This window comes from Lactobacillus apis, assembly GCF_002837055.1.
Classification (GTDB): Bacteria; Bacillota; Bacilli; order Lactobacillales; family Lactobacillaceae; genus Lactobacillus; species Lactobacillus apis.
Genome location: NZ_PDKP01000001.1, coordinates 346028 through 403698, shown reverse-complemented (window position 1 = coordinate 403698; position 57671 = coordinate 346028). Strand labels below are relative to the sequence as shown.

At 36.4% G+C, this 57671-nt stretch carries 57 protein-coding genes (2 of these 57 running past the window's edge); 7 read left to right on the top strand and 50 right to left on the bottom strand.

The features are described from left to right. On the bottom strand, positions 1 to 801 hold the 5' portion of the coding sequence (gene pfkA / locus CRG87_RS01965; RefSeq protein WP_074425409.1) for a 6-phosphofructokinase. Its footprint begins 159 nt before the window's first position; the window shows 801 of its 960 coding nt (coding positions 1-801); its start codon is at positions 799 to 801; its stop codon lies beyond the left edge, outside the window. A gap of 166 nt (positions 802 to 967) precedes the next feature. Next, positions 968 to 4096 (bottom strand): DNA polymerase III subunit alpha, encoded by a 3129-nt coding sequence (locus CRG87_RS01960; RefSeq protein ID WP_074425411.1) that lies wholly within the window; start codon positions 4094 to 4096, stop codon positions 968 to 970. A gap of 105 nt (positions 4097 to 4201) precedes the next feature. Here CRG87_RS01960 and CRG87_RS01955 point away from each other — a divergent pair, with 105 nt between their 5' ends. After that, entirely contained in the window at positions 4202 to 4408 is a 207-nt protein-coding gene (locus CRG87_RS01955) for a YjzD family protein (protein WP_046306805.1), read from the top strand. A 43-nt stretch (positions 4409 to 4451) separates the two neighbouring features. Here CRG87_RS01955 and CRG87_RS01950 read toward each other — a convergent pair whose 3' ends face one another. The 8 genes from CRG87_RS01950 to uvrC form a co-directional block, all read right to left on the bottom strand. Beyond that, positions 4452 to 5999: a bifunctional metallophosphatase/5'-nucleotidase gene (locus tag CRG87_RS01950; protein WP_074425412.1), complete on the bottom strand. Its 1548-nt coding sequence runs from the start codon at positions 5997 to 5999 to the stop codon at positions 4452 to 4454. Positions 6000 to 6070: 71 nt separating this feature from the next. Beyond that, complete coding sequence (gene rpmF, locus CRG87_RS01945; protein WP_046306801.1) at positions 6071 to 6262, bottom strand: 50S ribosomal protein L32; 192 nt, start codon at positions 6260 to 6262, stop codon at positions 6071 to 6073. Between the two features lie 114 nt (positions 6263 to 6376). Next, on the bottom strand, positions 6377 to 6598 hold the full coding sequence (locus CRG87_RS01940) for a lipopolysaccharide assembly protein LapA domain-containing protein (protein ID WP_046306800.1): 222 nt from the start codon (positions 6596 to 6598) through the stop codon (positions 6377 to 6379). 8 nt (positions 6599 to 6606) lie between these two features. Beyond that, a complete protein-coding gene (locus CRG87_RS01935; RefSeq protein ID WP_074425414.1) occupies positions 6607 to 7401 on the bottom strand; it encodes an SDR family NAD(P)-dependent oxidoreductase in 795 nt (264 codons plus the stop codon). Continuing rightward, entirely contained in the window at positions 7394 to 8335 is a 942-nt protein-coding gene (gene rnz / locus CRG87_RS01930; RefSeq protein WP_074425416.1) for a ribonuclease Z, read from the bottom strand. Before rnz ends, CRG87_RS01935 begins: the two co-directional genes overlap by 8 nt. A gap of 12 nt (positions 8336 to 8347) precedes the next feature. Beyond that, positions 8348 to 10267, bottom strand: coding sequence for an acyltransferase family protein (locus CRG87_RS01925; protein WP_074425417.1), 1920 nt, complete (start codon positions 10265 to 10267; stop codon positions 8348 to 8350). 22 nt (positions 10268 to 10289) lie between these two features. Beyond that, positions 10290 to 11594 (bottom strand): GTPase ObgE, encoded by a 1305-nt coding sequence (gene obgE, locus CRG87_RS01920; protein WP_046306795.1) that lies wholly within the window; start codon positions 11592 to 11594, stop codon positions 10290 to 10292. Between the two features lie 75 nt (positions 11595 to 11669). Beyond that, the gene (gene uvrC / locus CRG87_RS01915; RefSeq protein ID WP_074425419.1) at positions 11670 to 13472 is read right to left on the bottom strand and encodes an excinuclease ABC subunit UvrC; all 1803 of its coding nucleotides are present in this window, start codon (positions 13470 to 13472) and stop codon (positions 11670 to 11672) included. A 148-nt stretch (positions 13473 to 13620) separates the two neighbouring features. On the opposite strand from uvrC, the gene CRG87_RS08180 reads away from it, so the two are divergent. After that, positions 13621 to 13740 carry an SPJ_0845 family protein gene (locus CRG87_RS08180; protein WP_257011219.1) on the top strand — a complete coding sequence of 40 codons (120 nt, stop codon included), beginning with the start codon at positions 13621 to 13623 and terminating at the stop codon, positions 13738 to 13740. 22 nt (positions 13741 to 13762) lie between these two features. Here CRG87_RS08180 and yihA read toward each other — a convergent pair whose 3' ends face one another. The 7 genes from yihA to rpsO all read right to left on the bottom strand — a co-directional run bounded on the left by yihA (position 13763) and on the right by rpsO (position 21632). Next, the gene (gene yihA, locus CRG87_RS01910; RefSeq protein WP_074425421.1) at positions 13763 to 14347 is read right to left on the bottom strand and encodes a ribosome biogenesis GTP-binding protein YihA/YsxC; all 585 of its coding nucleotides are present in this window, start codon (positions 14345 to 14347) and stop codon (positions 13763 to 13765) included. Next, on the bottom strand, positions 14337 to 15608 hold the full coding sequence (clpX, locus tag CRG87_RS01905) for an ATP-dependent Clp protease ATP-binding subunit ClpX (RefSeq protein ID WP_074425422.1): 1272 nt from the start codon (positions 15606 to 15608) through the stop codon (positions 14337 to 14339). The genes yihA and clpX overlap by 11 nt, the downstream gene beginning before the upstream one ends. Before the next feature lie 128 nt (positions 15609 to 15736). After that, entirely contained in the window at positions 15737 to 17059 is a 1323-nt protein-coding gene (tig, locus tag CRG87_RS01900; protein ID WP_074425424.1) for a trigger factor, read from the bottom strand. 143 nt (positions 17060 to 17202) lie between these two features. Continuing rightward, a complete protein-coding gene (gene tuf, locus CRG87_RS01895; protein ID WP_046306787.1) occupies positions 17203 to 18393 on the bottom strand; it encodes an elongation factor Tu in 1191 nt (396 codons plus the stop codon). A gap of 184 nt (positions 18394 to 18577) precedes the next feature. After that, entirely contained in the window at positions 18578 to 19411 is an 834-nt protein-coding gene (locus CRG87_RS01890; protein ID WP_074425425.1) for a hypothetical protein, read from the bottom strand. A gap of 1 nt (position 19412) precedes the next feature. Beyond that, positions 19413 to 21197, bottom strand: coding sequence for a ribonuclease J (locus CRG87_RS01885; RefSeq protein WP_074425427.1), 1785 nt, complete (start codon positions 21195 to 21197; stop codon positions 19413 to 19415). Positions 21198 to 21362: 165 nt separating this feature from the next. Beyond that, positions 21363 to 21632: a 30S ribosomal protein S15 gene (gene rpsO / locus CRG87_RS01880; protein ID WP_046306781.1), complete on the bottom strand. Its 270-nt coding sequence runs from the start codon at positions 21630 to 21632 to the stop codon at positions 21363 to 21365. A gap of 199 nt (positions 21633 to 21831) precedes the next feature. Between rpsO and rpsT the strand changes: the two genes are divergently transcribed. Then, positions 21832 to 22083 (top strand): 30S ribosomal protein S20, encoded by a 252-nt coding sequence (rpsT, locus tag CRG87_RS01875; RefSeq protein WP_046306779.1) that lies wholly within the window; start codon positions 21832 to 21834, stop codon positions 22081 to 22083. Positions 22084 to 22151: 68 nt separating this feature from the next. Here rpsT and holA read toward each other — a convergent pair whose 3' ends face one another. The 9 genes from holA to typA form a co-directional block, all read right to left on the bottom strand. Beyond that, complete coding sequence (gene holA / locus CRG87_RS01870) at positions 22152 to 23138, bottom strand: DNA polymerase III subunit delta (protein ID WP_074425429.1); 987 nt, start codon at positions 23136 to 23138, stop codon at positions 22152 to 22154. Further along, positions 23135 to 25423: a DNA internalization-related competence protein ComEC/Rec2 gene (locus CRG87_RS01865; protein WP_074425430.1), complete on the bottom strand. Its 2289-nt coding sequence runs from the start codon at positions 25421 to 25423 to the stop codon at positions 23135 to 23137. The genes holA and CRG87_RS01865 overlap by 4 nt, the downstream gene beginning before the upstream one ends. Next, on the bottom strand, positions 25392 to 26105 hold the full coding sequence (locus CRG87_RS01860; protein WP_074425431.1) for a helix-hairpin-helix domain-containing protein: 714 nt from the start codon (positions 26103 to 26105) through the stop codon (positions 25392 to 25394). The genes CRG87_RS01865 and CRG87_RS01860 overlap by 32 nt, the downstream gene beginning before the upstream one ends. A 65-nt stretch (positions 26106 to 26170) precedes the next feature. Next, entirely contained in the window at positions 26171 to 27214 is a 1044-nt protein-coding gene (locus CRG87_RS01855) for a SepM family pheromone-processing serine protease (RefSeq protein WP_074425432.1), read from the bottom strand. Then, positions 27204 to 27698, bottom strand: a complete 495-nt coding sequence (coaD, locus tag CRG87_RS01850; protein ID WP_074425433.1) for a pantetheine-phosphate adenylyltransferase — start codon at positions 27696 to 27698, stop codon at positions 27204 to 27206. The genes CRG87_RS01855 and coaD overlap by 11 nt, the downstream gene beginning before the upstream one ends. Then, the gene (gene rsmD, locus CRG87_RS01845) at positions 27695 to 28249 is read right to left on the bottom strand and encodes a 16S rRNA (guanine(966)-N(2))-methyltransferase RsmD (RefSeq protein WP_074425434.1); all 555 of its coding nucleotides are present in this window, start codon (positions 28247 to 28249) and stop codon (positions 27695 to 27697) included. The genes coaD and rsmD overlap by 4 nt, the downstream gene beginning before the upstream one ends. Then, a complete protein-coding gene (locus CRG87_RS01840) occupies positions 28246 to 28590 on the bottom strand; it encodes a DUF2129 domain-containing protein (protein ID WP_074425435.1) in 345 nt (114 codons plus the stop codon). The genes rsmD and CRG87_RS01840 overlap by 4 nt, the downstream gene beginning before the upstream one ends. After that, entirely contained in the window at positions 28574 to 29767 is a 1194-nt protein-coding gene (locus tag CRG87_RS01835; RefSeq protein WP_046306756.1) for an FtsW/RodA/SpoVE family cell cycle protein, read from the bottom strand. Before CRG87_RS01835 ends, CRG87_RS01840 begins: the two co-directional genes overlap by 17 nt. 93 nt (positions 29768 to 29860) lie before the next feature. Then, on the bottom strand, positions 29861 to 31702 hold the full coding sequence (gene typA, locus CRG87_RS01830; protein WP_046306754.1) for a translational GTPase TypA: 1842 nt from the start codon (positions 31700 to 31702) through the stop codon (positions 29861 to 29863). 257 nt (positions 31703 to 31959) lie between these two features. Between typA and def the strand changes: the two genes are divergently transcribed. From def to CRG87_RS01810, 4 genes are all read left to right on the top strand, one after another. Further along, positions 31960 to 32514 (top strand): peptide deformylase, encoded by a 555-nt coding sequence (gene def / locus CRG87_RS01825; RefSeq protein ID WP_074425436.1) that lies wholly within the window; start codon positions 31960 to 31962, stop codon positions 32512 to 32514. A gap of 177 nt (positions 32515 to 32691) precedes the next feature. Further along, positions 32692 to 32916, top strand: coding sequence for a DNA-dependent RNA polymerase subunit epsilon (locus CRG87_RS01820; RefSeq protein WP_046306751.1), 225 nt, complete (start codon positions 32692 to 32694; stop codon positions 32914 to 32916). A gap of 5 nt (positions 32917 to 32921) precedes the next feature. Next, positions 32922 to 34601, top strand: a complete 1680-nt coding sequence (gene rnjA, locus CRG87_RS01815) for a ribonuclease J1 (protein ID WP_074425437.1) — start codon at positions 32922 to 32924, stop codon at positions 34599 to 34601. A 35-nt stretch (positions 34602 to 34636) separates the two neighbouring features. After that, a complete protein-coding gene (locus tag CRG87_RS01810; RefSeq protein ID WP_074425438.1) occupies positions 34637 to 35584 on the top strand; it encodes a diacylglycerol/lipid kinase family protein in 948 nt (315 codons plus the stop codon). Between the two features lie 34 nt (positions 35585 to 35618). Here CRG87_RS01810 and CRG87_RS01805 read toward each other — a convergent pair whose 3' ends face one another. The 24 genes from CRG87_RS01805 to murD form a co-directional block, all read right to left on the bottom strand. Further along, entirely contained in the window at positions 35619 to 36035 is a 417-nt protein-coding gene (locus CRG87_RS01805) for a GNAT family N-acetyltransferase (RefSeq protein ID WP_074425439.1), read from the bottom strand. A 221-nt stretch (positions 36036 to 36256) separates the two neighbouring features. Beyond that, positions 36257 to 37048: an ABC transporter permease gene (locus CRG87_RS01800; protein ID WP_074425440.1), complete on the bottom strand. Its 792-nt coding sequence runs from the start codon at positions 37046 to 37048 to the stop codon at positions 36257 to 36259. 14 nt (positions 37049 to 37062) lie between these two features. After that, positions 37063 to 37770 carry an ABC transporter ATP-binding protein gene (locus tag CRG87_RS01795; RefSeq protein ID WP_074425441.1) on the bottom strand — a complete coding sequence of 236 codons (708 nt, stop codon included), beginning with the start codon at positions 37768 to 37770 and terminating at the stop codon, positions 37063 to 37065. Between the two features lie 91 nt (positions 37771 to 37861). After that, positions 37862 to 38242 (bottom strand): DUF1828 domain-containing protein, encoded by a 381-nt coding sequence (locus tag CRG87_RS01790; RefSeq protein WP_074425442.1) that lies wholly within the window; start codon positions 38240 to 38242, stop codon positions 37862 to 37864. A 23-nt stretch (positions 38243 to 38265) separates the two neighbouring features. Continuing rightward, a complete protein-coding gene (gene recD2, locus CRG87_RS01785) occupies positions 38266 to 40629 on the bottom strand; it encodes an SF1B family DNA helicase RecD2 (protein ID WP_074425443.1) in 2364 nt (787 codons plus the stop codon). Further along, the gene (locus tag CRG87_RS01780; RefSeq protein ID WP_074425444.1) at positions 40622 to 41272 is read right to left on the bottom strand and encodes a tetratricopeptide repeat protein; all 651 of its coding nucleotides are present in this window, start codon (positions 41270 to 41272) and stop codon (positions 40622 to 40624) included. The genes recD2 and CRG87_RS01780 overlap by 8 nt, the downstream gene beginning before the upstream one ends. Then, positions 41269 to 41928 (bottom strand): histidine phosphatase family protein, encoded by a 660-nt coding sequence (locus CRG87_RS01775; RefSeq protein ID WP_074425445.1) that lies wholly within the window; start codon positions 41926 to 41928, stop codon positions 41269 to 41271. Before CRG87_RS01775 ends, CRG87_RS01780 begins: the two co-directional genes overlap by 4 nt. A gap of 142 nt (positions 41929 to 42070) precedes the next feature. Next, entirely contained in the window at positions 42071 to 43192 is a 1122-nt protein-coding gene (gene mnmA, locus CRG87_RS01770; protein WP_257011220.1) for a tRNA 2-thiouridine(34) synthase MnmA, read from the bottom strand. Between the two features lie 5 nt (positions 43193 to 43197). Further along, positions 43198 to 43539 (bottom strand): DUF1831 domain-containing protein, encoded by a 342-nt coding sequence (locus CRG87_RS01765; RefSeq protein WP_046306739.1) that lies wholly within the window; start codon positions 43537 to 43539, stop codon positions 43198 to 43200. A gap of 50 nt (positions 43540 to 43589) precedes the next feature. Further along, a complete protein-coding gene (locus CRG87_RS01760; protein ID WP_074425446.1) occupies positions 43590 to 44747 on the bottom strand; it encodes a cysteine desulfurase family protein in 1158 nt (385 codons plus the stop codon). Positions 44748 to 44750: 3 nt separating this feature from the next. Then, a complete protein-coding gene (locus tag CRG87_RS01755) occupies positions 44751 to 45446 on the bottom strand; it encodes a 5'-methylthioadenosine/adenosylhomocysteine nucleosidase (protein ID WP_074425447.1) in 696 nt (231 codons plus the stop codon). 15 nt (positions 45447 to 45461) lie between these two features. After that, a complete protein-coding gene (locus CRG87_RS01750; protein WP_074425448.1) occupies positions 45462 to 45821 on the bottom strand; it encodes a hypothetical protein in 360 nt (119 codons plus the stop codon). Between the two features lies 1 nt (position 45822). Further along, positions 45823 to 46386 carry an NUDIX hydrolase gene (locus CRG87_RS01745; RefSeq protein ID WP_046306730.1) on the bottom strand — a complete coding sequence of 188 codons (564 nt, stop codon included), beginning with the start codon at positions 46384 to 46386 and terminating at the stop codon, positions 45823 to 45825. 15 nt (positions 46387 to 46401) lie between these two features. Further along, the gene (locus CRG87_RS01740) at positions 46402 to 46608 is read right to left on the bottom strand and encodes a cold-shock protein (RefSeq protein ID WP_074425449.1); all 207 of its coding nucleotides are present in this window, start codon (positions 46606 to 46608) and stop codon (positions 46402 to 46404) included. Beyond that, entirely contained in the window at positions 46608 to 49397 is a 2790-nt protein-coding gene (ileS, locus tag CRG87_RS01735; RefSeq protein ID WP_074425450.1) for an isoleucine--tRNA ligase, read from the bottom strand. Before ileS ends, CRG87_RS01740 begins: the two co-directional genes overlap by 1 nt. Before the next feature lie 221 nt (positions 49398 to 49618). Next, a complete protein-coding gene (locus CRG87_RS01730) occupies positions 49619 to 50398 on the bottom strand; it encodes a DivIVA domain-containing protein (RefSeq protein WP_074425451.1) in 780 nt (259 codons plus the stop codon). Continuing rightward, the gene (locus CRG87_RS01725; protein WP_074425452.1) at positions 50365 to 51174 is read right to left on the bottom strand and encodes a YlmH family RNA-binding protein; all 810 of its coding nucleotides are present in this window, start codon (positions 51172 to 51174) and stop codon (positions 50365 to 50367) included. Before CRG87_RS01725 ends, CRG87_RS01730 begins: the two co-directional genes overlap by 34 nt. Then, entirely contained in the window at positions 51174 to 51476 is a 303-nt protein-coding gene (locus CRG87_RS01720) for a YggT family protein (RefSeq protein WP_046306725.1), read from the bottom strand. Before CRG87_RS01720 ends, CRG87_RS01725 begins: the two co-directional genes overlap by 1 nt. After that, positions 51476 to 51862 (bottom strand): cell division protein SepF, encoded by a 387-nt coding sequence (locus CRG87_RS01715; protein WP_228150048.1) that lies wholly within the window; start codon positions 51860 to 51862, stop codon positions 51476 to 51478. Before CRG87_RS01715 ends, CRG87_RS01720 begins: the two co-directional genes overlap by 1 nt. Before the next feature lie 69 nt (positions 51863 to 51931). Continuing rightward, positions 51932 to 53257, bottom strand: coding sequence for a cell division protein FtsZ (gene ftsZ / locus CRG87_RS01710; protein WP_074425454.1), 1326 nt, complete (start codon positions 53255 to 53257; stop codon positions 51932 to 51934). Between the two features lie 14 nt (positions 53258 to 53271). After that, the gene (gene ftsA / locus CRG87_RS01705; protein WP_074425455.1) at positions 53272 to 54630 is read right to left on the bottom strand and encodes a cell division protein FtsA; all 1359 of its coding nucleotides are present in this window, start codon (positions 54628 to 54630) and stop codon (positions 53272 to 53274) included. 62 nt (positions 54631 to 54692) lie between these two features. Beyond that, the gene (locus tag CRG87_RS01700) at positions 54693 to 55544 is read right to left on the bottom strand and encodes a cell division protein FtsQ/DivIB (protein WP_074425456.1); all 852 of its coding nucleotides are present in this window, start codon (positions 55542 to 55544) and stop codon (positions 54693 to 54695) included. A gap of 15 nt (positions 55545 to 55559) precedes the next feature. After that, positions 55560 to 56669 carry an undecaprenyldiphospho-muramoylpentapeptide beta-N-acetylglucosaminyltransferase gene (murG, locus tag CRG87_RS01695; protein ID WP_074425457.1) on the bottom strand — a complete coding sequence of 370 codons (1110 nt, stop codon included), beginning with the start codon at positions 56667 to 56669 and terminating at the stop codon, positions 55560 to 55562. 1 nt (position 56670) lies between these two features. Next, positions 56671 to 57671, bottom strand: partial view of a UDP-N-acetylmuramoyl-L-alanine--D-glutamate ligase gene (gene murD / locus CRG87_RS01690; RefSeq protein WP_074425458.1) — the 3' portion only. 379 nt of this gene lie beyond the right edge of the window; the window shows 1001 of its 1380 coding nt (coding positions 380-1380); the start codon falls outside the window, past its right edge; it ends in the stop codon at positions 56671 to 56673.

Sequence of the window (57671 nt, the reverse complement as noted above, 5' to 3'; positions counted from 1 at the left end):
CATCTTAGTCGCATTAACTCTATCCAGAACTGTTGGTGATCCACCACGTTGCATATGACCTAAGATATTAGCTCTAGCGTCAAAGTCACCGTATTTTAGAAGTTCAGTTCTAAATTCTTCGGCATCCATTACGCCTTCAGCTAATACGATAATACCATGATCCTTGCCTGCTGCAAAGCCTCGCTTAAGTGTCTCAGCAATTTCTTTAACATCGTATGGACGTTCAGGAACAACAATTGCATCGGCACCACTTGCTAAACCAACACGCATAGCAATATCACCACAACCACGGCCCATTACGTTAATAATAAACACACGGTGATGACTACTTGCAGTATCACGAATCTTGTCAATTGCTTCTAACGCGGTATTGCAGGCAGTATCTAAACCAATAGTGTAGTCAGTACATGGGATATCATTATCAATTGTACCTGGTAAACCGATTGAGTTAATGCCAAGACGAGTTAAGGCTAATGCACCATGATAAGAACCATCACCGCCGATTACGATAACAGTATCAATATCATGTTTCTTTAGTTGTTCAACACCCTTTTTTTGCACTTCTGGTTGTGCAAATTCTGGGAAACGTGCACTATATAAAAATGTTCCACCTAAATTTATCATGTGGTCAACATTTTCAGCAGTAAGCGTAACAAAGTCACCAGCAACTAACCCGGCAAAGCCATAACGAATACCAACGACACCAAGCCCGTTATGAATTGCAGTCTTAGTAACAGCTCTAACAGCTGCATTCATACCGGGAGCATCGCCGCCGCTCGTTAAAATACCAATTCGCTTCATGAATTCACCTCATTAATATTAATTGTGTAATTTCTCACATCTACTAAATTCTAACATTCTTTGCCAAAAAAATCTCAAAAAAATGACTTATTTTACCGTTTTATCGGTCTTTTTGCTTGTTAGCGCTAACAGTCATTACTCGCAAAAAATTATTAGAAAAAACGCTTTATCCCTTAAAGTTCACTACTTTTATGTTCAGTAAAACGTATTGTTTTTTACTTGAATCAAAGCGATCATTTTGAACTTTAATATTCAGAAGGTAAATATCACCCTCCTTTAAAATAGACTGGGCTTTTTCATAAACATTTGGAAAAATAACAATATCTTCTCTACTTGAAGAATCAACAAAATTAGCAAATGCCATCGTTGTATTTTTCTTAGTTTTGACAAGTTTTAATGTCATCAGTTTTCCTACTGCGACACCAACTTCGTTAATTTCAAACTCATTAAGTGCTTTTGCATGAAATTTTTCGGCATACTTTTGTACCGCAACTATTGGTGATGTCATGGTCGAAAAGCCTAGTGCTTCTTGCTCCATATCAGCTTTTTCAGTACTAGTTGGTGCTTCAGCTGGTTTTATTGGTACGCCACCCAAGCTTTCCGATAAAGCCAAATTGTTACCAGTTAGTTCAATATTTTCAATAATCTCTGGGCTATTTTTGAGTAATTCATTTCGATTATTATTTAAACTATCAAAGCACCCTGCCTTGATTAAAGGTTGAATTAACTTAACTTTTAAAAACTTGGAATCAATTCGACGCAAAAAATTAGTAAATGAAGTAAAAGGTTTATTTCCGCGTGCTTTTAAAATTTCCTTAAGTGCATCAATTCTTATACCCTTGATTGCGCGAAGACCAACCAGAATTCGGCCATCAACCATCTGATAATTTAAATCACTCTTATTGATATCAGGCGGCAAGATTTTCACTCCAGCTCCTTGAGCACGCATAATGTAATCACTAATTTTAAAGTGATTGCCACTATTAGAATTTAGCATTGCGGCATAAAATTCTGCCGGATAGTGAACCTTTAAGTATGCAAGCCAAAATGCCATTTTAGTATAGGCAACTGCATGAGAACGATTAAAACCATAGTTAGCAAACTGCTCAATATAGCTGTATACACGTTCTCCTACTTCACGAGGGCGTCCATTTTTTATTGTCCCCTCAATAAATTTATCTTTTTCTTGATCAATGACTTGCTGGTTCTTTTTAGACATTGCCCGACGCAAGATGTCAGCCTCACCTAAAGAAAAGCCAGCTAAAATCTGAGTTGTTTGCATAACTTGTTCCTGGTAAACCAAGATACCATACGTTGATGCCAAAATTTCCTTAAGGCTTGGATCCGGATAAGTAACTTTTTCCTTTCCTCTTTTCCGAGCAATAAAAGAATGGATATTTTGCATTGGACCCGGACGATATAAAGCATTAACCGCAACGAGATCTTCAAAGTTATCCGGATGAAGCTCACGAAGAACATTCTTAATCCCACCAGATTCAAATTGAAAGACTAAATCCGTATCCCCTTTCTGAAAAGCTTCCATTGTCTTTTGATCATCAAGCGGTATTTGATTTACATCAATTGTCTTACCTTGACTCTGAATCATATCTACAGTGTCACCCAGAATTGTTAGATTACGGAGTCCTAAAAAATCAATTTTTAATAAGCCAAGGCTTTCAACATACTTTTTAGTTTGTTGTGTAATTGGTATACCGAGCTGACCGGCTTGCAATCCAGAAATCGCTGCAATTGAGTTATCGCTTAAAACCAACCCAGCAGCATGGATTGAGTAATGCCGTGGCAGACCTTCAAGCCCCTTTGCCGTTTCAAAAAGGAGCTTATTCTTCGAACTAGCGTCAACCAATAAGCGCATCTTATTAGAATTTTGATAAGACTCTTCAAGTGAAATCTTTGTTTTAGAAAACGGCACGCTTTGCGACCACTTACTCATTTCAGCTTCACTTAAACCAAATGTACGCCCAGTATCTCGTAAAACCTGTTTAGCTGCCAAAGTACCAAAGGTTAAAATTTGCGCTGCATGATCCATCCCATACTTTTCAAACATATACTTGATAACATCATCTCGGCGATTATCAGGAATATCTAGATCAATATCAGGCATTTCGTGTCTTGAAGGATTCAAAAAACGCTCAAACAGAAGATGATATTCAATTGGATCAACTTCTGTAATCCGCAATGAATATGAAACAAGTGATCCACAAGCTGAACCACGTCCCGGACCTGTGACAATTTTAGCACGGTGGCAGTAATTAATTACGTCCCAAACGATTAGGAAATAATCGTTAAAGCCCATTTCATCAATTATGCCTAATTCATAATCAAGTTGTTTTTGGTAATTAGCAGGAATTGACTTATTTTTAAACCGAGCCTTCAAACCCGTTTGCGCCAAATAAGTAAGATATTCTTTTGAAGTCGGAAATTTGTTTTGTTTATATTTTGGTAAAACAGGTTCTTGAAAAACAATGTTAGCGTTACATTGCTCAGCAATTTTCCAAGTATTCTCTAGTGCTTCATCCAGATCCAAATCATGGTACCTGATGCTTAATTCTTGCGTACTTGGTAAATAATGCGAGCCTTCTTGCTTAGCTAGTGATTCGATGTCTTCCATGACAAGACCATTTTTTACAGCCTGTAATGTTTTCTTTAAAAATTGATCATGTGGTTTCAGGTAGTTGGTATCTTCCAGGCTAACAATTGGTAGTTTAAACTGTTTAGCCAGTTCTTTAACATATGTAAGATAAACTTCCTGCTTTTTCGAGCCATATACTCCCAAGTATAGAGAGCTTGTTTCTGGCACCAATTTAAGCAGCTTTCGTACAAAATCGTTGCCGAGCTGGTCATCCTGTTTTTGTAAATTAAGCAATTCGCTATATGAATTTGCCGGAACAATTAAAACTAAATCACCAAGATCTTTAGCCAATTTGTCTAAAGTTAGTATTTTCTTATTAGTCCCATTCTCAGTTAATAAGTTAATCCTACTAGATAAGCGTAGAATGTTGCGATAACCCTCATCAGTTTTTGCTAGTGCAATTACGTCATATTGGTGCGAACTATCAATTAGACCGTTTAATCTGAGCTGCATCCCTAAAATAGGTTTAATGCCAACATCTTGCGCCACTTCAAAAAAGTTAACTAGACCATAGGTAACATTTATATCAGTTAGACTAACTGCCTCATAGCCTTCACTTTTAGCAGCAACCAAAAGATCTTTGATTTTAATTGGACTTTCAAGAAGTGTGAAAGAACTTGTATTTTGTAAAGCAGCAATTTTCATTTGGCATCTTCCCTTCTTATGAAATTAGTATACCAAAAACTACTCTTTTAGTTTGAAAACCTGCCCAAACTTTGCTAAAATTCTCCTATGAAAGAGGGCAACACTATGGGACGTTATATTGTAACCATTTGTTGGAGCGTTGTTTATATGTTAATTGTGGGCTTTATTGCTGCTCCTTTAACGCAAAACGTCTTCAACCTAGGTGAAGCTGCTATTATTGGTGTGATTTTTGGTGTTCTATTTGCCGCTATTATCCCAACAATTACAGCTCATTCTGTTAAAGATAAAAGTGAATACACTAAATTAAAATAGATATTAAAAAGCCGTTAGCAGTCTATGCTAGCGGCTTTTTGCTTTAATAAAATTTGTAATTTTTCCTTGGATCAAGCGGTATATTTGCTTGAGTTAAAAACTCTTGAAACATTTGGACATAGTCTTTATCAAGTGTTTCCTCAATTTTGTCCTGACTATAACATGGATAAAAGCCGCCACCCATTGCCCGATAATTATTAACGGCTAAGTAGTAGCTCTTTTCTGGCTCAATTGCTTTGCCTTTCAACTCAAATTTGCTTAAGCGCTGGCCTACTTCTCTACCAAGATCAGCTTCATAGTCAATTGGATAAAAAACGTCAAAGTTAAATAATAAATCTTGATATTCAGGTGCAAAACCTATTTTTCCTTGATCGTCCTTTTTTAAAAAAGATAAACTATGCTCAACAATTGCTCGTAGTTCAGAGCCTAAAACCTTTACTTTGCATAACAAATTGGAATACGGATAGTTTAGCAAAATGTCGCGCATTGTTACCTCTTGTTTAAAGCCTTTCGCCGTTTCACTCATCACTGCAGTAGCAGAAACATCTGCTCCAGTAAAATAAAGTTGCATTTGCTGTAACAAGTTAACAAACGGTGATCCCTCAATCCGCGCTTTATTTGCATCTTCAATTGGTGCTGACTGGCTTAACTTTGCTATCGGCTGATCCAGCCATTTTTGTGTACTTTTGTTTAAATCCGTAGAAAGATTAACAATTTCTGAATCAGGAATGGCTTCTGCGGTATCAATTAACATTGCTTTTTTAGAGATGATTTTCTTAGTCTGTTCGTCAATCTCTAAAACCACTTTTCCGACGGCTTCGCCGCGATACCCTGGTTGCACAATCGCTGTGTCATTAACTACCGCACTCATCTTTTTGTGCTGATGGCCCGTCAGGAAAACATCAATTTCCGGAATTTCAATCAGCATTCTGTAGCCTTCGTTTTCACCTGTTGCTGGTTCAGTTTGCATACCACTTTCGGGATCAGCTTCAAAGCCACCATGATAAATTACGGCTAAAACATCTACTTGTGGGCGTAGAATTTGCGCATAATACTTTGTTTGAGCAAGTGCAGAGGCAAATCTAAGCCCCGCGACATGTCCCGCAGGTTCCCATGAAGGAACTTTTTTAGTGGTAGCACCAATTAATCCTACCCTGATCCCATTTTTATTGACGATTAAATAGTCTTTTCCAAAAGCTGGTTGACCGTTTTTTTCATCCAAAACATTGTCATTTACAAATGGCGCTCTACTATTATCAATGCAGTAGTTTAAGTAATTAAGTCCGTAATTGAAGTCGTGATTACCCAAGCAACGCGCATCATAGTCGATTGCATTATATAAAGAAAGAAATTCTTTCACCTGCACAATATTTTTAGCTGATTGAGCAAATGAGGCTAATGGCGAACCCTGCAAAAAATCGCCGGAATCAGTAATGACAACATTATCCTTTCCATACGTCTCCTGTTCACGCTTGATGACGCTACTAACCCTACTTAATCCAAAAGGAGCATTGCAATCTTGGCGACTTTGATAGTCTGTCGGTAATATATAACCATGTAAATCACTTGAACTTAAGAAAACTAATTCCATCTTGTCTAATCCTATCTACGTGAACAAATTTTAGGTAAAAAAAAGACACCCTTAATTGAGGTGTCTTTAAATTAGTTGTTGTCGCTTGCGTTAGTTTCACTAACAACTTGACGACCCTTGTAATAACCTTTAGGTGAAACGCGGTGGCTCAAACGGTATTCACCAGTAGTTGCATCATAATGCATTGCTGGAACAGCTAACTTGATATGGCCACGACGTGAACGTTTCTTTTGCTTAGAAGTATGTCTCTTAGGAACTGCCATTTTATTTGATCTCCTTTATTGTAGAATTACGTTTTTAGGTCACTAATAAAACAGTGCCTAAAACACTTCACGTTTGTTAATGATACTATTGTATCTTAAATAAATCAAGATATATTAGTTATTCTTGTCCCTTTTATGCCCATTTGCTCCAAAAAACCAGCCAATTAAGACGCCTATAATAATCATTAACACTAAAATAATAATTAGTGGTACCTTGACATTAAACAAGCCGAAATTGATTGCAACATTTTTTGTATTAAGTACGACAAAAATCACTGCTAAAAGAGTAAGGATCAAGATTAAGATCAATTTTATTTGTCTTGTCTTATTTTTCATTTATCGCACTACTTTCTTGAAGCAAACTTAAGGGATAATTTATCCCCAATTGATGGAAATAGATTATAAAGCTTAGCTAAAGCGGCCAAACTAAGCGGAATATTTAATTCGCGCTTATTGCTACCGAAGAAGTGAACCACTTGCCAAGCAACATCATCAGGATCAAGAATGTATCTTTCAACGTTTTTAATATATTCACCGCTTTTATCAGCAATATTAAAGAAATTCGTGTAAACAGGGCCTGGATTGACCGTCATTACTTTAACACCGAATGGCTTTAGTTCTAGACGCAAGACATTTGAAAATTGAATTACTGCAGCTTTTGAGGCACTATAAGCAGCTGATTTTACAGTTGGAACCTTACCAGCCATTGAACCAAAATTAATGATTTGACCGGTCTTTTGGTCCATCATTAGTCTTCCGATTAGTCTAGTAAAGTACATCAAGCCCAAAACGTTAACTTGGAACATTGCAGTAACTTCACGGCGATCCATTTCAACAAAATTTTCAAATTTACCAAAGCCGGCACAGTTAACTAAGTAATCAACATGTTTAGTTACTTTAACAATGTCCTTGAAAGTAGCATCAATTTGCTCACTTTCACTCATGTCAGTAACAAAGCTGTACGTTGGTGCACCAGATAGTTCATGTGCCTCAGCCGCCACCTTTTCCAACTTTTCCTTGTTTCGTGCTATCAAAATTACGGTTGCACCGCGTCCCGCACTTTCTAAAGCAATTGAATGGCCTATGCCACTGGATGCTCCAGTAACAACCACGACCTTATTTCTTAATGAGTCACTCATTCTGCTCACCCTCCATTGGAATTATTACCCGGTCAAAATCATTCGCTAATTTCGTATTAGGGAAAATTTTTTCGGCTTGATTTACTAGTTTTCTGGCTTTTGCCCCTAAATATCTGGCTGAAATATGATCCAAATACAAGCTCTTTACTCCATTATCGCGCGCAATTTTAGCTGCTTCAACCGCCGTTGAATGAAAATATGAATGCGCTAAGTCGGCTTCATGACCAGCAAAAGTTGATTCATGGACCAATACATCAGCATCCTTAGCAAGCTTTGCAATTGTTGGCGTAGAACGAGTATCGTAAATAATTGTAATTATCCTACCTGGCTTACTTGGTCCTAAAAAATCATTTCCATCCAATATTGTACCATCGTCTAAGGTCACTTTTTCACCATTTTTAAGTTTACCAAGTAATGGTCCATTAGGAATATTATATTGCGTTAACTTACTCATTAGCAACTCACCTTGATGGTTATCTTCAACTACGCGGTAACCAAAGCTTGGAACACGATGCGCAAGTTTTTCTGCATATACTTTAAATCCTTGGTCTTGGAATATTAGACCACCCTCTTCAAGTTGAACAAACTTGATTGGATAGGATATTTTTGTACGCGAAATTTTAAGGGCAGTGCGAACAAACTGTTCTAGTCCTGGAGGACCATAAATAGTTATCGGACCTACATCCCCTTGAAACGATCTGGTTGCAAGCAAACCAGGTAACCCAAAAATATGATCACCATGATTATGAGAAATAAAAATTTTGGTCACTTTTCGCAATCTAATATTTGTACGTAAAATTTGATGCTGTGTTGCTTCTCCAACATCAAATAACCAAATTTCGTTAATTTCATCTAACATTTTAAGTGCAATACTCGAAACATTGCGCTGCTTAGATGGCTGCCCTGCACCCGTTCCTAAAAATTCTAATTCCATATGTCCCTCGTTCTAATATTTGGCGTTTTTTATGATCGTTTTGACGATTAAAGCACTGTAGTACTTTGATCCTATTGGTGTTGGATGAGTCAAATCTTCGTAAAACCAGTCGGTTTTATTTTTAGAAAAATCATACCAGTCAATAATTGTAAGATTGTGATAACGTTTCGCCGCATGTGCCAGTAATTTATTTACTTGATTCTGCCATGGTTTATTTGGTACGTGCGTATTTATCCAAAAAACATGTCGCTTTGGACCAACTTCTTTCATCAACTGCTCTAAATCAGACATGGCAAATGGCCCATTTGTGCCTAAACCAATTAGCACATTGTCAGCAAGTGCATGTTGGGCTTTATATTGACTAACCAATCCAAAAGCAACATTTAGCTGACGTGAAATAGCCGCATCAATAATTGCCTTAGGCATTAACTTGGTTAAGTCATTACTCGAACCAGCCATGACCGAATCACCTATTGCAGTAAGGCGCACTTTTTGTCCCAGCTGTAGTTCAACTTGGCTAATCCCATATTTTGTATAGGAGCGATTTACAGGATGTTTTTTAGCGCTTCGCTTCGCTTGAGCTATCAGCTTGCTCTTTTTTTCATCCTTCTTTTTTGCCTTTTTCATTTTTGCAATCAAAGCTTTATTATCTTTGTTTTGTTGCTTTCGATTTGCACTGATTCTTAAGGCAAGTTGGGATTTATTAAAGTCTTCCGCCTTAACCGTTGGCGAAACAAGCATTGCAATACTACCAACGATAAAAACTAAGTCAATTAAAGCTGTTCTTATTCTAAGAAAATTGTTTTTGGCATCCAAGTCGCGTAATCTGGAGAAAAAAGCTTTACATTTAGCCCAAGTAATCTTCCCCAGTGGCTTTTCAATAATACGATATGAAACTTCACTGAATACTAAAATTAATAATAGCTCAATTAGTCGGTATAACACCACATGATCGGCCATATTAGTGACCTTATCTTCAAAAAAGATCATAATTGGAAATTGATACAGGTAAATACCGTAACTCCTAGAGCCCAACCAATTAAAAATTGGATTAGTCAGCCAGCTATTCCAATGGCTTCCCGGATGAGCAATGACGCCAACCAAAATAACAGTAAAAACAGTGAACAGTAGCATGCCGCCATAATATGGGAAGCCCTTTTCTGGATTCATTGTTGGACCAAAGAAAAGAAAGAGCATCGTAACTAGCGATATCGCACCTACAATATCAAGCAAAGTTGTATCTATTTGCTCAATTTGAGATTTCATCCTATCCATCGGCCAAATAACTGCAAACGCGGCACCTAGACCAAGTGAAAAGAAACGTGTATCAGTTCCATAATATATCCGATTAAGATCAACACCGGTTTTATACATTATTGCCATTTCCAAGGCGGAAAGGATAGAAATGCCATAAAGAATTTCAAAAATTCTCTTTCTTTTTTTACCGTATTTTACGAGTAAAAAAATCACTAGTGGCCATAAAATATAGAACTGTCCGTTAATTGACATTGTCCATAAATGCGTGAAGGGAGATTCATTTGTTGCAAAACGCTCAAAATAACTCTGCCCGTTAAAAATTTGCCAGAAATTATAGATATTTAATAAGTTAGCAATAACAATTTGATTTAATTTCGCTAATAAATTTCGTTGAAATAAAATAATATAAGCAGCAGCAAGCCATAAAACAGCAATTAAAGATGGATATAGCTTCTTTAACCTACCTAGATAGAATTTCTTAACGTCAAAGTATCCTTCATCATCATAAGATTTAAGTATCTGACATGTAACTAAATAGCCTGTTAAAACGAAAAAAATCGGCACTCCAAGATAGCCTCCAATAAAAGTATTAGGATCCAGGTGATATAAAATCACACCGATAACTGCTAACGCTCTGAGTCCAGAATATCCAGTAATAAACCGATTTTTTGCCATTTTTCTACTTTTCTATTTTTAATTATTGCACAAATTCAAAATTAAATGTGCCAATTATTACATCGTCGCCGTCAACGGCTCCTTTTTCACGTAATGCTTCATCCACACCAAGGTTTTTCAATTTACGAGCTAAACGGACAACACCGTCTTGATAATCAAGATTTGTACGTTTAACTAAATTCTCTAAACTTTCACCCTTAATTTCAAAAACATGATCTTCAAGTTTGATAACTGTAAATTCATTCTTTTTAGGTGAACTATAACGATATTCCTTAACTTTTTGAACAGCTTTTGGTTCTTCTTGGGCTTTTTCTTTTTCAACTTTTTCAACTAATGAAGCTGTATCCTGCATTAGGACATCAACTCCCTGATGCGTAACGCTAGATATTGCATATACTGGCTCCGTAATGCCTGCCTCTTTCAAGTTTTCCTTAAATTCAGCCAGTTTTTCTTCAGAACCAGGAATATCCAATTGTGTTGCTACAATTAGCTCTTTTTTGTTTTTAAGTTCTTCGTCATAGAGCAACAATTCCTTACGGATTTTTTGATAATCCTCAAGTGCATCACGACCATTTTCAGGATCCATTGATACTAAGTGTAAAATAACTTTTGTTCGCTCTATGTGTCGTAAAAACTGAATTCCCAGTCCAACACCTTGACTTGCACCTTCAATTAATCCGGGCAAGTCAGCCATTGAAAAGTCTCGACCATCTGGTAAGATGACCATCCCTAAATTAGGGGTTAATGTGGTAAATGAATATGAAGCAATCTTTGGTTTAGCTTTGGTAACAACAGAAAGTAAAGTTGATTTACCAACTGATGGAAAGCCAACTAAGCCAACGTCTGCCAGAACCTTTAGCTCTAAACGCAAGACACGGTCTTCACCAGGCTCACCATTTTCGGCAATCTCAGGTGCAGTGTTGACACTTGTAGCAAAGTGAATATTTCCACGACCTCCACGGCCTCCACGTGCAACAACTAATTCCTGCTTGTTTTCAGTTAAATCGCCAATTTCTTCATTAGTATCAAAATCATATACCGTTGTTCCAATCGGGACGCGCAAATATAAGTCCTTTGCGCCGCGGCCATATTGTGATTTGATACGTCCATTTTCACCGCTTTCAGCTTTAAATTTGCGCCGGTAACGAAAATCCATCAATGTTCTTAAGCCGCTATCTGCAACAAAAATAATGCTTCCACCACGGCCACCGTCTCCACCAGCGGGTCCGCCATTAGGAACGTATTTTTCATGGCGGAAAGCAACCATACCATCCCCGCCTTTACCGGCTTGAACTTCTATCTTAGTCTGATCGACAAATGTAGGCATGCTAATTCTCCTTCCGTCTTCTCTAACTTTACTACTATACCACAAAAAAGCAGCTCTTTCGTGGTAATTTAATTGCTATAGCGTTAATTTTACTGTTTGCGCTTGCGGAAGTGTCAAACCTACTTCGCGCAATTCATCAATTGATGCTTCTTTAATTTTCTTAATTGAGCCAAAATGACGCAATAGCTTGTTTCTACTCTTCGGACCAATTCCTTTAATTGAGTCTAATTTACTCGATAAAGCATTTTTCGCATGTGTCCGCCGATGGAATGTAATTGCAAAGCGGTGAACTTCATCCTGAATCCTGGTCATCAAATAAAATCCTTGTGATTTTGGATCTAGTGGAATCAGTTTCATTGGCACGCCGTTAATCGGATCACCATACAATAGATGATTGGTTCTATGCTTATCATCTTTAACCATTCCTGCTACAGGGATATTAAGGTTCAGCTCATTACGTAAAACGTCTTGACAAGCATCTACTTGAATTTGACCACCATCCATTAAAATTAAGTCAGGCATCGCTTTATGCTCACGTAAAAGCCTTCCATATCTTCGACGCACAACTTCTCTGGTATTGCGAACTTCATCGCCACCATTTTGATGTTCAACTTCTCCCTTTAACTTATACTTTCGATAAGAATTTTTGTCTGGTTCGCCGTCTTTAAAAACGACCAAAGCAGAAACAGGATCTGTTCCTTGAATATGAGAGTGGTCAAAACTTTCAATTACATGGCCATACGGTAAGCCAAGTGCATCAAAAATTTCTTTTTGCGCACCTTTAGTTTTTCTATTTCCTAGTTCCAGCAAACGAAATTTATCATCGAGTTTAAGCTTAGCATTCTCTTTAGCCATCTTTAAGAGTGCTCGTTTTTGCCCTCTTTTTGGTGTTCTTACAGGGACTTTTAATACTTCGCTTAAGGCTTCATTATCAATTCCTTCAGGTACAAGAACTTCCTTAGGAAGAATTCGATTTCTTTGACCATAAAACTGAACAATAACTGATGCAAAAGCGTCTTCAGGATCACCAGTATCTGTCAAAGGATACATTCTTGTTTCTCTTCTAAGCAATTTTGCCTGCCGTAAGAAAAACACTTGAACTGAAATCCATGATTTATCAACGTAAAAATTAAAAATATCGCGTTGAGTATTATCGTTAGAAATGATTTTCTGCTTTTCGACTGTTTCTTCAATATATTTGAGTTGATCACGAATATCAGCTGCTCGCTCAAACTCAAGGTTTTGCGACGCCTCTTCCATTCTTTGATTTAGCTCTTGCTTCACTGAAACAATATCCCCGTTCAAAAAGCTTTTGATTTTTTTGATTTGGGCATCATATTCTGATTTAGGAACTGTCTTAAAACATGCTCCCAAGCATTGACCCATGTGATAGTACAAGCAAGGTCGCTTTTGTTTACCGTTACATCTTCTTAGAGGAAAAACTTTTTGAATAAATTTCAGAGTTGCCTGAGCAGCATAAACATTGGGATATGGACCAAAATAATAGCCGCCATCTTTTCTAACAATACTAGTTAGTTTTGTCTGCGGATCCCGTTCATTGGTAATTTCAATGTAGGGATAACCTGTACCCTGCTTCAACTGAACGTTATAGTACGGTTGATACTTTTTAATTAAAGTTACTTCTAGAAGAAAGGCTTCTTTATCAGTTGAAACGGTAATAATATCATAATCCCTAATTTCATTAACCAATTCAGCCCTTCGACCAACTTGGGTGCTCTTAAAATAAGAACGTACTCGATTCTTAAGATTTTTTGACTTACCAACATAAATTACTTTCCCGTTAATATCCTTCATCAAATAGCAGCCAGGTTTAGCAGGAAGAAGTTTTAACTTGTTTTCAATTAATTCGGACGCCAAAAAACCACCCCTTCTCTAAATTTGCTTTATCAATTTTAACACAAAATACGAACTAGTGATTCTGTCAGCTTTTATTCTTACTACCTATTTTTTACTAGCTTGTCACAGCTTTTTCAATTATAATTATCAAAAATGAAAGGAAAAAGCTATGGGCCTAACATATAAAAAACGGGATGAACTGGAAAAATTATTTGATAAATTTGCGACAGTTCCAAAAGACAAAAAGAAAAAGCTTACTAAAGATAAAGACGATAAGAAGAAAAAATGACTCTCAAGATGAGAGTCATTTTTTAAAGCTTTTCTTCTATCCAGTCCCATACTTCTTTGACATGTGTTTTCTTAACTGAACTATATGTTAGAACAGTAACGTTGTCATGTGCCAAATCAAGGTGCTTCTTTAAATTGGATAGTACTTTATTTTCTTGGTTTTTCTTTACCTTATCAATTTTGGTACAAACAACCAAAATTGGCAAATTAAGATAGAGCGAATAATTATACATCGCAATATCATCTTTAGTCGGCTCATGACGTGAGTCAGTTAATAGGATTAAGCCTTTTAAATTTTCTCTAGTTTCAAGATAATCTTGAATCATTTCACCAAATTGTTGCCGTTTTACTTGAGAAACCTTCGCATAACCATAGCCAGGAACATCGACTAAATAAAATTCTTCATTAACAATATAAAAATTTAGTGTCTGCGTCTTACCAGGTTGCGATGAAGTTCTAGCAAGGTTTTTTCTTCCTAATAATGAGTTAATCAAACTTGATTTACCCACATTTGATCTACCTGCCAAAGCTATTTCAGGAAGTTGATCCTTAGGATATTGTTCTTCTTTTACAGCACTGATTGCATAGTCGCTTGTTTTAATTATCATTTGCGGCCTTAATTTCTTCACTATCTTCATCAGCATTTCGCCGAATTACGTTTGGCTTTGCTTGATCAGTAATAACTTCTTTAGTAACTTCAACCTTTTCAATATCAGGTTCACTTGGTGTTTTGTACATTATACCCATCATTGCATTTTCAATGATTGTTCTCAAACCACGTGCACCCATGTTACGTTCGATTGCTAAATCTGCAATTGCTTTAAGCGCACTATCAGTGAATTCCAAATCAACTTGATCAAGCGAAAGCAATTTCTTGTATTGTTTTACCAGCGCATTCTTGGGCTCAGTTAAAATTCTTACCAAGTCTTTACTGCTAAGCTTATCAAGCGTTGCAATGATTGGAATACGACCGATAAATTCTGGAATCATACCGAATTTAACCAAATCACCTGTAGTTAAATGCTGTGTCCATGAATCATCTTTTGTTTTGTTCAATTCATTTTCTGCACTAAAACCGATAATTTTCTTACCCATACGGTTTTTAACGATTTGTTCAATTCCATCAAACGCACCACCAACGATAAACAAAATATTGGTGGTATCAATTTGAATCAACTCTTGTTGTGGGTGCTTTCTCCCACCTTGAGGTGGAACTGAAGCAATGGTACCCTCAAGAATTTTTAGTAATGATTGCTGTACTCCTTCGCCGGAAACATCACGAGTAATTGAGACATTTTCAGATTTTTTGGAAATCTTGTCTATCTCATCGATATAAACAATTCCTCGTTCAGCACGTTCAATGTCGTAATCAGCGTTTTGTAAAAGCTTTAATAAAATATTCTCAACATCTTCTCCGACATAACCAGCTTCAGTTAAAGTTGTTGCATCAGCAATTGCAAACGGAACGTCGAGAATACGAGCTAAAGTTTGTGCCAAATACGTTTTCCCTGACCCAGTTGGTCCAATTAAAGCAATATTTGATTTTTGTAATTCGGTCGAAGAATCAATATTCATTTGACTTATTCGTTTGTAATGGTTATAAACTGCCACTGACAATACCTTTTTTGCCTGATCTTGACCAATAACATATTGATCAAGTTGTTGCTTAATCTCCATTGGCTTAGGTAAATCTTTGGCTTTCTTGAGCGAATCTGATTTTAATTCATCATCAATAATCTTTTTGGATAAATCAACACACTCATTACAGATATAAACTCCATTGCCAGCAATCATTTTCTTAACTTGATCTTGTGTTTTATCACAAAAAGAACATCTAATTTCATCCTGATCAGTAAACTGTGATGCCATTCTATTCCTCCTAATATCTACAAACTTAAGAGTATCATAAATCAAGAAAATTGCATAAAAAATTTGCTTGTAGGAAAAATAAAAAGGCAGTCTTAACAACTACCTTTTTATTTCGAAATTAAATCCGACTATTTTTCAGATTTAGTTTCTTCTTTCTTATTCTTAGAATTAGCAACTTGCTTTGCATTATCAGTTACTAAGTTGATTGCTTTACGAACATCAATATCATGTGAAAGCATGTCATCAGTTAAAGTACTGCGGACTGTCTTTTCATCCATGTTATATTCACCAGCAAGATCTTTGATTTCTTTATCAATTTCTTCCTTGGATGCCTTGATGTCTTCAGCCTTAACAATAGCTTCAAGAACTAAGTTAGTCTTCACTCTTTCAGCAGCGTCCTTACTAAACTGAGCACGTAATTGATCTTCAGTAGTATTAGTCAACTTGTAATAGGTTTCTGGGCTGATGCCTTGACGTTGCATATTACCAAGGTATTGATTCATTTGTGAATTAACGTCTTCTTGAATCATTGCATCTGGAATTTCATCAATTGTGGCGTTCTTAACGGCACCTTCGATAGCTGCTTGCTCAATTGCATCATTTGCAGCTTCTTCTTTCTTAGCCTTTAAGTCTTTCTTGATCTTTTCTTTTAATTCATCAAGAGTTTCAACTGAATCATCAACGTCTTTTGCAAATTCATCATCAAGTTTAGGTAGTTGTTTTGACTTAACTTCGTGAATCTTAGTTGCAAAGTGGGCTTCTTTACCAGCCAAATCTTTAGCACCGTAGTCTTCTGGGAAAGTAACTACAACATCAACTTCGTCACCAGCTTTGTGGCCAATTAATTGATCTTCAAAGCCAGGAATAAAGGTATTTGAGCCTAATTCTAGTGCATAGTCGTCTGCAGAACCGCCATCAAATGCCTTATCATCAACAGTACCCTTGTAATCAATAGTTACTGTATCGCCCTTAGCAGCAGCACTCTTCTTAAGTACAAGTTCTGCGTTCTTTTCACGTTCTGCATCAAGTTGAGCGTCAACATCCTTAGCATAAACACGAGTGTTTTGCTTAGGTACTTCAATGCCTTTGTAATCACCTAATTTGACTTCAGGCTCAACAGTTACAGTGGCTTTCATTGTCCAGTCTTTGCCCTTTTCCATTGAATCTGGAACAACTTGAGGTTGACCTACTGCAGAAATACCAGCTTCTTTAATAGCAGCAGCATATGCATTAGGTAAAACCAGGTTTAATGCTTCTTCATATAAAGCTTCTTCACCATAGTATTGATTAAAGATTACCCGCGAAACGTGACCTTTTCTAAAGCCGGGAACACGCAAATTCTTTTTTATTCTTCTGAATGCTTGATCTAACCCAAGCTTTACTTCAGCTTGAGAAATATCAAAAGTAAGTTCACCGGTAGTTTTACCAGTTTTATTCCATTTTACAGACATTAATTAAATACCTCCAATGTCAAGTTTACTTGCATCTTGCATACTAAATTATCTTACATTAAACGCACGCAAAAAACAAATTTAGGCAAAAAAAGATGCACTTCTATGAAGAAGTACATCTTTTTAAACTGTTTTATTACGGACTAGTCGAGGATATCAGTAACCTGACCAGCACCAACAGTACGACCACCTTCACGGATAGTGAACTTAGTACCCTTTTCAATGGCAGCTGGTTTGATTAACTTAACAGTAAATTCTGTATTATCACCAGGCATAACCATTTCAGTACCCTCTGGCAATTCAATTTCACCAGTAATATCAGTAGTGTGGAAATAGAATTGTGGACGGTAGTCTGAGAAGAATGGAGTGTGACGTCCGCCTTCTTCCTTCTTCAAGACATAAACTTGACCCTTGAATTCGCGGTGAGTTTGAATTGAGCCAGGTGCGGCTAAAACTTGTCCACGAACGATTTGGTCACGGTCGACACCACGAAGCAATACACCAACGTTATCGCCGGCTTCACCTGAGTCCAAAGTCTTGTGGAACATTTCCAAACCAGTAACAACTGATTTAAGAACTTCTTGAACTAAACCAACGATTTCAACTTCGTCGCCGACTTTAACGGTACCACGATCAATACGACCTGAAGCAACAGTACCACGACCAGTGATAGTGAAGACATCTTCAACAGGCATCAAGAAAGGCTTATCAGTTTGACGTTCTGGAGTTGGGATGTATTCATCAACAGTGTCCATTAACTTCATGATAACTTCTTCTTGTTCCTTGTCGCCTTGTAAAGCTTTCAAAGCTGAACCACGGATAACTGGAATATCATCACCAGGGTAATCGTATTCAGTTAACAAGTCACGAACTTCCATTTCAACTAAGTCAACCAATTCTGGATCGTCAACTAAATCAGTCTTGTTTAAGAAAACAACGATGTAGTTAACACCAACTTGACGAGCAAGCAAAATGTGTTCACGAGTTTGAGGCATAGGACCATCAGTTGCAGCAACAACTAAGATGGCACCATCCATTTGTGCGGCACCAGTGATCATGTTCTTGATGTAGTCAGCGTGACCTGGAGCATCCATGTGAGCGTAGTGACGTTTTTCAGTTTCGTACTCTACGTGAGCGGTATTAATAGTAATACCACGTTCTTTTTCTTCTGGAGCTGCATCGATGTCTGAATAGTCTTCAGCCTTTGCTAAGCCCTTTTCTGATAAAACTTTAGTAATAGCCGCTGTCAAAGTGGTCTTACCATGGTCAACGTGACCGATAGTACCAATGTTTACGTGTGGCTTTGTTCTAACGTAATGTTCTTTTTCTGCCATTAAAATGACCCTCCTGTAAATTTGCAAGAAGTCCGTTGAGTAAGTAACGGATAGTTCTCTGTTGAATATTGTACTACTTTCATTGGCAAATGCCTAGTATTTTAATGCATAGAGCCATGCCTAATGAAAACGTCCTTTGATATTATACTAAATAGGAAAAAAATGTAAAGACCTTTTATCTAAATTATTTTGGCAAATTATGGTCAATTTGTCTGAATAAATCATGGTGACTTCGCCCATCTTGAAAATCAATGTATGAAGCAATGTCACTCGCAAAACTATCTGGTTCTTCGACGTATTTAGATAGTTTGGGATACAAACTACCTAAGATCAAATTGACTTCGCCTAAGACAGCTGGAAGCTGACTCGGACGGTGATAATATCTTGATCCGATTGCCGAAACTACTTCACGATAAACTGGATCCTTCTCTAGCAAATTAATCTGGTTAGGAATAAACTTTTCTCTTTTGCCTAGCACTAAAACATCAAAAGATTCATTAATTCCCAAGCGAAAGAGATCTTCACATAATACTAGACGCACAGCAAAACTTAAGCTGGGGTCTAATAATAGACTCTGTGCAAAATTCGTAAAGTTAATTAAATCCAATGTAAAAAGTTGGTCATATTCATACTTAGTTGGATTTTTACTAAGACGAAATTTCTCCATTGTTGCTTGCTGCTCAGAAATCGAAGCTGGTAAGACTTCAACTTCTTTTTCGCCCTTACTCAAATTTTTAATCTCGAGTGCTTCAATTAAAAAGTGATTGGCTTGCAAAACCCTAGAATAAGCAAAAAAGATCTCATCATCTGAAAAGAGATCTTTTTCCTCTTTGATTAAGCTATACGCAGAATATGCTTGATCGGCTTTTAAATATAAGTCGCATAAGCGAAGAACAATTTCCTTGTTACTGCCAATTCGCAGAGCTTCTTCAACATTTTGAATTGCTAAATCTAATTTACCGTTTGCTTCATTTTCTTGTGCTAAAGTTAGTAAATTTTTTTGGCTTAAAGTTGTCATACTAGTCTTTCTTAACTATTTTCTTACCAGATTTTTTCACATCAACGGAATGATGCTCATTATTTTTTCCAGTAGTCGCATCTTTGCCCGAACGCTTTTGCATCGCACGATGTCTATTCTGGTTTACTTCCATGACCACTGGTAATACTACAGGGCGACGATTAGTTTTCTTATATAAGAACTTCTCTAAATCGTTTCTAACATCCTGCTTTATTTCAGTCCAATCAAACTTCTTATGCTCAAAGTTATTATTTATAGTCTTTTTAATTAATTCAATACAATCATTCATCAATTGATGATTGGCTTTGATGTAAACGAAGCCTCGACTAGTAACTTGTGGTTGCGCAATGATTTTTTTCTTACGACGATCAATTGTAACAACGGCAATAAAAATACCATCATCTGACAAAATTTCTCGGTCACGCAGGACAATATTGCCGACATCACCGATGCCTGAGCCATCAATCATTATATCTTCGCCTGGAACAGGATCAGTTAAATTGAACTTCTTTTGTTTAAAATCGTAATCCAAACAATCACCATTTCTGGTAATCAAAACATTTTCTTTCTTAATTCCTGCTCTTATTGCAAGGTCGCGATGAACTTCCAACAAGCGATATTCACCGATTACTGGAATAACAAATTGTGGTTTTAGAATATCAATTAGCATTTGCAAATCACGTCCAGTTGCATGACCGCTTGTATGCTTAGCCCTACCAAGCTCAATTACGGTTCCGCCTGCTCGATAAACAAGATCACTAGTCTGCGCAACTACTGTTTCAACAGAATGAGATGGTGTTGTTGCAATGAAAACTAGGTCATTTTCATGAATCGTAATCATACTGTGACGTTTTTTAGCCATTTTTTGCAAAGAATTTAATGGCTCACCCATTTGCCCAGTTTCAAGAATTACCACTTTGTTATCTGGTGTAGTGCTCAAATCTTTGACACGCATTAACAGATTTTTAGGAACATAAAGATAGCCTAAGTCCATTGCTGTACGAACTATTTTTGCTACATCACGTCCAGTTAATAGTACCTTCCGGCCTGTTTCATGCGCAGCATTTAAAACTTCTTGAATTCTGATTAAATTAGAAGCTTTAGCAGCTACAATTACTCGACCAGTGGCATTACGAAAGACATTGGTCACATATTCACCTATTTCTTGTTCAGAAACGTTAGGTAGTGATGCTTCTGCATTAGAAGAGTCACTTAAAAGTGCCAGAACTTTCTTCTGTGAAATTTCTGCCAACCGATCTAAATCAGTTCGATATTTTGGCGTTGCAGAAGGGTCAAACTTAAAGTCACCAGTATAGACTACTTCTCCAGCTGGAGTGTGCACATCAATTCCGAGCGAGTCAGGAATTGAGTGCGTCGTGTGGAAGAATGAAATATTCGCGTTTTTAAATTCAATTTCAGTTTCAGCGTCTATTACATGGAACAAACTGTTTTTAATTCGCTTATTCTCTCTTTTAACTGTAATTTTAGCCAGTTCAATCGTTAACCGAGACCCAAATACAGGTATATCATATTGACGCAAAATATATGGCAAGGCCCCAATTGAATCAGCATGTCCATGAGTTAGAAAAATACCAACAACTTGGTCACCATATTTTTCAAAGAAGTCGAGATCTGGAATAACCAAATCAATTCCATATAAAGAACTATCAGGGTATTTTAATCCAGCATCAAGAACAAAAATTTCATCATTAACTTGAACAGCAAACATGTCCTTTCCTTGTTCACGAACACCGCTCAAAATCATTATCTTAACTTGATCAGCCATTTTATTTCCTTTTCTATAATAATTGTTATTAAGTTGTTTATTTATGGATCGTAAGATCACAACGTAAAAAGTATCTATTTTTATTCTAGCATAAAAAGCACTTATGGCAAAAACAAAAAGCCAGTTCTTTAATAGAACTGACTTTTTTAAATCTAAGTTTAGAAATTAACGACGTAAACCTAACTTCTTGATTAATTCACGGTAACGATTGATGTCGTTATCTTGTAAGTAACGAAGCAAGTTACGACGGTGACCAATCTTCTTAAGTAAACCAACATATGAGTGGTGGTCATGAGAATGTTGTCTCATGTGTTCAGTCAAGTTGTTGATGTCTTTAGTTAAAATAGCAACTTGTACTTCAGTTGAACCTGTGTCACCTTCATGAGTAGCAAATTGCTTAATGATTTCATCTTTTTCTGCTTTTGAAATTGCCATAATTATTCACCTTTCAATAAAAAAATTGCCGTTAACAACGTTAACCGTCAGGTGTGAGCGAGCAAACAGCGTTAACGGTTCACAACAATAGTATAATACAGATTATTTTTTTAAAAAGCAAGTATAAATTGTCTTGCATCTACAACTATTCTTCAGTATAATTTACTAAGTAAAATTACGATCAATGGAGGTGAATGTTATGCCACAAATCAAATCAGCTATTAAGCGTGTTAAAACTCAAGATGCTGCTAGAAAGCGCAGAGCCGCTCAAATGACAGAATTAAGAACTGCTGTTAAGAAGTTCAAGACTGCCCAAGCTGCTGGTGCTGAAAACGCCTCCGAATTACATGTTGCTGCTGCCCGCGCATTGGACAAGGCCGCTTCTAAGGGTCTTATTCATAAAAACAAGGCTAGCCGTGATAAGAGTCGCTTAGCTAAGTTAGCTAAATAATTTGAATTCAAAAACTAAAAAGCAAGGATTGAATAATCCTTGCTTTTTTCTTTGCTCAATTTATTACCTCATACGCTCAAAACAAATAACTTTAAGAAATTGTTTTCCCGATATTGCCCATTTTTATAGTTATAATCTAGCTTGATTGCCTGCTCTAACAAGCTCGCCAGTTTATTAGTCGAAATTTTATTATTAAGAGCTAGCTTTACTCGATAAGGGTGAACCCCTAGTTCTTTAACAATTTCAGTTTCATTTCTGCCGCGCTCGTGCAATGTCTTTGCAACTAAAATTAATTCTAACTGGTTTTCAAAGACTGCAAGTAATTGAATCGGATTACTACCCTCTCTCAATTGGTTATCTAATCTTGCAATCGCTTCTCGATAATTATGCTTTAAAGCTGCTTCTAAAACTGCAAAAACATTTTGGGCAAATGATAAGTCAACGTTTTTACGAACTAGTGTCTCATCAATTTTATTCTCAGTGGCAGCCATCTTTAATTTATTAAAATTGCTCAGTACAGTATCAAGAACCTGATCGCTTCTTTCAAGTAAAAGCTGCAAAGCCATCTCTGTAATCTGATATCCTTCAGCACTAATTAATGCCTTAGTTACCTTTTTAACTTCATAACTTTTAACTTCAGTATCTACGACATTAAACTTCTTCAAAATTGTTTTTGTCAGCTTCTTTCGCCGATCAAGCTTTTCATACGATGCTACTATTACTAGTTTGTTGTCGAGCTGATCAACATGATCAAAAATTTGCTGCAACTGATCAAGTTGCTTTTTTGCTTTTTGCGGAACTTTAGCAGTTAAAAAGAACGGATTTTTGATAGTTATTATCTTTTGCTGGCTAAAAAGACTTGATTCTGTTAATTCAGCAATCAAATCATCTAGACTATCGCTTTCACAATCAACGGATACTTTCTCTAGTTCTTGAAATGATTCTTCATATATGTATGAGCGCGCAATATAATCATTCAAAAAGCTATCTGAACCCAAAATTAAGGTTTGCGCATTGCTATTATTTGAATTTTTAAACAAAGAAAGTAAAGTCATTTTTGATTCACCACTACAAAACGTTTGAATTTTGGCTTAGAAAAATAGCCATATGTCCAAGTAATCATACCACAGTCCTGCGTCGAAGCCCATGGAATGTTTTGATTGCTTAAAGTATCAAGCGTTTCCTTATGCGGGTGCCCAAAACGATTATTTCGACCAGCTGAAATAAAAACCAATTTTGGCCTTAAAGTTTTTAAAAAATCAGGATTTGAAGAAGTGCGACTACCATGGTGTCCTAGTTTGAAATAGTCAGCTTGAATATTAAACTTGTTCATTATTTCTTTTTCACCTTCTTGGCCTAAATCACCAGTAAAAAGCCATCTTTTACTTTTCGCAACAAATGTCAAAGATAGTGAATCCTCATTTTTACCTAGGCCAGGCTTAAAAGGATAAACAACATTAAATGTAATTTGTGGCTCAGCTACTTTCTGACCAGCTAATAGTTCTACAACTTGATCTCGCTTAATTTGTCCCACTATTCTTTTTATAAAAGACGGATTACGAATTAATCCTGCTGCCGTATACAATTTTTGAACGTGAACTTGTTCGAGCAAGGGTCTTAAATCTCCGACGTGATCGGCATCTTGATGAGTTACAAAAACACCATTAAGTTTATTGATTCCCAGTGCTTTCAAAAAAGGAATAGTAATTTTATTAACTTGAGGCGTCGTTTTTTGGCCACTAAAATTTAATTTCCCGCCAACATCAATTAAATAAACACGCCGCGGAAAAGGTGTAGAAATTAAAATACTATCGCCCTGACCCACATCAATCAATGTAACCTGACCTGTTAAGGGAAAATGAATCGAGAAAAAGATTATCACGTACAAAGCCGCAATGCCACCAATTACTTTTAACCTGCTTTTTTTCGTCAATTTTTGCTCATTTACAAAAGCCAGCAAAATAGCCGTAAATATAGTTAACATCACACATTGCCACCAGTTGATCTTACCAAATGTTAATAGTCCCAATTTAGAAGCGGATACTTGAGCTATTAACTTTTCACATGTCTTTAAAACATTCTCAAAGCTCCAGGAAATTTCAGGACATAATTTAAAAGTAGCTAAGTTCAAAAAGACAATTGGCATAACTAGCCAATTAAAATATGGTACTACTACCAAATTAAAGAAAACGGTCAACAAATTAAATTGAAAAAAATGAAAAAGTAGTAATGGCGTTAGTAAACAATTTAAGGCAAATGACTGTTTAAATGAGGTTAATTTAGTTGTTAATTCTAAACCTAGAGCCAAGACATAACTTAAAATAGCTCCCACATTGAGCATCAAACACGGATTAATTATTAAGTGAATAATATAAGTGAGACCTAATAAATCAAAATGAGTAATTTTTTGCTTCTGGAATTTAAAAATCTGATCAAGTATATAAGTTAGACTGGCTCGAATAAAGCCAGCTTGACCATTACTTAAGAAAATACCAATTAATAGAATGAATAAACAAATTGCAAATGTCTCTTGTTCGGTTAATTTCAGATAATAACAAATTGTACTAATTACTAAAGTATAGATGCCAACGTGAAGACCGGAAATACTTAACAAGTGAATTACGCCAAGGTCACGGTAATTAGATAAAATCGATTGGTCCGCTTGGCTTGAACTTTCGCCAAGAACTAATTCGCTACTAAAAAAAGACAAAATCGGTGGCATTTGTGCAAAATACTTTTGCAAGCAAAAACGAATATGATGTGCAACATCCCTAAAATGTTGCTTTTTTTTTGTGATTATACAATTCTCCAGTTCAATCTTTTGTTTAATGTTTTTGCTCAGATAATATTTTTTTGCATCAAATTGTCCATAATTTGTAGCAGGCTCGATTTCTTTAACCTCTCCTTGTAAATGCGAAAGATAAAGTGAGTACCCAGAAAGGAGCTCTTTTTTCTGCATTTGACTAATTTTTGTTGAAACTAGTACTGACTTTCCATCTGCTTTTCCTTGGCCAAACATTCGGTTTCCAGACACTTTGATTTGATCTGGGTATATGGTAACCACAGAACTATTTTTGAGCGAAAAATCTTGTTGGTTATGATTAATAGCAAAACTGATAAGTGCAACAAATAGCACTAAAAAGGCTAAACAACTTTTTTGTCGGTGTTTATGAAACAAAAGAAATACCAAATAAAGTGCAATTACCAAGCAAAATAGCCATTGAAGAGGCGTAATAGACTGTGAAAGACCAAAATTTATGTCTGCTAATAATAAAGAAACTAGCAATAAAAAACCTGGTGTCAGAATTTTAGACTTCCAGTTGACTTCGAAGTGCCTCAAAAGTCTTATCTCCTATCCCAGAAACTTGTTTCAAATCCTCAATGCGTTTAAAATTTCCATTTTTTTGCCGGTACGCAATAATCTGTTCAGCTTTTTTAGCGCCTATTCCAGATAACTTTTGCAAATCTGCAGTGTTTGCCGTATTGATATTTACTTTTACTCCTGAAGCTTGGTTGGCACTTTCACTCTGGGAAGAATTATCTAGTTCTCCTGAATTAGTACTACCATTAACAGAAGAAACAATTTCGTTTTCCTTTAACTTTTCTCCATGATATGGAATATGAACTTTGTCCTGGTCACGAAGAATTAATGCACGGTTAACTTTTTCAATTTGAGCCTTACTTGTCAGTCCACCTGCTGCCGCAATCAATTCATTTAAGCGAGCACCATACTTCAATGTATAAACACCTGGATTTTCAATTGCACCAGAAATATCACAAGTAACTTCTTTAGGCTCTTTTACTTTCTTCTCTACCTCTTTATTAGCAATTTGTGTTTCTTCTTTTATTTCAGTTCCTTCTTGCTCATCAGTCTCTGTTTGCTTTATGGCAAAATCAGAATCATTAGATTGTTCATCTCCAGAATGACCAATTAACCAAAGCAGGACAAGCAAAATCCCTATTCCGATAACAAAATACTGTTTATGCTCAATTATGAATTCCTTAACTTTTGCCCAATCCATATTTTCACCTCCTAATTTTAAGTACGAAAAAAGTTCAGAATTTCTTCTGAACTTTTTATTTTTTATTAGTAGTGTTTTTGCAAATAATGTAAAGCATCTTCAAAGGTACCTACTGGGACAATTTTCATCTTCGTTTTTATTTGCTTCGCCGTTCTTTTAGCAACTTGATAGTTACTATCAGCTTTTTTCAATTGAGACGTATCTGTAGGCGCAAAGAAAACTTCTGCTCCGGCTCTGTCGGCTGCGACTACTTTTTTGTCAACACCACCGATTGCCCCAACTTTGCCTTTAGGAGAGATAGTGCCCGTCCCGGCAATTTTATGTCCCTTAGCTAAATCCTGTTGCGTGAAAGTTTCATAGCTCGTTAGTGTAAACATTAATCCTGCTGAAGGCCCTCCAATTGCACCAGCATCTATTTTTAGCTCTGGTTTTGTCGTGACTTTGACATGTTCAACTAACTGAATTCCAATTCCTGGTTTATTAGTACCCTCAACTTTAACAATTTTTCCTGAAAAAGTTAGTAGTTTATTATTTCTTAAAACGTTAATTTTAACTTTAGCGCCAATTTTCTTTTTCTGAAAATATGAAAGCATTTCTTCTGTTGATTTGAAACGATGGCCGTTTGCGCCCAGAACAGTATCACCAATTTGCAGTTTTTTCTTAAAGCTTGACTGCTTCTGAATCTGCATGACATAAACGCCTTCGTAATTCAGTTTTGGCTTTAAGCCTGCCTTCTTTGCTGCATAATAGATAGCATTTTGCTGACTGGTTTCCATGTACCAATTCTGCAATTCCTCATACTGACTACTTGTTGCATCCCCCAGCAGTTCTTCTCTTGAAATTCTCGTTTCGTATTTTCTAGTATAACTTAACAAATACCGCAGCACTGAAGCTGGGCGTTGCGTTTCGCTAACTGTCACTAAATAATAATTATCAGGTGCTTTTTTACCACTTCTGATAAATTGACTAACTTGGAATGCCTCGCCAGGCATTTCAAGATAATAATTAGTTGGCCAGCTTAAGCCTACCACAATCGCGGCGACAGCTAAGAAAAAGAAGAGCCATTTATGACCTTTTTTCTTACCTTTATCTTTAGTTTTATCGTTCATTAATCTTTACCAATTTTTTCTTTAAAGCAATTGCAGCTTCTATTGGCATAAATGAACTAATATCACCGCCAAATTGAGCTACCTCTTTAATAATACTAGATGCCACAAAGCTATTTTGCGGCGAAGTAAACAATAATACAGTTTCAAGATCATTCGCTAACTTCTTATTCATTGCTGCAATTTGTTGCTCGTAAGTGAAATCCTCGCTGTTCCGCACTCCGCGAACAATAGCTGTTGCACCAATGTCGTGTGCCACATCGACGGTTAATGATTGTGGTCTTTTTTGAACCTCAACATTAGCAATGTTCTTAACTGCACTTTTAATAAATTCTACCCGTTTATCTGCACTAAATAAATAGTGTTTAGAGGTATTGTCCATTACTACTACAAAAACCTGGTCAAAGATTCTAGCAGCCTGCTGAATTACATCAATGTGTCCATTAGTAATTGGGTCAAAACTACCTGGAAAAAGTGCAATACTCATCTGTTTTCCTTTCGATAAAAACGAACAATTGTTTTACCAAAATGGTGAGTTTTCGTTAGCTCAAAACCACCTATTTCGCCAAGACCAGTCTCATCATCTGTCTCAGCTACGATAACCGCATTATCTGTTAACAAACTTAAACTATCCATTTTCTTCATGTCAGAAGCAATTTTTTGTTTGGCATATGGCGGATCTAAGAAAACTAAATCAAATTTCTTTTCATCTTTGGCCAGTTTGGTTAATGCAACATTGCTTGACATTTTATAAACAGAAAAACGATCTTCTTCTTTAGTTAAAGCAACATTCTTCCGGATAATTTCTACAGCTTGGTAATTAATATCAATAATTGTTGCATGACTGTAGCCTCTTGAAACAGCCTCGATTGCAAGAGCACCACTGCCGCCATACAAGTCTAGCACTTCTCCACCTTTAAAAAATTGACCCAGACTATTAAACAAAGATTCTTTAACCTTATCACTGGTTGGCCTAGTTTTTTGACTTTTTAGAGTATACAAGTTGCGCTTAGCATACTTTCCAGAAATAATTCTCATAATAAGTAATCCGTATTCTGTTCCTGATCATCAAGTAACTTTTTTTCTGCTTCAGTAGCAAGTTCAGTAATTTGTTCTTCAATATGCTTACTTGACAAGTCAATTTCATCATCACTAGATTTTTGTACATCCTTGACAAAATCCAGCTGTTTAATCGCGTTTATCGTTTTGTCAGCTTCTTTTTGATCAACATATAAAACACAATATGCATTTTTCTTAGAAAAATATACGATGTCCCCGTAACGTCTAAGCTTAAACTGACTATTAATAGAATTAAGATAAACAATTAGTCCTTGCCTCTTAGTTAAGGAAGTATTTGCCAAATCATGATTGATACTCATCAGCCAACTCCTCTTCTTTCTTAATACGTTCATTTGCAGCAATATTTAAAACTAATCCAATTGAAGCCGATAGTACAATTAGTGATGACCCACCGTATGAAATAAAGGGCAAAGTAACACCTGTAATTGGCAATAGACCCAAAACGGCACCAACATTAAACAGAGTTTCAGTAAAGATAATTGTTGTTACGCCAAAACAAACCAAGGCATTAAATTGCGTGCTAGCGTGAAGACCCACTTCCATAATGCTCCACATCAAATAGAAAAGTAGTCCTAAAACTAGTAATGCACCAATTACTCCAATTTCTTCAGCAGCAATCGCTAAGATAAAGTCCGTGTATGGTTCCGGTAAATAGCCTCTCTTTTGCATACTATTACCTAAGCCAACACCAAACAAACCACCATTATGAATCGCATAGTATGAATTAACTAACTGGGCACCACCTTTTTGTTCTAGCTCAAAGGGATGTAAAAATGACATGAGTCGTTGATATTGATAACTGGATTGTAAAAAGTCCGGATTCCACTTAACAATTAAGAAAACTAAGAAGAAAACACCAATTCCAATTCCAATTAAACAGAGTAGTGCGTTCTTGGCAGGCACACCTGATAGAGAAAACATAATGATTACAATTGTGGCTAAAATGGCAGTACCACCTAAATCTGGTTCAACAATTACCAATAGCATCATTACCCCAGATAAAACCGCTGGTCTAATCAAATTATTAACAATATTCCCTTGACGGAAAGAACCATCATGACGGTCTAAATAGTATGCTAAATATATTACCAATGCTAATTTAGCAATTTCCAGCGGCTGAATACGGATGACTTTTAAATCAATCCAGCCAACCGCCCCATTAACTGCAGCGTCAGAGCCTTTAAATACCTTTAAAACAATTAGGTAAAACAGCAAAAACATACTAATTCCGAGAAACCAAGCAACAAACTTAGTTCGCTTAAAAAGGTCTAACCGCAAAAAGAACGCAAATGTAGCAAAACCAAAGAAAGCTACCACAGCATATATTGCTTGCCTAATCCCATATGTCGCTGGCTTAAAACCATTCACGAGCAAAATATCTGAACTAGCTGAATAAACCATAATTATGCCAAAGAAAACCAGCAATAAATATGGCAATAGAATTTTGTAGTCCAAATGTTGAAGTTTCCGTCGCAAAAGTAGCCCTCCTCTTACGAAAAAAATATACTTTTATTATAAAACAAAAATGACACTACTTCATTAAGTGAGTGCCATTTTTAATTACTTGATTTAGTTTTTATTACGCTTCTTATCTGCCTTTTGACGTTCAGAAGTGTTTAAAATCTTCTTACGAAGACGAATTGATTCAGGTGTTACTTCACAATATTCATCATCGTTTAAGAACTCAATTGCTTCTTCTAGTGTCAATGTCTTTGGCGTTCTGATTGCAGCCGCATGGTCTTTACCGGCAGCACGGGTGTTAGTCAAGTTCTTTCCCTTAATTACGTTAACTGCAATATCACGATCACGTGATGATTGACCAACAATCATACCCTCGTAGACTTCAACACCTGCGCCGATGAATAATTCACCACGTTGTTCAACAGTTTGAAGTGAGTATGTAGTTGACTTACCCTGGCTGATAGCAACAAGAGCACCATTTTTACGTCCTGGTTCCCAGTTCTTAACTACTGGTTTGTATGAATCGAAGCTGTGATTTAAAATTCCATATCCACCGGTTTGAGACATAAATTCATTGTTATAACCAATTAAGCCACGTGATGGAACTAAGAAGTCCAAACGAGTTTGATTATTTCCAGTCGATTCCATGTTCTTCATTTCACCTTTACGTTGTGAAAGTGAATCAATTACTGAACCAACGTATTCATCTGGTGTATCAACTTGAACAGCTTCATATGGCTCACACATTTGGCCATCAATTTCACGATAGATAACTTTTGGACGTGAAAGTTGTAATTCAAATCCTTCACGACGTAATTCTTCAACAAGAATTGAAAGGTGTAATTCACCACGTCCAGAAACAGTCCAGGCATTGATTTGATCAGTAGGTTCAACCTTTAAAGAAACATCAGTACGAGTTTGTTTGATTAAACGATCCTCTAACTTTTTAGGAGTTACCTTGTCACCTTCACGGCCAGCAAATGGTGAATCACTTGCAACAAAGTCCATTTGCAAAGTTGGTGGGTCAATCTTAAGGAATGGCAATGCTTCTGGGTCTTCTGCAGATGCAATTGTTTCACCAACGAAAATGTCGTTAATACCACTAATGGCAATAATATCTCCGGCTTTAGCTTCTGAGATTTCATTACGCTTCAAACCAAAGAAACCAAATAGCTTAGTTACACGGAAGTTTTGCTTTGAACCATCACGTTTCATAACTGTGATGTTGTCACCAACTTTTACACTACCGCGGTAGATACGACCTACTCCAATACGACCAACATAGTCATCCCAGTCAAGCATAGTGATTTGGAATTGTAAAGGCTCATCAGCATTATCAATTGGTGCTGGGATAGCTTTAATAATAGTGTCAAAAATTGGATCCATTGTTTCTTTTTGAGTGGATGGATCAGCTTCATAAGAAGAAGTTCCGTTCAATGCTGATGCATAAACAACTGGGAAATCGAGTTGTTCATCATTGGCACCTAATTCAATGAATAATTCAAGAACTTCATCAAGAACTTCTTTAGGACGAGCACCTGGACGGTCGATTTTGTTAATAACAACGATTGGCTTAACGCCTGCTTCTAATGCCTTCTTAAGAACAAAACGAGTTTGTGGCATTGTTCCTTCATATGCATCAACTAAAAGTAGGGCTCCGTCAACCATATGCATGATACGTTCAACTTCACCACCAAAATCGGCGTGTCCTGGTGTATCTAAAATATTAATTGTGGTATCGCCATATTTAACCGCAGTATTTTTAGATAAAATAGTAATACCACGTTCACGTTCAATATCATTTGAGTCCATTGCACGATCTTCCAAAGCCATGTGCTCAGGGAGAGTGTCGGATTGCTTCAATAATTGGTTAACCAAAGTTGTCTTACCATGGTCAACGTGCGCTATGATCGCTATATTTCTAATATCGTCTCTTCTTTTTTCTGACAAAAGTATTCCTCCTCCACTCCTCAATAAAAAAACTGTGACAATGTCACAGTTTCGCCGGCACGTTCAAGAACATGCTAATCGAAGTGTTTCATATCTGTATATTTACGCTCATTGATTTTAACACCTAACTGTTATACTGGTCAACGTTTATCACTCTTTTTCAATTTTTAAATTTACGATAGAATAAAAAGCAGACAAAATGTCCTTATTTATGGTAAAAATATAGAGATAACTTTTTTATGAAAGAGTGAATTTAATTGATTTTAATGAAAGATATTGTTCGTGATGGTGATCCTGTATTACGTAAAGTTGCTGAAAAGTTAACTTTTCCTTTGAGCGACCATTACCAAAAATTGGCCGAAGACATGATGGAATACCTAATCAATTCACAGGATCCAGAAATTGCTAAAAAGCATCAGTTACGTGCTGGTGTTGGTTTAGCAGCACCTCAAGTGGGTAAAAGTGTGCAAATGGCATCACTTCTTGTTCCAAATGATCAAAACGAGATTGTTTTTAAAGAAACAATTGTTAACCCTGAGATTTTGTCGGAATCCGTTCGTCAAGCATGTCTTAGTGAAGGTGAAGGATGCCTAAGCGTTGATAAAGTTATTGACGGCTATGTTCCCCGTCCTGATAAGCTAAAGATTCATTACTATACCGTTGACGGTGAGGAAAAGACAATTAACTTAAAAGATTATCCTGCTATTGTTGCATCTCATGAAATTGAACACTTAAGAGGCCACCTATTTTATGACCGGATTGATAAGCAAAACCCATTTAAATTAGATGATGATACAGTCCTAATTTACTAGTATTGCTACTACATGACAGATTAACCGCCAATTTACTTTGACGGTTTTTTTATGAGTCAAACAAGTAGTGTTTCTATACTTAAAATAATAATTATGGTAAACTGAAATAAGCTATTGGGTACTTTTAGTTATCCAAAATTAAGAACGTTTTTATAACTGAATAAGGAGAATACAAATATGATCTACAAAGTTTTGTATCAAAAGGACAAAGTTGTTAATCCTAGACGTGAAACAACCCAAACCCTTTACCTAGAGGCTGATAATTTGGTCAGCGCTAGAACCTTGGTTGAAGACAATACCCCCTACAACATTGAACTCATCCAAGAATTAGCAGGAAATTCACTACAATATGAAAAAGAACACGCCGATTTTAAATTGACGACTTTTGATAGTAAGAAGTAGTTTCTGTGCGAATTAAAAATAATGAAGTAGCCGTCTTTGCAATCGGGGGGTTGCATGAAATCGGCAAAAATATGTATTGCGTTCAATATCAAGATGAAATTATTATCATGGACTGTGGTATTAAGTTCCCAGAAGATGATCTTCTTGGTATTAACTACGTTATTTCTGACTATTCATATTTAGTCAAGAATCGTAAAAAGATCAAAGCACTGGTTGTCAGCCACGGTCACGAAGATCACATTGGTGGTATACCTTTCTTACTTGAAAAAATACCCGAAATTCCAGTTTATGCTACACCCTTTGCCTTGGCATTAATCAAGGGTAAGCTTGAAGAACACGGAATTCTTCGCACTACCGAACTGCACGAAGAACACGAAAACACAGTTCTAAAATTCAAGAAGCTTTCTGTTTCTTTCTTTAGAACTACCCACTCAATTCCTGATACGTTAGGAATTGCTGTTCACACTCCTCTTGGTGCTGTTGTCTTTACTGGTGACTTTAAATTTGATTTAACTCCAGTAATGAACCAACCTGCTCCTGATTTTCAAAAGATGGCTCAAATTGGTAACGAAGGTGTCTTAGCCCTTCTATCAGATTCAACTAATGCGGAGGTTTCGCAGTTTACCAAGTCAGAAAGTTTTGTTGCTCATTCATTGCACGATATTATTACAGGTATCCATGGTCGAATTATTTTCGCTACTTTTGCCTCTAACCTTTACCGTGTCTCAACGGCAATTGAAGCAGCAATTGATACTGGTAGAAAAGTTGCAATTTTTGGGCGAAGCATGGAAAACGGAGTTCAAAACGGTATCGACCTTGGCTATTTAAATGTACCCGAAGGTTTAATTGTTGATTCAAATGAAATCAACCACACTCCTGCTGATGAGGCAATGATATTATGTACCGGATCACAAGGTGAGCCTTTAGCTGCTCTTTCGCGGATTGCAAATGGTACACACCGTCAGATTAGTCTTCAACCTGGTGATACAGTCATTTTTTCTTCTAACCCTATTCCTGGTAATACACTTAGTGTAAACCACTTGATTAACAAACTGATGGAGGGTGGCGCTAACGTGATTCATGGACGCGTTAATAATGTTCATACTTCTGGTCACGGTGGTCAAGAAGAATTGAAGATGATGGTTAGACTAGCTAAACCTAAGTATATGATTCCCGTGCACGGCGAGTATCGCATGCAAGTTGTCCATACTGAACTTGCACAAGCTGCCGGCGTCCCCGAAGACCATACTTTTGTTTTGGAAAACGGTGAAGTTGTCTGCTTTGGTCCTGATGGTTCTAGAATTGCTGGACACATTCCTGCAGGTGATGTATATGTTGATACTTCTGGAACTGCTGACGTTGGCAACGTCGTTGTCCATGATCGTCAGATTTTGTCAGAAGATGGTTTAGTCGTTGTAGTTGCGACTGTTGATTACAAACATAAGCGTGTTCTAGCAGGTCCAGATGTTTTGAGCCGTGGCTTTGTTTATATGCGTGAATCAACCGAATTGATTAGCCAAGCTCAAAAACATATTTACCATATTATAAAAAGTGAAATGGATAAAACAGATAATCCTAAAGATGCTGTTGTCCGTAAGGCAATTGTTGAAAATCTTTCTGATTTCTTATATTCCAAGACAAAAAGACGGCCAATGATTTTACCTATGATTGTTGAGAAAAAGTAAAAAAGCCCATTTGGGCTTTTTTTAATAAATAAAATATGAAAAACAAACTTAAAATCCATCTTCTAGTTAATGAAACTGCTGGAAATGGACATGCGAAAAAGATATTAGACCAAACTACCCTCTTACTTGTTAATGAAAATATTGCTTTTGATGTTTACAAAAGCTCTTTTGCAGGTGAAGCAATAAAAATTGCACAAGAATATGGCAATAGAAACCATCTCTCCAATGAAGTTCTATTAGTAATTGGTGGAGATGGATCTTTGAATGAAGTTCTTAATGGAATAAAAAGATCAAGTCATCCTTCCACGCCGCTAGCTTATTTACCTGCGGGCACTGGAAATGACTTCGGCAAGGCTGCTAATCTTTCTGGAAACCCTGAAGAACTTATTAATCACTTAAAAAATGGTATTGAGCCTGAAAGAATTGATTGTGGGGCTTTCCACTTCCCTCATTCAAGCAATGATGTTTATTATTTTGCAAATAGTCTAGGGGTTGGTTTTGATGCTTATGTTAATCATCTTAGTAACATTTCAGAATTAAAGAAATTCTTAAACAAAATCAATGAAGGCAAAATGATTTATGGGCTTCATATTTTGTCAGCACTGCGTAAGCAAGATACATTTACTGTTGATATTAAGTGCGACAATAAAAGATATCATTACGATGATGCTTTTCTAGCAACTACTACTAATCATCCCTATTTAGGTGGTGGTATTCCATTATTACCAAGTGCAAGTATCAAAAGTCGTGTGCTTGACACCGTTGTTGTTGAACGCTTCAGTTTAGGCAAACTAATCAAACTCTTTGTTAATTTGTTAAAAGACGGCTCACATGTTCATGATCCTCAATTTCATTATTTTGAGGGTAAACAAATATCTATTCAAACAACTAAAAAAGAGTTTGCCCAAGTTGATGGTGAGCAAATCAAACCAGACTCATTCAAAATAGATTTTAAAGTTAGCCATTTTTATTTATTAAGATAATCACTAAAAAAGGAAAAGATACACGCTTTTCCTTTTATTTTATTTCAAATTTATACAACCCAAAGCTCAGCCATTTCAGTAAATGACTGAATTTTTTTACATTAAATTTCTTTCCCGAAATTAAGATTGAGAAGGTCCCTCCATCATCAACTAGATAATTAGAAGTCTGCCTAAACCCATTTTTTTCATAAAAAGATAATCTCTTTAAGCGTTGCCTATAATTGACCGCTTTTTCATTCACTGGTTCAATGTCAATAATGATATTCTTGGGAGTAAAACGCTTTTTTAATTGAGTTAAAATTTTTGAGCCATACCCTTGATTTCTTTTGTTCGAAACTGTTGCCAAAAACATCAAATAAACTGCTTCACTGCTCTCTGCAAGAAATACTAAGCCAATAAAGTCGTACTTGTCATAAACCGCTTCGAAATGAACTTGGCGGTGAAGTGACATTAAAACTAATTGCCATATTGAAAAGCGCTCATTTTTTGGAAAAGCGGTTAAATATAATTTTCTTACGGCAAAATAATTCTTTGTTCCCCAAACAACATTCTTAAATTCTAAAATAATATTCTAACTTCCTTTAATGCATGAACTACTCTATTAAGCATAATAAAAGCAGTTAACATCTTTTCATGAATATCAAACTGCTCTATTTTATATTAAGTTTTATTTTAAAAAGCGTCAAATGAACCATTTTTTCGTTCATACTTAATGCTATAGGAAAAAACAATTATTCCAGCAATTAACCAAGCTGCATTGACCAATAAAAAGATTAAAAACTGATGCATAACAAACCCCTGACCCAATACTATGTTTCTTACAAGCTCAACGCCGCACACATAAGGGATAATTTCTTGAATACCAAGAAAAGCTGGAGAAAAAACATTAGAAAACATCATTAAAAGTGATGATATAATTACTGACCACTGCCCCATTTTCTTAAATCGAATAGAACCTGACGCTAAGAACATCCCCATGCCAAACATTCCTAAGTTTGAAATTTGCGAAAAAACAAAAGTAAGAAGCAAAGAAGAAATTAAGTCATTGAAAGTAAAGTGCGACAAAAAACATGTGACTATACTTATGACTAATAACTCAAGCCAAACAATAATGTTTTCTCCAAGAATTTGAAATAGGTAAATTAACCACAAAGGGTATGCAGATTGCATTTCACTTTCTAAGGTTCCTTCCCGCTCATCTATTTCAACTGCATTACTGCACGATTGAAAAGAAGAAATTCCGATACTCCAAAACAAATAGCCGATCATTGCAACTAGTACCCCTGCCTTAGAATTATAATATCGAGCCATTTTGGAAGTATCTGTTACAAATAAAACAATTAAGAAAGCACCCGCATACAAAAATATTTGGCTAACTGTAGAATTTAAGTATCTTATATTTAACTTTATGACAGATTCCAATTGAACAATAAACAACATCCAAAGCTGCTTTATTTTCTTCATTTTTTCCACCCACTTTAGCGATATACATTTTGGTAAGTTCTAATTAGTTCTTCTTCACTAAAATGGTGATTTACTTGTTTTACAATCTGGCCATTTTTAAAAAACAGATAGCAGTTAACCACACCAGACAGCATTTGTGTATCATGTGAAGAAACAAAAATCATCTTGTGATATAGATCTTTCAGCTTCACAATGAACCTAGCTAAATCATCCTGAGCATTAATGTCTAAGCCATTCGATGGCTCATCAAGTAGCAAAACACTGGTTTCCAGTGAGGCACCTACTAAAATTGCTGCTTTCTTCTTTTGTCCTGTCGATAATTCTTGAAATTTTTTATCCAATAATTCCGAAAAGTCTAATGATTCAGCCAAAGATCTCAGTACCTTTTCTGCTTTGTGTAGATTAATTCCTTTAAAAGATGCAAAATATCGCAAGTTTTCAATTGTAGTTAAACGATATATCAAGCCTCTTTCACCTGAGGGGACAAAAGTGCTGTGGACACATGCCCACTTGTAATATGTTTCTTTAACTTTGTCATTTAAAATCTCACCATCAGTTGGAATCAGCACTCCCGCCAATAATCTAAGCATGGTCGACTTTCCTACTCCATTGGGGCCAATTAGACCAACAATAGTAGGCTGCTCAGGAATTTCGAAACTGATATCATGTAGAACTTGTTTTTTACCATAATTCTTAGAAAGATTTTTTGCTATGATTGCCATGCTATACCGCATATATCTACATATAATTTAATCGAGTTTTAATCATTTAAGCATAATCTCAGCGCGATGACAAGAAGATTTACTTACTGTATTAACCTAAATAAGATACGGCAACTACTAATTGGGTTAGCTTCATAATCGTTGCAATAACATTAGCTCGGCTTACTTCTTTCCAAATTTCTCCAGTATTGTAATCAAAATCAAAGCCTGCAGACTTAGCAACTTCCTCCGTCATAGCATACAATTCTTTATCACTTGCACTTGGGTCAATTTTAAACAATGTTCTACTGTCATCACCTATCCGATACACATCATTACTTTTCTGGATAAAGCAGTATATTGTTTCTCCCAAAGAGTCTTTTTCACTAGTTGCAATTTCAAGTGTATCATCACTAATAAAGCAAACCTGAGTGTGATTAACTACCCAGTTTCCAATTTGATCTTTTATGATTTGCTCAATTTCTTTACTCATTATTTTTCTCCAAGCTATTTTGCTTATTGTTGAACACCTAATTTAATTCCTTGCATGCCAATCATTGGATCTATTTGACCTGAATAAATTAATTCTGAAGTTAAAACGTAATCTTCATCTTTTGGCAAGTCAGTGGTGCTACTTGCAAGATTACTATCTTCTTTTTCATCAACCACTTCTGTATTAACCTTCTTACCTAGCTGTTCACACAGTTTGGCACTTAAGCCAGTTTTACGGTCATTTCCTGGTGTATTAAAAGCCATTGCGTATGCACGCGGGTCTCCAATTAACACAAGGTTTTTCTCCGCTCTGGTAACGGCTGTATATAAAAGATTTCGTTTCAACATGACATAGTTTTGCATGGTCAAGCTTAAAATAACCAAGGGAAATTCAGAACCTTGTGCTTTGTGAATCGTAATCGCATAAGCTCTAGTAAGGTCAAACAGATCTTTCTTACTAAAGTTAATTTCACGTCCATCAAAATCAGCTGTCATACACTTTTGCGGATTTTTTTCATCGATGGAGATTATTTTCCCTATTTGTCCATTGTAAATATCTTTTTCAGGGTTATTTTGCAGTTGTAGCACCCTGTCGCCAATTCGAAAAATTTCATCATGAGCTTCGAGAATTTTACTATTAGGTTTGGCTGGATTCATAATTTCCTGAATCACATTATTTAGGTTAGTTACGCCACCAGAACCTTGATACATTGCACCCAATACTTGAATATCATCCTGATCAAAACCACGTTTAAGAGCACGCTCAACAATTTGACTAACTACGTGATCAACTTCATGTGGCGGACAGGAAATGAAAGAATAATTCTTAGTTTTATTAAATAATGCGTCTTGATCCTGTCCCTCATTTATATCGTGGGCAAGCGTAATAATACTTGAATCGTCACCCTGACGGTGAATTTGCTTTAGAACAGTTGTTGGAAAAACATCTGCACTAATTAAGTCACTAAAAACATTTCCAGCACCAACTGATGGCAGCTGATCCTTGTCTCCAACAAATACAACGTGTCGTGTTTCAGCTATGCAAGAAACTAGTTCTTTAAAAAGAAACATATCAACCATCGACATTTCATCAATGATTAGAATTTCGCCATTAAGTTCGTTGAGGTCAAGAGCATCATTATCGCCAATTCCTAGGCCCAGCATGCGGTGAATTGTTTTTGCCGTAATACCAGTTATTTCTTCCATGCGCTTTGCTGCTCGGCCAGTCGGAGCCGCCAGTAAGAATGGCGGATCACTACTATAAAGTGCTGATGCAGGAATATCAGCAAGTTCACGTAAAGCTAACAAGATACCATTAATGATAGTTGTTTTACCTGTTCCGGGTCCACCCGTTAAAATCGATATTGGATTAGTTAGAGCATTTTTTATTGCAAGCTCTTGCGTTTGGTCATATTTAATTTTTAGCTTTTTCTCAGCATTTTTTATAGCTTTGTCGATTGCCTTATCTTCGAAATGCTCACTTTCATCTTTGCGATCAACTAAGTTTTTCATCATTAAAGCAATGTCATTTTCTGTTGCATAAATGTTTTGTAATGCAGCATTCTCACCAGAAACCACAACTTTGCCTTCATGCTGCAATTCATTGACTGCATTGGCAATTGAATCAAAATGCTTAAATTGCAATAATTCGCTAGCTGACGTTAGAAGCTGTTCTAACTTGATATAGGTATTTCCAGCTTGGCTAAGCTCATCCATTAGAACCTGAAAAACTGCACCCTTAATTCTGCGGAGATCATCAACCTCTATCCCCAACTTATTTCCTATTTGATCCGCGCTTTTAAAAGCATAACCTGTCACTTCTGAAATTGCAGCATAGGGATCATTCTCTAATTTAGTTAAAGTATCACCATGATAAAGTTGGTAAAGACGTCCAGCAACCTTTTTATTTAAGCCAAATTGGGCAAGTTTAAGAACAATCTCTGAATATGAATCCATTGACTGAACCCCATTTAATAGACTATCCTTTTGCTTCTTAGTTAACGGTAAAACTGAAACTTTTTCAGGTTTTTCTTTTAAAACTGATAATGCATCAACCCCTAAAACCGAAATAATAGAGTCTGCTGCCTTTTTACCAATTCCAGGGAATTTATTTGAACTCAAATAGCGCGTTAAACTACCCTTTTCGTGTGGGACTGATTGCTTATAGCTATCGCATCGAAATTGTAAACCAAACTTATTGTGAACAACGAGCTTCCCTTCAAAGCTATAAGTAGTATTTTCTTGAATTTCGCCAAAATTACCAGTTACTTTAATTTCCTCGCGATCATAGTCTTCCAATTTGCCAATGATTGTTACATCAAGGATTTTATATAAATCTTGATCGTTTTCGAAAACGATTCTGTTCACTTTTCCAACAAACTTAGTCATTTTTCTTTTCCGCTTCGTTAACCATTTTTAAAATAGCGCCATATTGTTCCTGGGCTTGCTTAAAATATTCAGGATCTTTTTCTTTTGCATTTTTAAGATAACTAGTTGCTTTTTCACGGTCACTATCCAAAATACTAATCCCAAGCATAAAATAAACTTTTGCTGTCCTTTTGTTAGGAGAAATCTTTTCATAACAGGTACGAGCTTCGCTTAGTTCACCAAGACTTAGCCAGATATCACCTAGTAATTCTAGAACCTTATCATCAACTTGCTTAATCGTTAACGCATGAGCTAATGCTTTTTGTCCTTGACCAAGTTTTAAAAAGACTAGTGCTTTCTGGTATAAAACTAAATCATCATTAGGAATTTGATTAAGTAAGGTAAGAGACTTATCAAAATCACCTTGCATGTAGTAGCAAACTGCTAAATCATAGTCTAAGTCCTGTGGGTGCTTAACAAGATGTTTAGCTTGCTCAAGAAGTTGAGTTGCTTGAGCAAAACTTCCCTGCTCAATTAATTCTGTCGCTAGTTTTAGATAATTTTCTGTTTTTTGTGGATTCTGATCTATTTTCTCGATTAACTTGTGTATACGCTGATTAACTACAGCGTCCTCTTTCATACTTTTACTTTGTTTATCTGTCATAATGCATCAGTTCCTGAAGTATCCCTTTCCAAAAAGCTTGTATCATTCCACACAATTAACTTAAAGGTTGCACCTTGATCAAGTGTTTCCAAAATCGTTAAACTAGTATTACTTAATGGGCCATTACACCTAACATCTTTTAATGGGTATCCTAGTAATCCCCCCATAATAGCACCCAAAGCAGCACCATGACTAACGGCAAGCACTTTATCGTCAACACCAGTAAATTGGCTGGCTTTTTCAGTAGCAAAGCTCTTTCCACGCGAAATTACATCTGGATAGTTTTCACCTTGAATGCTTTTACCATCATATTTATCAGGTCTATTCCAGATATCATCAACCTGTTTAGGAAATTTTGCGCTCGCTTCATCAAACTTTAAGCCTTCCATTAGCCCCATGTCAAATTCACGTAGACGCTCATCTTTTTTGACACTTAAATCCGAAGATATAGCTTTTTTCACGCCATTAGCTGTATCAAAAGCACGTTTTAATGGACTAGAATAGATTCCATTGAAATTAGTTCCTTTTAAGTGATTGCCAAGTTTTTCTATATCATTTAAGCTTTCTGCTAACAATGGAGAATCACCATGTGCGCCCTGGAAACGACGCTCCAAATTCCACTCGGTTTTTCCATGTCTTACAAAATAAATCTGCATCTATTACTAGTCCTATTCTTTATTAGCATTACTTTTCTAGTTTATCATTTAATTAATATAAATGAAAAAGCAGAATCAACGGCCTGTAAATATATTTCAGAGTATAAAAAAAGAAAGAACTAAGTCTTTCTTTATAGCTATTCTAAACTAATTGTAATTTCCGCTCTTCCTGGTATGCACAGTCAATGTTGCCACCACCTAGACATTCTTCACCGTTATATAAAACTAGAGCCTGTCCAGGTGTTACTGCACGAGCTGGCTCATCGAAGTAAACAGTAGCTGAATTATTAGCAGCATGATATTCAACAGTAACTGCAACATCAGGCTGGCGATAACGGAACTTTGCACTACAACGAATCTTGAAGTCACGGTCAGGCTGACCAGTGAAAAAAGACATGCCGCTTGCTTCAAGCTTAGTAGCGTAAAGCAATTCACTATCATATCCTTGCTCAACAATTAATTCGTTCTTTTTCAAGTCCTTACCAACAACAAACCATGGAGCAGTCGATTGCTTAGTAGAACCTAGACCCAAGCCAGAACGCTGGCCAATAGTATAGTACATTAATCCGGCATGCTTACCGACAACGTTTCCATCAGGTGTGACCATTTTACCAGACTTTGCCGGTAAGAACTCACTTAGAAACTTGCGGAAGTTTCTCTCGCCAATAAAGCAAATTCCAGTGGAGTCCTTCTTTTTTGCGTTAACTAAATTATTTTCAATTGCAATTTCACGTACCTGTGGCTTAGTCAAATTAGCCAATGGAAAAATCACCTTACTGATTTGTTTTTGGCTCAGTTGACTCAAAAAGTAAGTTTGATCTTTATTGCCATCTTTTGGCCGCATCATATGCGTAATGCCATTTTCATCAGTAATCGTTTTTGCATAATGTCCCATTGCAATATAATCTGCATCTAAGTCCATTGCGAAATCCAAAAATGATTTAAATTTAATTTGGCTATTACACATTACGTCGGGATTAGGTGTGCGTCCCTTTTTGTATTCACTTAAAAAATACTCAAAAACACGGTGCCAATATTCTTTTTCAAAATTGATTGAATAATATGGAATACCAATTTGATCAGCTACCTTTTTGACGTCTTCATAATCTTCTGTTGCGGTACAAACACCCGCATCATCAGTGTCATCCCAATTTTTCATAAAAACGCCAATTACATCATAGCCTTGCTTCTTAAGTAGTAATGCAGAAACAGAGGAATCAACCCCACCACTCATACCTACTACTACTCGACCCTTTTTTGCCAATTAACTCAATCCTTTACAGCAACAATAATATTTCGCTCTTCTAAGTCTTTTAGAATATAATCTAACAACTCCACCGTAGGTGCCAATTGTTGGTTTTTAAAAATATTAACCTTCTTAAGACCATTGCGGTCAGTCACAACCATTGTTAAATGACTCATTTCTTTGTCAATCGTCATTTTCAATTTGGTAGGAGCATTATATGGTGAATCATTATAAAGTGGATGTTCGTAATTAAAATTACCTTTAGCCGTTTTAACAAAGCCAGCGTCAATAAGCGCGTACAGCTTCAAGTCAGGACTAAGTGTAAACTTACGCGTATCACCATTAATTTCTACAGTATTTGCCATAATTATACCTCACGCTTACTAATAATAAGTTAAATTAAATTAAAAAGCAACTATTTTTCTTTTTTCTGGACTTTCTGAGCAATTTTCACTAGTTGTTGAGCAAAGCTAGTAATTTCTTCATCAGTCGTATATCTACCAAATGAAATTCTAATTGACTCTAGAACACGCGGAGACTTTTTACCAAAGCATGCACATAAAACATGTGACGGTTCGAGTGAACCTGCTGTACAAGCTGAGCCACCTGAAACGGCAAAACCAGCTAAATCAAGATTTGCTTGTAAAAGTGTTGTAGATATACCATCAATGCGCAGGTTCAAAATATGATGCGAGACATTTTCACCTAAACCGCCATTAACCTGATAAGCAATTTTTGCTTGATCGAGTTCCGTCAAAATTATTTTTTGGAAGTGATGATACTTTTCTTGCAATTTTTGCTTATCAACTTCAGCAATTTCGCTTACAGCTTCGCCCAAGCCAGCAATTCCAGGAACATTCTCAGTACCTGCCCGTCGCTTCGTTTCCTGCTCTCCACCATAGACTAATGGTGGTAATTTCACATCAGCTTTTTCATACAAAAAGCCAAGAAACTTTGGCCCATTTATTTTATGAGCAGATGAAGATAGTAAATCGATTTTCATTTTAGCAACATCAATGTCAATGTTCCCTAATCCCTGAACCGCGTCAACATGGAAATATGCGTTACTCTTTGCGACAATTTCACCTATTTCAGCAATTGGATTAATTGTCCCTATTTCGTTATTGACTGCCATGATCGAAACTAAAATTGTTTCAGGAGTTAAGTTCTTTTTCAACTCTTCAAGTGAAATATGGCCTGTTTCATCAACATTAAGATAAACTACATCGAAGCCCTCACGTTCAAGTTGCATCATTGGCTGTAAAACAGATGGATGCTCAATCTTAGTAGTTATAATGCGCTTGCCTATATCAGACCTACTATGAGCAGTACCGAAAATTGCCGTATTGTTACTTTCCGAACCACCAGAAGTAAAAATTATCTCGTTATCCTTAGCATTAATTGCTTTAGCAACCTTTGAACGCGCTTGGTCGATCACATGACGCGCTTTTCTTCCCAGCTCATAAGTACTAGAAGCATTACCAAAATCGTTCTTCATTTCTTCAGTAACCACATCAATTACTTTCGGAGACATCGGAGTAGTCGCTGCATTGTCTAAATAAATTTCTTCCATAAGCTATTTCACTTTGTCTAGATAGGCACAAATTAACTTTGCAGCTTTAGCGCCAACTTTTTTGGCAAACTGATCAAAATCTTCGTTTGCATTATCATTTCCATTATCCGAAATCGCACGTAATGCAATAAGGGGTTTAGCAAAATGATAAGCTACTTGAGCAAACGCCGCACCTTCCATTTCAACACCAAGAGCATTAGCAAAATTAAGTTTAATTTCGTCCTTCTGCTTATCAGAACCGATGAAGGAATCACCAGTGACTACTAATCCTTCTTGATACGATACTCCTTCTTTATTTAAGAAGCTAATAAATTCATTTCTAGCAGATGAATCTAGTTCAAATACTGCTGGTTCACCGGGAATTTGTCCCTCTACGTAGTCCCCAGCAAGCGTATTATGAGCATCATGGTAAGCAAAAGAACTAGCTAAAACTAAATCACCTTTATGAACAGTTTGTTGCAAAGAACCTGCCGTTCCCGTCATAAAAATCATATCAATATCTACACTGCTCAATAAGCTTGCTAAGTTCATTGCAGCTTGTACTTTACCTATTCCACTCAATCCAATGTAAATTTCATTGCCGTTAACGCAAAAATGCTCGAACTGTGTAGATCCGAACATTTCTGTGCTACCAGAGTGAAAATACTTACGATAATATTCTGCCTCAATTTCCATTGGGACAATAATTGCTATCTTCATTTTCCCCTCGATTATTTATAAATGAAATAACGCTAATAATACCAAAACAATCAATACAATCACAATTAATATTGCAATGTTTAAACGCCTTTTTAGTCTTAAGCCCTTCTCTACCCAAGTCTTAGGCTGAGCTTTCTGCTTATTTTGATACTTGGAATTATTTTCATCACTAGAAGTTTGCGTTTCTCTTTGAGGTTCTCTTATAGTTTTTGAGCTTTGCTCATCATTAAAAGGACGCTCAGTTGAGTCACGTGTAAATTCTGGATTTACATCTACTTCTTCCTCGTTATCAAAAGCCGATTTAATTGTCTTAAAAAAGCTGTTTTTCTTTTTTCGTTGATTCTTTTTTCGGTAATCAGATCGCTTTTCAGTCATTTTATTCCTTTGCGCTTGCGCCAGTTAACAACATGTTTTCCCAAACACTCATTGCGTACAACGTTTTTGCGTCAACAAGTTTACCTTGAGCAAAAAGACGCTTTAGTTCTTCCAAATTATACCAGTGACTAGTCAAAAATTCATCTGAATCTAATGGTCTTTTATCATCAAGCTTTGTCAAAGTGTCACAATAAAATAAATGTAGTTTCTCATCAGTAAAGCCAGGTGAAGAATAAAATTCGGTAATTTTTTCCCAATAATCGGCATGATAACCGCCTTCTTCATTCAGCTCGCGTTTCATTGCATCCAATGGACTCGCATCGGTCTCATCAATTAAACCAGCTGGAATTTCCAAGGTTAATTCTTTAATTGGTTCGCGCCATTGTTCAACTAGCAGCATTTCTTGCTTATCATTTACTGCAATCGCTGCAGCAGCAGGTTGATGTTTAACTACTTCTCTTGTTGCAGTTTCACCATTAGGCAATTTAATTGTTCTAACAGAGAGATCAACAATTCGCCCCGAAAAAATCTGTTTTGAAGAAATTTCAGTTTCTGTTAAATCCATTTATTCACTTTCCTATTAATTAGCTAGATATACATTCACACATTGCAAGCCATTTTTTCCTTGAGCAAGTTGGTATTTGACTTTTTGACCAACTTGAACACGACGATATCCTTCTTCTTTAATTGCAGTGTAAAAAACAAAATAAGATTTGTGGTTTTCGTCATCTTCAATGAATCCAAAACTACTTTTTGGATCAAATTGCTTTACTGTACCTAAACGCATTATTCTTCTAGTCCTTCTTGAGCTGTTTCTGGATAATCAGCCTTGACTATCTCAGCACAGCGTCCACAAAGCATTGGAAGGTCGTTATCCTGCCCAATGTCATTTCTAATCATTCGGCATCGTGGACAAACTTCACCCTCAGCTCGTTCAACAATGAAAGCACCATTTTGTAGTTTCTCAGCATTTTCAGGAGCCGGACCATCAGCGATAGTTAATTTAGAGACAATTAAAATCTGTCTGAAATTGGCATCTAGTGAATCTAAAATCGATTTCATTTCTTCAGTAGGATAAATCGTCACAGCTGCCTCAAATGATTTACCAATTAGCTTCTTGTCACGTGCTTCTTCTAGGACCTTTAAGACATCATCTCTTAATGACATGAACTTTTGCCATTTAACAAGTAGTTCTTCACTATTTTCATATTCTTCAACTTCAGGCATATTCGTCAGTTGGATGTAGTCTTCTTTTTCTTTTAAGAATGACCAGATTTCTTCCATTGTGTGCGGAAGGATAGGTGTCAAAACCTTGGCTAATTTAACCGCAGCATCGTAAATGACCGTTTGCATTGAACGTCTTGCATGACTATTCTTGCCTTCAATGTATAAAACATCTTTTGCAAAGTCCAAGTAAAATGCTGATAAATCGTTAGAAATAAACGAAAAGATCTTTTTATAGACGTTATTGAAATCATATTTTTCATAACTTTCCAAACAGGTCTTAACAAGTTCATTCAAACGAACTTCAAGATATTGATCAATCGAATTAAGATCTTCATATGCAATACGGTCTTTTTCTGGATCAAAATCTGAAGTGTTAGCCAACATATAACGGAAAGTGTTTCTAATTTTACGGTAGCTTTCAGAAGTTTGCTGCAAAATGTCTTGGGAAACTGCTACATCTGAAGTTGCATCAACTGAAGCAACCCATAAACGAATTATCTCAGCACCCATCTTTTTAATTATATCGTTTGGTGCAATGATGTTACCAAGCGATTTAGACATTTTATGACCTTTATCATCTAAAACGAACCCTTGAGATAGGATGTTGCGATATGGGGCCTGACCAGTTGTTGCAACTGAAGTAATCAAACTAGAATTGAACCAACCACGATATTGATCACTCCCCTCAAGGTACATGTCTGCTGGAAAACGTAAATCTTCTCTTGCAGCCATTACTGCTCGATGTGAAGACCCAGAATCAAACCAAACATCTAAAATATCTGTTTCTTTTCTGAATTCTCCATTAGGAGAATGTGGAGAAGTAAATCCATCTGGCAAAAGTTCTTTAGCAGTGCGTTTATACCAAGCATTCGAACCTTCCTTGGCAAAAATTTGCGCAATGTGTTCAATTGTTTCTGGAGTAACAATTGGAGTATCATCTTCTGCGTAAAAAATTGGTAGAGGAACACCCCAAGCACGTTGACGTGAAATTACCCAGTCGCCACGATCTTTGATCATGTTGTGCAAACGAACTTTACCCCATTCTGGCATAAAGTTAACCTGATCAATTTGTTCAAGAATTTGTTTACGACATTTTTCGATTGATGCAAACCATTGGGTTGTTGCACGATAGATAACTGGCTTCTTAGTTCTCCAGTCATGTGGATATGAGTGCGTGAAAAAGCTTAGTTTCAATAAGTTACCAGACTGCTTTAATTTTTCGCTGACAACTTTATTAGCATCGTCATAAAACATGCCAACTAATTCAGGGTCGGGAACTTCATCGGTATAGCAACCCTTATTATCCAAGGGACTAAAGACAGGTAAATCATAGCGTTGAGCAACATTATAGTCGTCTTCACCAAAGCCAGAAGCAGTGTGAACTAAACCAGTACCGTCAGCAGCAGTAACATGCATCGCATTCATTACCAAAACATCTTGTCCATATAGTGGATGTGAAGCAAGCATGCGATCCATCTCAGAACCTTTTACGTGTTGTACAACTTCATAATTTTCCCAATCAAGCGCTTCTGCTACTGCTTCAAGTCGATCAGTACCTACCACATATCTCTTATCGCCAACTTTGACTACTGAATAGTCAAAGCCTGGGTTAACTGTAATCCCTTGATTAGCCGGTATAGTCCAAGGTGTTGTAGTCCAGATTACGAAATAAGTATCCTTTGGGTCAATGATGCCCTTACCATCCTTAACAGGAAAAGCAACATAAATTGAAGGAGACTTTACATCATGATATTCAACCTCGGCTTCAGCCAACGTTGACTCACTAGAAGGTGACCAGTAGACCGGCTTCTTACCCTTGTAAATGTATCCTTGTTCATACATTTTACCAAACACACGAATTTCTTCTGCTTCGTATTCAGGTTGTAAAGTAATGTATGGATGATCCCAGTCACCCATCACTCCTAAACGCTTAAAATCAGCTTTTTGTTTACTGATTTCTTTTTTAGCGTAGTCTTCACACAATTGACGGTATTCCGCACGATTCATTTTTTTACGGTCAACGCCTTGTTTTGCTAATTGTTGCTCAATTGGCAACCCGTGTGTATCCCATCCGGGAACGTAAGGTGCGTAATAGCCATCCATATTTTTAAAGCGAACAATAATATCTTTAGAAATCTTGTTTAACGCATGTCCCATGTGAATATTACCATTGGCAAATGGAGGACCATCATGCAAGTCAAAACGAGGTTTACCCTCATTTAGTTTTAGTCTTTGTTCATATAATTTATTTTCATCCCATTCTTTTTGCCATTCTGCTTCTCTAACGGGAAGATTTCCACGCATTTTAAATTTAGTTTTTCCTAAATTTAGCGTATCCTTTACTCTCATTATTTATTCCTTTCTGCAAAAAAACCTCGTCCTAATTAGGGCGAGGTTTAATATCGTGGTACCACCTAAATTGAGCCAATTAAGCTCCACTTAAAGATTGCGTAACGTGCAATTGACGAAATAAACTGTATCGCGATAGCTGATCAACCATCAAGCACTTAATACTAGTCTCACACCACCACTAGATCGCTGAATTGTCTGTCGGTTTTACTATCCGTTTATTAATCTCTTTTTTTATAATCCTCTGGAAAAACGATTGAAGTGCCTGAAACTTGTACTTCAGGTCCCTCTTCATTATTCAGATCAATTGTTTCAGAATTTGAACTATCACCAGCCATTGGCTGTGGATCATCTTCTTCATCAAAGTTTACTTCATAGTTATCATCTTTGTCAACTATTCCCGTATCCTCTTCATCGTCATCTTCATCAACAATTTCTTCTTCATCGGTTAAAGTAATTGGCTCTGCACCGTCTGGTGGATAAAAACGCTCTGTGCCAAAGTACTTATCAAGCGCCTTTTGCCAATCATCGTCATTGAGATTTTCAATTGCCTTTTGAAGCAAATCTTGAATATATGTACGATAACCAGCGACCTCTTTCTTAACTCGCTCGTAATCATCTTTGATCGTATCCAATTGCTGCTTTTGGTAGTCAACATCTACTCTTGCTTGAGCAGTTTCGTTATGCGCTTGCTCTGTTGCCGTATTGATAATCTCTTGTGCACGAACATGTGCATCAGCAAGTTGATGCTTAGCTGCTTCTTCGTTCTGCTCATATTTCGTAACTTTAGCTTGTAAGTCATTAACTTGCGTTTTTAGCCGAGCTACTTCATTTTTCAAATCAATTGTTTCATCAAGTGCATCACCATAGTCATCCACAACACGATCTAAAAAAGAATCAACTTCGCGACGATCATAGCCACTAAGTCCACGTTTTTTAAATTCCTCATTATGAATATCCATTGGCGTTAATTTCGTTGTTTGTGTTTTTTTGTCTGCCAAAGTCTCAGCACCACCTTATATTTGCCTTTTCTCGTTGTTCTAATATCCTCAACTTTGCATCGACCAAAATGCCTTAAGCTGAGAACATCATCTACTTTTACTATTATATTAGAATCTTTGATACCATGCCAATTTAATTTAACCAAATTTGTCGAAATACTATTTTGAATTTGGCTACGGCTTTGGTTACTAATTCCTGATAAAATTGCATCAACTCGAAGTGAAGTCGCAATAATCGAAGTTTCACTACTATCATCTTCTGGGACTATGACATTTCTAAAGTCTATAGGTTCAACTTTAACTTTGACTCGCCCTATTCTAGTAATTTCTTTTTGAAAAAAATCAGTTAGTTCACTTTTCCCAAAAAACTGCCATTGCCCATTTCCATTAGTAATGATATCACCAAATGTTTCAGTCTCAATTCCTGAATTGGCTAAGCTACCCAAAATGGCACTATGAGATAATTTTTCAAACTTATTCGGATAGTTAATTGAAAATGCAGTTACACCATAATCGGATAAATCAAAATTAGTCCAGTCTTCGGTTAGATAAACTCTTTTCTTCTCAGCAGCTTGATAACCACCAAAATCCTGCATAAAAAGATCATTTCCTGCAATTGTGCGTAAAATATCTCTTTGAGCAGGATCCAAGAACTCAGTAAGCAATGATTGCTGCTTAAAAACCACACTATTGAAAAAACCGGTCATTTTATCAATGACCGATTTTTCTTCAACGTCAAAATACGGATAAAACTTACTTGCTTGTCTCTTTTCCATTACGCAAAGATCCTAAACAAAATATTGTATAGCCATCCTATAGCATATTCTTGCACAAAATACAGCAATAACAAGGCTAAAAGAAATGAAAAATCTATGCCAGTAGAATTTGATAACCGTTCAATTGGCCCTTTGCGAAAAATACTCACATATGGATCAATTATGCGATTAATTATTTGTCCAATAGCTGAATCACGTAAAAAAGGTACCCAACTCATAATTGCATCGATAACCATCACAATACTGTATAACCAAATAATCCAATTTAGAATATTTATTATATAACGAATTGCTTCAAACATTAACTCAAGTTATCTTTCTTATCGACTAAATCGCTGATTTTTCCATCAGTGACAAATTTAGGTGGCGTAGCGAGAAAAATCTTGTCGCCTATACGTTGTATTTCACCATTTAATGCATAAACCGTACCGGTAATAAAATCAACAATTCTTCTCGAAGAAGCATCTTCCATTCGACTAAAATTAATAATTACTGCTTTATTATTTAGTAAATTCTGAGCAACATCTTTTGCATCCGAATATACACGAGGTTCATATAAAACAATATTGCTTTTAGCAGAACTGCTTCCTGATTTAATTGACACTATTTTATCATGGTCAATTGAACCACTGGGAATACTGTTTTCAAGTTCGTCTTGAGATTCAAGATATTCTTCGTTATCTAACATCTCATTTTCTTCATCTGAGATACCGAAAAATTTACCTATTTTACTAAAAGCCATTTTCTTTACCTCCTGCTACTTTTCGCCACGATGTCTAAAAAACGGAATATCGTCAGTGTCGTCATCATCAAAGGCGCTAGTTTCAATTTGTGAAATACTACCTTGATCATCAAAGGCACTCTGCTGTTCATCACGTTCAACCTCATTTTCAGTGGAACGTCTACTTGCTTGATCGTCATTATCTAAGCCCCAAACACTGGTTGGATCTACCATAGTTCTATGCTTAGGAGCCTGTTCAGAATCAGTAGTTTGATCAAAAACTTGTTCTCTTTCGACTGACTCAGTCTCATCTAGTTTAGTATCTAAATTAATAGAACTTTTTTCAGTTTCAGCTTTAACTTGATGTCCTTGTCCTGGTAGCTGCTTAGAAGCTTCTTCTTCAACTAGAGAACTAATTCCTGTTGCAATCACAGTAACTACTACTTCATCACCTAAATTAGGATTGATAGACGTACCAAAGATAATATTTACATCATCACCAGCAGCTTTTGAAACAATTTCAGAAGCATCTTGAGCTTCAAACAAAGTTAAGTCTGGTCCACCAGTGATATTTAGTAGGACTTGTCTAGCACCATCTATTGAAACTTCAAGCAAAGGTGACGAAATTGCTAATTTAGTGGCTTCAACTGTTCTATTCTCACCACTAGCGCGACCAATTCCCATCAAAGCAGCACCCTGGTTAGCCATTACAGTTTTAACATCTGCAAAGTCTAAGTTTACGTAATCGGTAGAAGTAATTAAATCAGAAATACCTTGAACACCTTGTTTTAAGACATTGTCAGCCTCTTTAAAAGCATCCATCATTGGGGTCTTCTTATCAACCATCTCTAGCAAGCGGTTGTTAGCAATAATAACTAATGTATCAACATATTGCTTTAATTGTGAAATACCTTCTGTAGCGTTTTTGGAGCGTTTGGGACCTTCAAATGTAAATGGTCTAGTAACGACACCAACTGTTAAAGCACCTGTTTCACGAGCAATTTTAGCAACAACAGGAGCTGCACCAGTACCCGTACCACCACCCATTCCAGCAGTGATAAAAATCATGTCAGCACCTTTAAGTGCATCTTCGATTGTTTGTTCACTTTCTTCAGCAGCCTTTTGACCGACTTCAGGATGAGAACCTGCTCCTAACCCTCTCGTTAGTTTTGGCCCAAGCTGAATTTTAGTTTCTGCTTTATTACTATTCAAGGCTTGAACATCCGTGTTAGCAGCTACAAAAGATACTCCTTGTACGCCATCATCGATCATCCTATTAACAGCATTACCACCGGCACCACCGACACCTATCACTTTGATGACAGCATTTTTATTGTCATCTGAATCGAATGTGAAATCCATCTAATTAACCACCTTTAATCAAAGAACTTTTTAAAGAAATTCTTTATACCCTTATCTTTATTTTTTTTATTATTAATTGAATTACTTTGCGCTCTTCTCTCTCGCTTCAGCAACTCAGGTTTATTATATTCTTCTTTTCCCTTGGTTTCATTACTAATAACGGGTCTTTTTGAATTTTTATTACTTTTTTCAGTTGAGTCGTTACTTTCACCTAAGGTATTCTTGCCATAAATTGCACTTATTGCTAAAAAGTCTATATCTGACATCTTATATGCATAGTTAACAATGCCATATGCGGCTGAATATACAGGATTTCGCATTCCAATTTGATCAGGCTGGTAGACACGCGTTTTGACATTTAACTTTTTTGCAATAATGTCATCAATACCTTGAAGAAGGCTACTACCACCAGTAATGATAATTCCCCCAGGGAGCTTCAAGGCATCATGTTTAATTAGTCCTTTTTCAATACGCTCAACTATTTGCATTATACGCGCATTGATAATTTGACTAAGATAAACTTCGTCCACCATCTGCTGACCATTTGATCCCGCACTATTGATAGCAAACTTATTCTTCTTTGAAGCTAGTAAGTAGTCCGCGTAGCCATAATCAAGCTTAATTTGTTCAGCATCCTTTTTTGAAGTACTTAAAACAGAAGAGATATCATTTGTGATGTCGCTTCCACCTTCAAAGTCTATATTAGCATATTTTATCTGACCATTGTGGATTACCGTTGCAGTGGTTACGCCTCCACCTAAATCCAAAATGACAGAGCCAAAGGTTCGTTCGCTTTCATTCAAAGCTACACTTGCAATCGCGAGTGGTGTCGGAATAAAGAAGTTATTTTGGTAACCTGCCCTTTCAATCGCTTTCTTAATATTGTGCAATGGGCTTGCAGGAGCAGTCAATACAATCCCTTGAACAGCTAATGAATGGGCAATCATCTTTCGAGGATCATCTACCTCTGTTTTTCCATCAATTAAAAAACGACTCGTCAAAAAAGCAATAGGTTCTCTCTCACTTTTTATAGCGGATTTAATTGCAGCTCTCACGACACGTCTAACATCACTATTACCAACTTCTTGACCATTATCGCTAACATTGATTAAATCGCTTGCTGCTTCCAATTGTAACATTCCAACAGGAATGCCAGTTACTACACGATATATATTTGCATTTGTTTTTTTACTAATTTCTTTTAAAGCGTATCCAATCGCATTCGCGGTTTCATCAATATCAACGATATTTCCATGTCGCATGCCTTTATTAGGAACTGCAACTGCTCCTATTACTTTCCCCGCATCAGCAACGACTGCCTTAACGCTAGTGGTTCCTATATCTAATCCCACTAATAGATTTGTATTGTCCAAAAATTAACCCCCCGTCACTGCTCTTTCTAAAAATTTTAACATAAATTGTTTATAAATACAGCTTATATTAACCCATAAGCCCGCTTTTCACTTGGTGTTAAGGGACGACTATATGCACCAACTTCTAGGTCAATCAAACTGTTTTTATTTACTTTATTCTTAATTTCGTCGTAATACTTTAATTTACTTTTGATTGTTGTAATATTTCCAATAATCACATTCCCATCCTTCATTACGAAGATTACCTGTGATTTTCTACGTGTATTCCCACTTAAAAGCTTAATTTGCTCTTTAAACTCATCAGGTAAGCTATTGAATAAATGCAAATTCTTATTTAATGAAACTTCACGATTATAACCAATAAAAACAGGTTTGTCTTGATCTATTTTACTCCAAGAAAGTAGCTGCGTACCTAGTTTACCATTTGAAAGAATTTTACAATAGCCATTTTCTTTTTTTATATAACCTATTGGTTGAAATTCATTTATTTTTAAACTTAATTGATTAAAATGATTCACTTCTACACTAACATTTTTTATTTCAGTGTACTCGCTAGTTAATTTACTGTTTACATTATTCCAATTTAGCAAATAGTCAATTACATGGTCACTTGCTTTGATTTTAGCAACTTTTACAACATTTTTAGCCGGTAAATCATCCGCTCCCTCAACCCTAACACTGCGAACATTTGCTAAGGGTGAAATGTAGTAGCCAAGGCAAATTAAGCAAATTATTGAGATAGTTATGATTAAACCAAGCCGTCTAACCAACGCAGACTTACGCTCACTATGCAAATTAGAAAGTGAAGCAGAAATTTTGTTTTGGCTTTTTCTTTTTTTCTGATTTGATTGATGGTCTAAGTAGTGCGATAATTTTTCTTCTGGATCAATCTTAGTTATGCGTTTCTTAGTCAACTACCTCACCTGCTTTTATTTTTTGGCTATTTCTTCCATCACTTTAATAACCTGATCTGATGCATCTGGTACACCTAACTTTTTAGACGCTGCACTCATTTCATCAGCATATTTCTGATCTAGTAAAATGTGATCAATTGAAGAAATAAAATTGTTAGGATTTAAATCATCTTCAGCAATAACTGTTGCTGCCCCAGCCTTTTCAAGATCAAGAGCGTTTTTCATTTGATGATTATGGGTAACATTGGGACTAGGAATCAAAATTGCTGGTACGCCTAAGGCAGTAAATTCTGCAATACTCGTTGCACCTGATCTTGAAATAACGCAAGTCATCTTGGGTAAAAGAGCTGGCATGTCCTCAACATAAGCCAGTACTTTGATGCTTGTACCATAGTTAAAGTCGGCTAACTTCTTTTGAATTTCATCATAGTAGTATGTTCCTGTCACCCAGATCACTTGATACGGTTTTTTCATTAACTTGGTCAGTGATTTTAGCATAATCCGATTCAGTGCTAAGGCACCTCTAGAGCCACCGAAAACCAGTACTGTCGGTGTATCAGGGTTAAGTGCCAATTTGCTTTGCAAGTCAACTTTTGTCGAAGCAAGGCCTAACACCTGCTGTGAACGAGGATTACCAGTTTTTATCAGTTTTTTCTTTTCGGTAAATTGTGCAGCTGCATCATCAAAGGTATAACAAATTTTATCAACATAATGACCCAAAAACTTATTTGCGACACCAACAACTGAATTAGATTCATGAATCATCGTAGGAATATTCATTTTAGCAGCAGCGTAGACCATTGCTCCGCTTACATAGCCACCCGTACCTACAACAACATCTGGCTTAAAATCAGAAATTATTGTTCTGGCCTTTTTGGTTGCCTTAATAAATAGATTAACCGTTGTAAAGTTACTTAGTAAGTGCTTTCTAGTAAACCCCTGCAATTCAAGTGTTTTAAAGTTTACTCCAGCAGCAGGAACGATTTTTGCTTCGAGCCCTTTTTGCGTTCCGACAAACAGAATTTCGTCATCAGTTGCTAGATCACGCTCTTTAAGTCGTTCTATCAATGCCATTATCGGATAAATGTGGCCACCCGTGCCACCACCTGTAAAAATAATTCTCATTTTATTTAGTTTTCAGTTCCTTAACAAAATTTATAAAATAGTCGCCACGTTCTTCAAAAGTACGGAATTGATCCCACGAGGCACAAGCTGGTGAAAATAGTAAAACATCGCCTGATTGGGTTAACTCATAGGCTTTGGGCACCGCCTCTTGTAAGCTGTTTTCAATCACAATATCAGTGATACCAGCCTTACGAGCAGCGTCTGCTAACAAGAATCTTGTTTCACCATAAAGAACAACTGCTCTTACGTGCTTTTTTAGCAATGGTACTAAGTCATCAAATGTAAATCCACGATCTAAGCCTCCTGCAATCAAAACTTCTGGTTCTTGAAAGGATGGGATAGCAACTGATGCAGCCTCTATATTAGTGGATTTAGAATCATTATAAATCTTTCGACCATCAAGTGTCATGACATACTGTAAGCGATGTTTAGCACCGGTAAAAGTTGCCAAGACTGCTTGAATATCATCATTTTCCGCGCCCATGATTTTAGCGATTGCAATTGCCACTAAGGCATTTTGTTGGTTATGGATTCCTGGTAGCTTCATTTGCTTAGTTGCCATAATCTTTTCGTTTTGATCCTGTAAATATCCGTCAGCAATAAAGTAATTTGCTGTTTGATCTTTTTCTGAAAAAGTTTGTATTTTGGCCTTGGTAATTGCCTTTTCCTTTTCTAAGATGTCTTTTTGATCAAAATTAGCTAAAAAATAGTTATCTGCTGATTGTGTCTTTGTAACATTTAACTTAGCAGCCACGTAATTGGCAAAGGTTTTATGATAATCAAGGTGAACATTATCATAAATATCAATAATTGCTGCTACGCGTGGATTTATATCAGTCACGCCCATCAATTGGAAGCTTGACATTTCAACAACCAAAACATCATCCTTCGTAGCCTCAGTAACAATTTCTGCAATTGGTCGCCCAATATTGCCTACCGCATATGCATGATGTCCAGTTTTTACTAAATGATGCTCCAAAATTTGTTGAGTCAACATTACCG

What these genes read in the sequence shown, in the direction of transcription:
- CRG87_RS01750 (WP_074425448.1), bottom strand. Translation starts at nt 45,821, where the DNA reads ATGACTGAAAAGCGATCTGATTACCGAAAAAAGAATCAACGAAAAAAG.
- CRG87_RS01935 (WP_074425414.1), bottom strand. Translation starts at nt 7,401, where the DNA reads ATGAGTGACTCATTAAGAAATAAGGTCGTGGTTGTTACTGGAGCATCC.
- rnz (WP_074425416.1), bottom strand. Translation starts at nt 8,335, where the DNA reads ATGGAATTAGAATTTTTAGGAACGGGTGCAGGGCAGCCATCTAAGCAG.
- CRG87_RS01755 (WP_074425447.1), bottom strand. Translation starts at nt 45,446, where the DNA reads ATGAAGATAGCAATTATTGTCCCAATGGAAATTGAGGCAGAATATTAT.
- CRG87_RS01800 (WP_074425440.1), bottom strand. Translation starts at nt 37,048, where the DNA reads ATGAAGAAAATAAAGCAGCTTTGGATGTTGTTTATTGTTCAATTGGAA.
- CRG87_RS01810 (WP_074425438.1), top strand. Translation starts at nt 34,637, where the DNA reads ATGAAAAACAAACTTAAAATCCATCTTCTAGTTAATGAAACTGCTGGA.
- coaD (WP_074425433.1), bottom strand. Translation starts at nt 27,698, where the DNA reads ATGAGTATTGCACTTTTTCCAGGTAGTTTTGACCCAATTACTAATGGA.
- CRG87_RS01940 (WP_046306800.1), bottom strand. Translation starts at nt 6,598, where the DNA reads ATGAAAAATAAGACAAGACAAATAAAATTGATCTTAATCTTGATCCTT.
- CRG87_RS01790 (WP_074425442.1), bottom strand. Translation starts at nt 38,242, where the DNA reads ATGAGTAAAGAAATTGAGCAAATCATAAAAGATCAAATTGGAAACTGG.
- clpX (WP_074425422.1), bottom strand. Translation starts at nt 15,608, where the DNA reads ATGGCATCACAGTTTACTGATCAGGATGAAATTAGATGTTCTTTTTGT.
- rpsO (WP_046306781.1), bottom strand. Translation starts at nt 21,632, where the DNA reads ATGGCAATTTCAAAAGCAGAAAAAGATGAAATCATTAAGCAATTTGCT.
- recD2 (WP_074425443.1), bottom strand. Translation starts at nt 40,629, where the DNA reads ATGACTAAGTTTGTTGGAAAAGTGAACAGAATCGTTTTCGAAAACGAT.
- CRG87_RS01720 (WP_046306725.1), bottom strand. Translation starts at nt 51,476, where the DNA reads ATGTTTGAAGCAATTCGTTATATAATAAATATTCTAAATTGGATTATT.
- CRG87_RS01765 (WP_046306739.1), bottom strand. Translation starts at nt 43,539, where the DNA reads ATGGCAAATACTGTAGAAATTAATGGTGATACGCGTAAGTTTACACTT.
- ftsZ (WP_074425454.1), bottom strand. Translation starts at nt 53,257, where the DNA reads ATGGATTTCACATTCGATTCAGATGACAATAAAAATGCTGTCATCAAA.
- CRG87_RS01885 (WP_074425427.1), bottom strand. Translation starts at nt 21,197, where the DNA reads ATGGCTGATCAAGTTAAGATAATGATTTTGAGCGGTGTTCGTGAACAA.
- rpmF (WP_046306801.1), bottom strand. Translation starts at nt 6,262, where the DNA reads ATGGCAGTTCCTAAGAGACATACTTCTAAGCAAAAGAAACGTTCACGT.
- CRG87_RS01775 (WP_074425445.1), bottom strand. Translation starts at nt 41,928, where the DNA reads ATGCAGATTTATTTTGTAAGACATGGAAAAACCGAGTGGAATTTGGAG.
- CRG87_RS01890 (WP_074425425.1), bottom strand. Translation starts at nt 19,411, where the DNA reads ATGACAACTTTAAGCCAAAAAAATTTACTAACTTTAGCACAAGAAAAT.
- CRG87_RS01725 (WP_074425452.1), bottom strand. Translation starts at nt 51,174, where the DNA reads ATGGAAAAGAGACAAGCAAGTAAGTTTTATCCGTATTTTGACGTTGAA.
- yihA (WP_074425421.1), bottom strand. Translation starts at nt 14,347, where the DNA reads ATGATAATTAAAACAAGCGACTATGCAATCAGTGCTGTAAAAGAAGAA.
- CRG87_RS01820 (WP_046306751.1), top strand. Translation starts at nt 32,692, where the DNA reads ATGATCTACAAAGTTTTGTATCAAAAGGACAAAGTTGTTAATCCTAGA.
- CRG87_RS01745 (WP_046306730.1), bottom strand. Translation starts at nt 46,386, where the DNA reads ATGGATTTAACAGAAACTGAAATTTCTTCAAAACAGATTTTTTCGGGG.
- CRG87_RS08180 (WP_257011219.1), top strand. Translation starts at nt 13,621, where the DNA reads ATGGGCCTAACATATAAAAAACGGGATGAACTGGAAAAATTATTTGAT.
- CRG87_RS01955 (WP_046306805.1), top strand. Translation starts at nt 4,202, where the DNA reads ATGGGACGTTATATTGTAACCATTTGTTGGAGCGTTGTTTATATGTTA.
- CRG87_RS01780 (WP_074425444.1), bottom strand. Translation starts at nt 41,272, where the DNA reads ATGACAGATAAACAAAGTAAAAGTATGAAAGAGGACGCTGTAGTTAAT.
- rsmD (WP_074425434.1), bottom strand. Translation starts at nt 28,249, where the DNA reads ATGAGAATTATTTCTGGAAAGTATGCTAAGCGCAACTTGTATACTCTA.
- CRG87_RS01950 (WP_074425412.1), bottom strand. Translation starts at nt 5,999, where the DNA reads ATGGAATTAGTTTTCTTAAGTTCAAGTGATTTACATGGTTATATATTA.
- CRG87_RS01760 (WP_074425446.1), bottom strand. Translation starts at nt 44,747, where the DNA reads ATGGAAGAAATTTATTTAGACAATGCAGCGACTACTCCGATGTCTCCG.
- CRG87_RS01960 (WP_074425411.1), bottom strand. Translation starts at nt 4,096, where the DNA reads ATGAAAATTGCTGCTTTACAAAATACAAGTTCTTTCACACTTCTTGAA.
- holA (WP_074425429.1), bottom strand. Translation starts at nt 23,138, where the DNA reads ATGACTTTACTTTCTTTGTTTAAAAATTCAAATAATAGCAATGCGCAA.
- CRG87_RS01840 (WP_074425435.1), bottom strand. Translation starts at nt 28,590, where the DNA reads ATGAGTATCAATCATGATTTGGCAAATACTTCCTTAACTAAGAGGCAA.
- CRG87_RS01860 (WP_074425431.1), bottom strand. Translation starts at nt 26,105, where the DNA reads ATGGATTGGGCAAAAGTTAAGGAATTCATAATTGAGCATAAACAGTAT.
- murG (WP_074425457.1), bottom strand. Translation starts at nt 56,669, where the DNA reads ATGAGAATTATTTTTACAGGTGGTGGCACGGGTGGCCACATTTATCCG.
- tig (WP_074425424.1), bottom strand. Translation starts at nt 17,059, where the DNA reads ATGTCTGTAAAATGGAATAAAACTGGTAAAACTACCGGTGAACTTACT.
- ileS (WP_074425450.1), bottom strand. Translation starts at nt 49,397, where the DNA reads ATGAGAGTAAAGGATACGCTAAATTTAGGAAAAACTAAATTTAAAATG.
- CRG87_RS01925 (WP_074425417.1), bottom strand. Translation starts at nt 10,267, where the DNA reads ATGGCAAAAAATCGGTTTATTACTGGATATTCTGGACTCAGAGCGTTA.
- CRG87_RS01715 (WP_228150048.1), bottom strand. Translation starts at nt 51,862, where the DNA reads ATGTTAGATAACGAAGAATATCTTGAATCTCAAGACGAACTTGAAAAC.
- CRG87_RS01740 (WP_074425449.1), bottom strand. Translation starts at nt 46,608, where the DNA reads ATGCGTTTAGGTACAGTAAAGCAATTTGATCCAAAAAGTAGTTTTGGA.
- CRG87_RS01855 (WP_074425432.1), bottom strand. Translation starts at nt 27,214, where the DNA reads ATGAACGATAAAACTAAAGATAAAGGTAAGAAAAAAGGTCATAAATGG.
- CRG87_RS01795 (WP_074425441.1), bottom strand. Translation starts at nt 37,770, where the DNA reads ATGGCAATCATAGCAAAAAATCTTTCTAAGAATTATGGTAAAAAACAA.
- CRG87_RS01805 (WP_074425439.1), bottom strand. Translation starts at nt 36,035, where the DNA reads ATGTCACTTCACCGCCAAGTTCATTTCGAAGCGGTTTATGACAAGTAC.
- rpsT (WP_046306779.1), top strand. Translation starts at nt 21,832, where the DNA reads ATGCCACAAATCAAATCAGCTATTAAGCGTGTTAAAACTCAAGATGCT.
- tuf (WP_046306787.1), bottom strand. Translation starts at nt 18,393, where the DNA reads ATGGCAGAAAAAGAACATTACGTTAGAACAAAGCCACACGTAAACATT.
- obgE (WP_046306795.1), bottom strand. Translation starts at nt 11,594, where the DNA reads ATGCCTACATTTGTCGATCAGACTAAGATAGAAGTTCAAGCCGGTAAA.